Origin of the sequence: Synechococcus sp. YX-04-1, from assembly GCF_030546365.1 — a bacterium.
GTDB lineage: Bacteria > Cyanobacteriota > Cyanobacteriia > PCC-6307 > Cyanobiaceae > Parasynechococcus.
In genome coordinates this window covers 553,150-607,768 of sequence record NZ_JAUONZ010000001.1, presented here as the reverse complement: position 1 = coordinate 607,768, position 54,619 = coordinate 553,150, and the positions used below count along the sequence as shown (strand labels likewise).

The following is a 54,619-nucleotide window of genomic DNA, read 5'->3' as shown; positions in this document are numbered from 1 at the left end:
GGCCACCTCACCGGTCACCACATCGGTGGCCAACACATCACGACGGGCCAGCACGATGGCGCCGATCATGGCCATCAACAGCAGTACCGACGCCACCTCAAACGGCAACAGGTAATCGGTGAACAGGTGTTCACCGATGCGAGCCGTGGCTTCTTCACCCACAGCGGGAGGACCGGGCAACGACCAGGGGGTGGTGACCACAACACGAACCAGCAACGCCAGCAGACCGGCGCAGACGCCAGCGGAGACCGCACGGCGCGTGGTGAGATTGGCGATGGCCTTGAGGTCTTCCCGCTTGTTCACGAGCATGATCGCGAACAGGATCAACACATTGATCGCGCCCACGTACACGAGGATCTGTGCCATGGCCACGAAACTGGCATTCAGCAGCAGGTAGAGCCCTGCAACGGCTGTGAACACCCCGCCCAGCAGGAAGGCGGAATAGACGATGTTGCTGAGCAGCACCACACCCAAAGCGCCGATCACCACAACGGCGGACAGCACCAGAAAACAGATCAGCTCGGTGGTTGTCGCGATGGTCATGCGTCGCCCTCCTTGGCCTCACTGGAGGATTGTCCCTCATTCTTGGCAGCCGGCTTGGCGGGAGGGGTGAGGGTCTCCAACACCTGTGAGGGCAGCTGGCCAGCCCGGGGGCGATCGGCAGCAACACCGTGGGGATCCATCTCGCCCGCCGGCAGATAGGCGAGTTCACGCAGGGGAACGACCGAGGGATCGGTGGTGACGCTGGTGGGAAGGCGTCCGAGGGCAACGTTGTCGTAGTTGAGGCTGTGGCGATCAAAAGCGGCCAGCTCGTACTCCTCCGTCATCGAGAGGCAGTTGGTGGGGCAGTACTCGACACAGTTGCCGCAGAAAATGCAAACGCCGAAGTCGATGGAGTAGTTGCGCAGCTCCTTCTTCTTCGTGGCTTTGTTCATCACCCAGTCGACCACCGGAAGGTTGATCGGGCACACCCTGACGCACACCTCACAGGCGATGCACTTGTCGAATTCGTAGTGAATCCGGCCCCGATAACGCTCGGAGGGAATGAGCTTCTCGTAGGGGTACTGCACCGTGACCGGACGGCGCTGCATGTGGTCAAACGTGACCGAAAAGCCTTGGGCCAGATTCCGGGCTGCATCGACTGCATCCCGGGTGTAATCACCGACCTGTTTGAGGAAGCCGAACATGGTCTGAAGGGGAGAGAGCGAAGCGGAGCCGGGAGCGCAGAAATCCTAGGTAGGAAAACCTAGCCGCCGAATGCAACGGGGAAAGCAAGCTTGAGGGCTGCTGTCACCAGAAGATTCACCAGGGAAAGGGGCAGCAGGAACTTCCAGCCCAGGTCGAGCAGCTGGTCAATGCGGACGCGGGGGGTGGTCCAGCGCAGCAGGATCGCCACGAACACCAGCAGATAAGCCTTGAGCACCGTCATCACGATGCCAACGGTGCCCGTGATCACCTGCACCACTGGTGCATCGATGGGCTGGTTCAACCAGCCGGCCAGCCACTCCACAGGGATCGGGAAGCCCCAGCCACCGAGATACAGAACGCTGACCAGGACAGCCGAGAGCACCAGGTTGATGTAACCCGCCAGGTAGAAGAGGGCGAACTTCATGCCCGCGTACTCGGTCTGGTAGCCAGCGACCAGTTCTTCCTCAGCTTCGGGAAGGTCGAAGGGCAGCCGCTCACACTCGGCCAGGGCACAGATCCAGAAAATCAGGAAGCCCACCGGCTGACGCCAGATGTTCCAGCTCAAAATGCCGGCACCGGTCTGCTGACCCACGATGTCGACCGTGCTCAGCGAGTTGCTCATCATCACGATGGCCAGAACCGCAAGAGCTAGGGGAATTTCGTAGCTGATCGATTGAGCAGCGGCCCGCAGTCCCCCGAGCAGCGAATACTTGTTGTTCGAGGCATAGCCGCTCATCAACAAGCCGATCGGCTGAATGCTGCTGAAGGCGATCCAAAGAAAGATCCCAACGCCCACGTTGCTGATCAGCAGGTTCTGGCCAAAGGGAATGATCAGCCAGGAAATGATCACCGGCACCACCACCAGCACCGGGCCGAGGGTGAACAGCAGGCTGTCGGCGCGCGCCGGAATGATGTCTTCCTTGACCAGCAGCTTGAGGCCGTCGGCCAAGGGCTGAAGTACACCAAGTGCACCGGCATATTCCGGACCGATCCGCTGCTGAACGGCGGCGGAAATCTTGCGTTCCAGCCAGACCGAAACCAGCACACCCACCACTGCAGCCACCAGGACCAGCAGCATCGGCAGCGGCAACCAAAGCAGCCTCGCGACCTCCGGGGAGAAGCCAAACCCTTGCAGGGCCTGGCTAAAGCTCAATTCCAGGTCCAATCCCGGACTCACCATGGTGTCGACGGATGTGGGTGCAACTTAGGCGGCCGGAGCCGAGACGCGCTCCTCAATGGGCATCCAAGAGCGTGGCTGGGATCCGGAGTAGATCTGCGAAGGCCGGAAAATCCGGTTCGCTCCGAGCTGCTCCCGCCAATGGGCCAGCCAGCCGGCGACCCTGGCGATAGCGAAGACCGGCGTGAACAGATCCCTGGGTATGCCGAGCTTGCGATACACCAGGCCCGAATAGAAATCCACGTTGGGATAAATCCCCTTGGGGCCAAGGCGGGACGCTGCTTCTTCTTCGATCGCCCGGGCCACGTCGTAGAGGTCGTCATGACCGAAGCTCGCGAACATCTCCTCCACCAGGGCTTGCAGGATCACGGCACGGGGGTCTTTGACCTTGTATTCACGGTGGCCGAAGCCCATGATTTTGCGCTTGGCCGCGATGGCCTCATCCAGGAAAGCGCCAGCGTTCTCGGGACTTCCCACCTGCTCGAGCATGGCAAGGACGTCTTCATTGGCGCCGCCGTGGAGTGGGCCAGCCAGGGTGCCGACGGCTGAAGCCACCACGGCGTAGGGGTCGGTGAGGGTGCTGGCGGTGACCCGGGCACTGAAGGTGCTGGCGTTGAGGCTGTGCTCGGCATGGAGCATCAGGCATCGATCAAAGATCCGCGCCGCCAGGGGATCCGGCTCACGTTCCGTGAGCATGTAGAGGAAATTGGCGGAATAGGCCAGATCATCCCGGGGTTGAATTGGGTCCTGGCCTTTGCGGATCAGCTGAAAGGCCGCCACCATCGTGGGGATCTTGGCGATCAGCCGCACTACCGCGTCATAGATGTACTGCGGGTCGTCGATCGCCCGGCGCGAATAGAACAGTCCCAGGGATGCTGCACTGGACTGCAGCGCGTCCATCGGGTGGCCGCTGGCCGGGAAGCACTTCATCATGTCCCGCACCCGGAAGCTGACGCGCCGGTGCATCTGCACAGCGTGCTCAAACTCCGCCAGCTGGTCGCGGCTGGGCAGCTCTCCCCAGATCAGCAGGTAGGCCGTTTCCAGGAAGCTGCTGTTGGCCGCCAGATCCTGCATCGGATAGCCGCGATAGGTGAGCAGCCCTTGCTCTCCATCGATGTCGCAGATCGCCGACTGGGTGGCCGGCACGCCATCCAGGCCTGGACGCAGTTCGATCCCGGTCCGCGCATGGCGCAGGTCACCTGTCTGCTGCTGAGCCAAGGGCCGGTCGCCTCTTTCAGCAACTTAAGTCGTCAATCAACAGTGCTGGCCGAAGCAAGGCCTGCAACTGCCACTGGCCCGCGGAACGACGCAGCTGGATCACACCGGCTTTCTTCAGCACCAGGGCACCGGGGGCACACTTCAGAAGAGCACAGGCCAGATCGCCAAGGTCCGGCTCATGGCCCACCAGACCGAGATATCCATCCCACGGCGTCAACAACGTTTCAAGGGCGCCTCCAGGTTGAAGGCATTCGTCCACCGCCAGCTCTGGAGCAAGCCCCGCCTCCAAAGCCAGTTCCGCCGTTTGCAACGCCCGAAGGTACGGACTCGAGAGCAGGCGATCCAACCGCAGTCCCCGTTGCACCAGGGCCTCCATCACCCGCTGGGTTCGCTGACGGCCGGCGGCGGTCAAGGGGCGTTCCGGATGGTCCTGGCCCGCCTGGCGGGGTTCGGCGATGCCATGCCGCAACAGCACCAGGTCAGCCAAGCTCGAGCCGGGCATGCAACGGAATCTCGGTAGCGCCCTGCTCCTGACGATCAACGTCGATGGCAACTGCAAGGCCGCGGACCTGGTCCTGGAGGGGCCGCCCCGCCATCACCTGCAGCAGGGCCCATGGCCGCCATTGCCCCAACAGTGCGCGGGCCGGCTCATCCGCCAGTAAGAGGGCCTGCGCGGGTTGGGAAGACGCTGTGAGCTCCTGCCACTGGTTCAAGCGAGGCTGGAGAGCACGTCCGTTCTGGCGTTGCGCCAGAGCGATCAAGGACTCCCCCCACCAGTTCAGCGCTGACGAGCGAACCTGAGCCACGGCCAATTGAGCGTCCACCCCGGGCTGGCGTCCCCGCTGGCGCACCAGGCGCGTCCACACGCTCAACACCTCGCCATCGCCCTCCAGCTCAGAACGGGTCAGACCCTGCTCCTGCAAACGGGCGTCCACCGCATCCCTGGCAGGGTTTTGCGGGCGGGTGGCCAGCAGCCACCCCTCGGGTTGGTCCTGCCAGAGGAGAGGGCCGTCATCGGCTTCAACAACAGCATCTGCCGCCGGCTGATCCGCCAAGTGCTGCTCAAGCACCGGAGCGAACCATTGGGCCAACGGATGGCTTTCGCTTGGATCCAACAAACGGGCTGGACTCTGCAGCTGCGCCAGCCAGCGGGCATGGCCGCCGGCCGACGCGGTCAGATCCGTGAGCCCAGGCCAGGGGTCGGTGCTTAGGGCTTGCTGGAACCCAAGTCGCCCATCCACCGCCAGGGTTGAACCCTCCGGCCGCAGTGATGCCACAAGTCCGCTCAGATCGTCCCGTTGGGCCACCAGCTCCGGCAGCTGCAACCAATGCTCAAGGGCGTGGGGCGATGCCGTCAGCAGAGCCACTCCCTCGCCGAGCTCAGCAACTTGACGCTGCAGGCGTTGATCCCCCAGCTGATGCTGATCCGGGAGCTGCGAGACATCGAGGGCCTGCTCCAGCACGCCCCGGCCTGAGGCCACGAGGAGCAGATCGTCGTCAATCAACGCCGTGGCCAGGGGTTGGGGGTCATGCCCCACCAACGCTCCCTGGCCGCTAATCACACCGATGCCGCGATAACTGCTGATCTGGAGGTCGGTGCCCGCCAGGCTGCGGGTCTGCCAGAACCGTTGCAGAAAGCGCCGGGCGCCGTCGTTATCCCGACTGGTTAGAGCCAACACCCAGCCGGCATTTGTGTCCCCATCGATGAGGGTGAGGCTGACCTCCTCACCAAGCCAGGGCTCCAACTCAAGGCCGAACTGGAGACCCGCCAAGGCAAAGACGCCTTCGCGCCACTGCCGTGCACCATCTCGGGCATCACGGCGTTGGGATGCAGGGGCAACGGCCTGGGCATAGGCCGGCAACCGTCCGGGATCGGCCAGCCAATGGACGGACAAATCAGCATCCCGGGGCACAAACCGGGCCGCCCGAGGCAAGTGCAACGGCTGCTCTGCCAGCTGCAGGGGGCTCTGGCGATTCATAGTCCAGAGCAGGCCAACGGCCAGCAGAAGCAGCGACAGCAGCACAGCGCCGGCAGCGCTGAGGAAGGGGCGGGCCTTCATGGGCCGGCGGTCTCGGGTCGCCTCATCTTTGTCCATCACCGCAGAATGGCGCCATGGGCCAATCCCAACAACCACAATCAATCCAAGCCTCTGAATTGCAGCAATGGCTGCAAAGCGAGCGACCTTCCCCGCAACTGGTGGATGTGCGCGAGGAGGCTGAGCTTGCGATCGCTGCCTTCCCTGGTGCGGTGCTGCACCGCCCCCTGAGCCAATCGAATGAATGGCTTGGAACACTCCAGGCCGACCTCAAACCCGATCAAGCCGTCGTGGTGGTCTGCCATGCCGGCGTGCGCAGCTACCACTTCGGCCTGTGGCTGCTGGACCAACCCTGGGGCCTTGAGGTGTGGAACCTTGAAGGAGGCATTGATGCCTGGAGCCTTCAGGTGGATCCCAGCGTTCCCCGCTACTGATGAGCAAGCCCCTGTCCCTTCGGCAAGAACAGGTGCTTCAGGCGACGGTGCACCATTACGTCGACACGATGGAGCCGGTGGGCAGCCGCACCCTGGTGCAACGCTTCGGCATCCCCGCCAGCTCCGCCACCGTTCGCTCCGCCATGGGGGCGCTTGAGCGCCGCGGACTGCTGCAGCAACCACACACGTCAGCCGGACGCGTTCCCAGCCCGATGGGATACCGGCACTACGTGGATGCGCTGCTGCCGGAACCCGGCATCGCCGTTCAACACCTGGAACGGGAGCTCACCGGACTCAGTCTTCGCTGGGCCGGTTTGGACGACCTGCTGATGCATGTGGCACGGCGGCTGACGGATTTCACTGGCCTGATGAGCCTGATCACCCAACCGCAGCAGGAGAACCGCCAACTTGAGACGATCCGTCTGGTGCCCAGCGGTGATCGACTGCTGGTGATGCTGGTGGAAGCCAATGGCCGGGCCAACCACCTGAACCTGCGCCTGCCCCACGGGGCTGAAACCGAACTCACAGCGATGGAACGTTGGGCGTCGGCACAGCTCGAGCAGGGAGACCTGAACTGGGAGGCTCTGCCCAGGCAGCTGCAAAGCAGCGGCGCTGTGCTGCGCAACGCCCTTGAACAACCGACGCCCACCAACTCCACGCAGGTGGTGGTGCATGGCCTCTCGAGGCTGGTGAGCGAACCGGAATTTGAAAGCACGTCCAGCCTTCGACCGCTGCTGGAACTGATCGACGACCAGCCTGGGACCTTGATCAGCCGCGGTGAATCCGCACGGGTATGGATCGGCGACGAACATCCGCAGCCAGCGCTGGAAGCCTGTGCCGTGGTTCAGGCCCCCTATCGCTGCAACGAGGGGCTGGGCCATGTGGCCCTGGTGGGTCCTATGCGCATGGCCTATGCCACGGCACGGGCGGCGGTGCAGCGGGTGGCCCGCCACCTCGAATTGTTGCTGGCCTGAAGCCCGAACGTCAGAGCTGATCCCCCAGCTTCTCCGCCACGGTGTTGACGTCCTTATCGCCGCGGCCAGAGCAATTGATCACCACTTCCGTGCCATCGGCCAGGGTGGGGCAAAGCTGCTCAAGCCAGGCGAAGGCATGGGCGGTTTCCAGGGCCGGAATGATGCCCTCAAGCTCACTCACGAGCCGCAGAGCATCGAGGGCCTGTTGATCGGTGACTGCGGCGTACTCAGCACGCCCGATCTCCCGCAGGTAGCTGTGCTCCGGACCCACCCCGGGGTAATCAAGACCTGCACTGATGGAATGAGCCTCCATCACCTGGCCATCGCCGTCCTGCAGGAGCAGGCTCATGGCGCCATGCAGAACACCGGCACGACCCTCGGTGATCGTCGCGGCATGGCGCCCGGTGGCCACACCATCACCAGCGGCCTCAACACCGATCAGACGCACAGACGTGTCCTGAACAAAGGGATGGAACAGGCCCATGGCATTGGAGCCACCGCCAACGCAGGCCATCAGCACGTCGGGCAGCCGACCGAAGGCCTCCTGACACTGCTGCTTGGACTCTTCTCCGATCACGGCATGGAAATCCCGCACCAACATCGGATAGGGGTGCGGACCCGCAACGGATCCCAGGATGTAGTGGGTGGACTCAACATTGGTCACCCAGTCGCGGATGGCTTCACTGGTGGCGTCCTTGAGGGTGGCGGTGCCGGCCGTCACCGGTTGCACCGTGGCGCCCAGCAGGCGCATGCGGAACACATTGAGGGCCTGACGGCGCATATCTTCCGCGCCCATATAGATCACGCACTCCAAACCGAAGCGGGCACAGACCGTGGCCGTGGCAACGCCATGCTGCCCCGCACCGGTTTCGGCAATGATCCTCTTCTTGCCCATGCGCAGCGCCAGCAGGGCCTGCCCCAGGGCATTGTTGATCTTGTGGGCACCGGTGTGGTTGAGGTCTTCCCGCTTCAGCCAGATGCGGGGGCCACCGTCGGCGCGGCGGTAATGGGCGGTGAGACGCTCGGCCTCATACAAGGGTGTCGCCCGGCCGACGTAGTTCTTGAGCAGGCGATTGAGCTCAGCAGTGAAGGCGGGATCATTCCAGGCCTGGGCGGCGGCTTGCTCCAGTTCCGCCAACGCCGGCATCAGGGTCTCGGGCACGTACTGGCCGCCGAAACGTCCAAAGCGACCGTGGGCTCCGGGGCGCACCGCTGGCTGCAGGCTTGAGGGATCCGGAGTGCTGGCGTTGGGGAGGGTGCTGGTCACGGATCCACGGCGGAGCGTCGGGCCAGCGTAATCAGGCGGTCACGCCATGGGGCGCCCCATGGGCGGTCATCGACAATGCAACCCGGTTGCGAGGGGATGGATGCCGAAGGGAGGTTGGCAGGAATTCAGCAGTGCCGAGAGCCTGCAGCGACCGAGCGGGGCTGCGGCGGAGCCCACAGCCAAGGCGCAGCAAATGGTGCGGGTGCAGCCCACCCGCGGTGGAAAAGGTGGCAAAACCGTGACGGTGATCCGTGGCCTAGAGCTGGATGCTGCGGGATTCAAGGCGCTGCTGAAGAAGCTCAAAACACGCATCGGCAGTGGCGGCACCGCCAAGGACGGCGTGATCGAACTGCAAGGAGATCAGGTGGATCTGACGCTCGAGCTGCTCAGCAAGGAGGGATACCGGCCGAAACGGGCTGGGGGTTAAGGGAGAATGGCCGCCACTTCATGTCGTGGCCATGACCGCCAGCCCCACCTACGGAGAACTCACTAACAAGGGTGCCTCCACCAACATCGCCTGGCATGAGGCCTCCGTGGGCCGCGACGAGCGCTCGAAGCAGCGCGGTCACCGCAGCACCATTCTTTGGTTCACCGGACTGTCCGGCTCCGGCAAGAGCACCCTGGCCAATGCCGTCAACGCGGCACTGTTTGAGCGGGGACTCGCCACCTATGTGCTGGATGGGGACAACATCCGCCACGGCCTTTGCAAAGACCTGGGCTTCTCCGATGCCGACCGTGAGGAGAACATCCGCCGCATCGGTGAAGTGGCCAAGCTGTTCCTGGATGCGGGCGTAATCGTGCTGACCGCCTTTGTGTCCCCCTTCCGTGCTGATCGAGACAAGGCCCGCGGCCTGGTGGAGGACGGCGACTTCCTCGAGGTGTTCTGCGCCGCTGATCTCGAGGTCTGCGAATCCCGCGATCCCAAGGGCCTTTACGCCAAAGCACGGGCAGGGCAAATCAAGGAATTCACTGGCATCTCCAGCCCCTATGAAGCGCCGGAAACGCCCGAACTGAAGATCGACACCGGCAAGCAGGATCTGGCCGACTCCGTGGAGCTGGTGATCAAAGCGCTCCAGGAGCGTGGGGTGATTCCGGCGGCCTGAGTTCGCCGTCGCCAGCCCTGGCGGCATCCGCCAGGGTTTTTATGCAACTGGCCACCGGCACCGCCAACAGCAGTCCCAACAGATCCCCCACGCCATAGATCGCGCCCACCCGGGCGCCAATGGGCAAGGCAATCAGCAACCAGGCCGGTTGCAAACCCACGATGCTGCCCATCAGTCGCGGTTGGATCACCTGATCGACGATCTGACCGACGACTATCGCCGCGGCGAGCAGCTCAAGGCCTGTGCGCGGATCCTGCAGCCCCAGCACGGCACTCACGGAAACAATTGTGATCGCACTGGCGTAGGGAATCAGCGTTGTGAAGCCGATCAGCACGGCGAACAACACGCCATAGGGAATCTCCAGCACGGTGAACACCACCAGTTGTCCAGCGCTGAGGATCAGGGCCAACACCACCTGGCCTGCGAAATAGCCGCGGAATGTGCGATCCAGTGTCGAGCCCACCAGTCCACGCCAGCGTGGCGGCAACCACTGGAGCAGGCCCGCGGCGATCGGATCCGCCCCAAGCAGCAGAAACACCGCCAGCACCAGCACGATCACCACATTGATCGTGGTGCCCACCGTTGCCCCCAACAGGCCCAACAGGCGCTGGCTCAGCTGCGTGGCCAGCCGACTGAACTGGGCTACCAGATCACTGCTGAGATCAGCGAAATCGGCGGGCAGGCCATGGTCAAGCGCCCAGAGCTGACCTCGATCGATCCACTGCTCTGCCGCCGTGAGCAGAGACGGCGAAGCACTGATCAATTGGCTCAGCTGTTCAATCAAGAGAGGCACCAAGGCCACAGCCGCCCAGACCAGAAGCCCCAGGGTCACCAGAACCACGCTGACGATGGCCCAGGCCCGGGGAAGCCCCCGTTGCGCGAGCCAGCGGCAGGGCAGGTCCAGCAAAAAGGCAATCAAAGCCGCGGTGAGGAACAGCCCAGGGAACGGCGCGAACTGGATCAGCAAACGCTTCAGCACAAAGGCGTTCAAGCCCAGCACCGGTAACAGAAGACCAAGTCGCAACCAGGCCGGCCAGGGCGTCATCAAAACGATGACGCGAATCGATCAGTGCTGCTCAAGGGAGGCCGGCTTGGAAGCGGAACTGACGTAATGGCACCAAAAACTGAGCCAAGCGGCAATCCCGAGGAACTTGAAACCCTCCTCAAAGATCTGCACCGTCTCGTAGGAATTCGGCCACAGTCCCTGAAGGGCATCGGTCAGAACCGACAGGCCCAACAACACCACCGAAACCAGGAAGGTGTCGCCACCGAAGCGCCGTAGGGGGCCACGGAAGCGGAACAACAGCAGCCCGGTGAAGAAGGCGTAGGTGATGTAGAGGAAGGCCTCGCCGAGGTAGCGATCATGCACAAGGAACATGTCGTCGAGGCAGAGCCAAAGCGAGAAACCACCACCACAGAAGGCGAATTGGCGGTTCAGAACGGAGCCCTGGATCTGCCGGGTGGACGCCGCAAACAAGGCAATGGCAGCCGCCGCCATCCAAAGCAGATAGCCCACGCTGGAGAGGAAACCTTCCCCTAAAGGCGCCTTGCAGGACTGGGCCAAATCCTTCAACACCATCTTGGCGCTGATGCCCTCTGAGGCGCTCCAGACCAGGGCGACCGCATAGACGAAGGCCGCCGGCACCACCGCCCACAGCAGCGTGGAACGCAGGGTGGAACGAACGGGAACACTCATGAATCCATCTGAGAGAGGTAATCCGTGCTGCCCAGATCAACCAGGCGCGCATCCTTGGCCACCACAGCATCGTGAAGGCTGCTGCGATAGTCCTCGAGTTTCTGGGCCAAGCCAGCATCGGCCACCGAAAGGATCTGGGCCGCCAACAAGCCAGCGTTGAGGCCCCCACCGATGGCGACGGTGGCCACCGGAATCCCCCCCGGCATCTGCACGATCGAGTGGAGGGAATCGACCCCGGACAGCGCCTGGCTTTTCACCGGCACGCCGATCACGGGCAGCGTGGTGAGGGCCGCCACCATGCCGGGGAGATGGGCCGCCCCACCGGCACCGGCGACGATCACCCCAAATCCCTGATCCCGGGCCGCTTGAGCGAAGTTCACCATCTCCAAAGGGGTGCGGTGGGCCGAGAGCACCCGAACCTCCACCTCCACTCCCAGCTCGCGCAGGATGGCGGCAGCGGGTTCCATGGTGGGCAAGTCAGAGTCACTTCCCATCACAACGGCAACTCGAGGGAGCACTGGCAGCACAACGCAGAGGGGCAAGACTGCCATCGTCTCCCTCCATGGCTGCCGCGGCCAGTGTTGCGTTGATGCACCGGATCACCAACGTTCGTTTGCCGGTTCCCCTGCCTGGGGACGGAGACCAGCGCTACGGCGTCGACCTCGACGACCAGGGGCTGATCTGCCGCATCGACGCGATGGGCGCTGAGGCTCCACATACGGATGAGGACTGGAACGGCGACTGGCTCAGCCCCCGGGGTGTTGACCTGCAGATCAACGGCGGGCTGGGGCTGGCCTTCCCGGAACTGAGTGCGGCGGATCTACCCCGGCTGGAGGAACTGCTCGAGCTGTTGTGGCGCGATGGGGTCGAAGCGATCGCACCAACCCTGGTGACCTGCGGCATCGCACCGCTGCGCCAGGCCCTGGCCGTGCTGCGACAGGCCCGACAACAGCACCATCGAGGCCGTTGCCGGCTGCTGGGGGCCCATCTGGAGGGTCCCTTTCTGGCGGAGGCCCGCCGCGGCGCCCATCCCCGTGAACACCTGGCACGCCCAAGCCTGAAAGGCCTGGACGAACGGATCGGTGGGTTCGAAACGGAGATTGCCCTGGTCACCCTGGCCCCCGAACTGGAGGGGGCCGCTGCGGTGATCGGGCGTCTGCGGGAGCTGGGCATCGGCGTGGCCCTCGGCCACAGCGCCGCCACTGCAGAACAGGCAAGCGCCGGTTTCGATCAAGGGGTGGGCATGCTCACCCACGCTTTCAATGCCATGCCGGGCTTGCACCACCGAGCACCGGGGCCGCTGGGGGAAGCCTGCCGGCGCGGAGGGATTGCCCTGGGGCTGATCGCTGATGGCGTGCACGTGCACCCCACGATGGCCGTGCTGTTGCAACAGCTGGCGCCGGAGCAAACGGTGCTGGTGAGTGATGCGCTGGCCCCCTACGGCCTGGCCGACGGGGAGCACCGCTGGGACGAGCGGGTATTGGTGGTGGAGAACGGCACCTGCCGCCTCGAGGACGGCACCCTGGCGGGGGTGACCCTGCCGCAACTGGAGGGGGTGAAGCGGCTGGCCCACTGGAGTAACGGCCCCAGTGCTGCGATCTGGAGCGCCACGGTGGCGCCGAGGCGGGTGATCGGCGATGCAACGGGGTGCATGGACGCCTTGATGGGACGGCCACTGACGCAGCTGCTGCGCTGGCACCAGGACAACGGTGAGCTGCACTGGGCCTGCGCTGCTTAGGATCCCGCCGACGCAAACCCTTCCGCCATGGCCCCCGATCAGCTGCTGGAGCAGAAACAGGCCGAGAAGAAGGAGGTGAAGGGCTACTTCGAAACCACGGGCTTCGACCGCTGGAACCGCATCTACAGCGACAGCGACGACGTGAACAAGGTGCAGCGCAACATCCGCATCGGTCACCAGAAAACCGTTGATGAAGTGCTGGCCTGGATCAAGGAAAGCGGTGAACTCAGCGAGGCGAGCTTCTGCGATGCCGGCTGCGGTGTGGGCAGCCTGAGCCTGCCGCTGGCGGCCATGGGGGCTGGATCCATCAACGCCAGCGACATTTCCGAGGCCATGGCCCAGGAAGCGGAGCGCCGGGCCCGCGAGGCCGGTCTCGACATGGCCAAGCTGAACTTCTTCGCCAGCGACCTGGAAAGCCTGAGCGGTTCCTTCCACACGGTGTGCTGCCTGGATGTGTTCATCCACTACCCCCAGCAACCGGCCGAGGAGATGGTGAAACACCTCTGCAGCCTCACCGAAGAGCGACTGATCGTGAGCTTTGCGCCCTACACCCCGCTGCTGGCGCTGCTGAAGGGCATCGGCCAGCTGTTCCCCGGCCCCAGCAAAACCACCCGGGCTTACACGCTCAAGGAAGACGGCATCGTCAAAGCAGCGGAAGCCTGCGGCTTCAAGCTGGTGCGCCGCAGCCTGAACAAGGCCCCCTTCTACTTCTCGCGGCTGATTGAGTTCCGCAAGGCCTGATCTCCCTCACTTGGGGGATCCACCTGGAGTGTTGTCTCCCCCAAGTGAGGGAGACCCGAAAGCCGCCAGGCGTGCAGCCGGTAGCCGCCATCCCCGGGGGTTGCTGTTGCTGCGATCTCGCGATTGCGGAGATACAGCGGATCCCCCAGCAGCGGACTGCCCAGCTGCGCCAGGTGGATGCGGATCTGATGAGGCCGGCCGGTGGTGATCGTCACCTGCAAGCGATCACCCTCAGCCGTGCGCTCCAACAGCTGCAGCTGGGAGTGGGCTGAGAGCCGTTTGCGGATCGGGGCATCGTGGAGCGGTTCCGGCCCCCAGATCCAGCCCAAGAGCGGGTGCGGCCGTTCCACCACATCACTGTCCAGCGTCAAACACTGCCCCAACTCCAACCCCGGCACCCGCTGGCTCCAGGCCTGATACACCTTGCGGCAACCGCCGTCGGGCCGGAATTGCTTCGACCAGAGGGCGCGCGTTTGCGGCGTGCGGGCACACACCTGCAAGCCGGAGGTGAAGCGCCCCAGGCGGTGCACCGGCCGCGCACCGGTGGGTTCAAGCAAGGCCGTGAGCGTGTGGCGCAGGAAACCACCACCAGGCATCACCGGCAAGCCCGAAGGCTTGTTGATCACCAACACATCGCCGTCGTCGTGGATCGTCTCCCATTGATCGGGAATTGCCTCTTCCAACCAGGGCGAACGTCGCCAACAGAGGGTCTCCCCCCCCTGCAGTGCTCGATCACCGGTGAGCAGCGCTCCGTTCCAATCCAGCTCACCAGCGGCGATTCGCTGCTGCCACACCAACCCATCGGAGTGGCGATAGCGATCCGCCAGCCAATCGCTCACCAAGGTGCCGGCATCGGCCAGCGGCACCTTGTCGCGATAGGTCCAGCCGTCGTTCAGCGCAGCCGGCTTCAAGTCACCAGACGGTGCTCCAGGGCGTACCGCACCAGTTCCGTGCGGCTGGAGGTGCCCGTCTTGTTGAACAGGCGGCTCACGTACTTCTCGACATTGCGGATCGAGGTCTCCAGCTGACGGGCAATCTCCTTGTTCATCAGGCCCTCAGCCACCAGCTGCAGCACACTCGCCTCCCGCGGCGTGAAGCTGTGCACCACGGGCTCTGTGGAGGGCAGCGCTTCCGCCTGGGCGAGCAGCGAGCGGATCTCAGTGATCTGCTTGGCCATCTGGCCCATATCGGTATCAGCGAAGCGCGCTGCTTCCTGCAGCAGCCGTTGCTGGCGCTGGGCCACATTGCGCACCCGCGCCACCAGCTCATCGGGGTCGAAAGGCTTGGGGATGTAGTCATCCACCCCGGCCAGATAACCCTGGGTGCGGTCAGCCGTCATGCCCTTAGCGGTGAGGAAGATCACCGGAGTGCCGCCGAGCCGTTCATCGGCGCGCAGCTTCTGCAGCAGGCCATAGCCATCCAGCCGCGGCATCATCACGTCGCTGATCACCACATCCGGCAACATCTGCTGGGCCTTACTGAACCCCTCTTCCCCATCAACCGCGGTGGTCACATCAAAGCCTTCGTCTTCCAGGTAGGCCTGCACCGCCGTGCGCAGACCGGGCTCGTCGTCCACCAGCAACAGGCGCGGGGCGGGCGTCGCGGCCTCTGCGGGTTCAGCGGTGGGAGTAGGCGCGTCGCTCATGACCGGAATCGCTCTTGTCGCAATGTATGGAGCGCACGCTCAACGGGCCAGTGCGGGTAACTGCTCCTGCTGTTCGGGGATCAGGGTCGAAAAGCCCAGATCCAGGGCCTTTTGGCGCAACGTGGCAGGGTCGGTTCCCGCCACCTCCGGCACGCAGGCCGCCCACCACACCAGGTGATCTTCCCGGTTGACATCGGTGATCGGACCGCCGGGATTGAGGGTGCGCACGTAAACCGCCATCGGGGTGCGTTTCACCCGCACAGGCTTGATGGTGGAGCAGTTGACGCTCTCGACATAGACGTTCAGATCCGACGCCGACTCCTCCCACAAGCTGTAGCTGCGGGTATCGGGATTCGACGAGGCTGGCTTGACCCCATAAATCCCGATCGAGAGGGTGCCGACAGGGGCCGGGCGTTCGATCAGCACCTTGAGATCAGCTGGCCGCGATTGCCGCATCTGCTCCAGCACCTGCTCACGATCAAAACCACTCACGGGCTGCGCCCAGATCAACCCCCCCAAGCCCAGCAGAGCCATCGGCGTTCGCAGACCCATGCCTGTGCTGTTCGCAATGCAGCACCATGATCGCAACATCTGCCTGAATCGTCCTGAGCGGCTCCGCTCTCGCCTTTGATTTCCAGGCCACCACCCCCTGTGCGGCTGAGGTGGTGGAGGCGATGGCGCCCTTCTGGAGTGCGGACTGGGGCAATCCCTCCAGCCGGCAGCATCGGCTCGGCCTCAGCGCCTCGGCAGCGGTGAAGCTGGCACGGCGCCAGCTGGCGGAGGCGGTGGGGGTAAACCCACAACGGCTGGTGTTCACAAGCGGCGCCACCGAAGCCAACAACCTGGCCCTGCTGGGCCATGCCCGCGCTTTGGGTAGCGGACATCTGATCAGCGTGGCCACCGAGCACCACGCCGTCCTCGATCCGCTCCAGCAACTGCAGCGGGAGGGGTTCAGCGTCACCCTGCTGACTCCAGGCCCCGATGGACTGATCAGCCCCGATCAGCTGGAGGCAGCGATCACCCCCGAGACGCGGCTGGTGAGCGTGATGGCAGCCAACAACGAAATCGGCGTGCTCCAGCCGCTTGAGCAGCTGGGAGCTGTCTGCCGCAGCCATGGCATCACCCTGCACAGCGACGGGGCCCAAGCCTTCGGGACATTGCCGCTGGCCCCTGATGCCCTGGGCGTTGATCTGCTCAGCCTCAGTGCCCACAAGCTCTACGGGCCCAAGGGCATCGGCGCCCTCGTGCTGCGGGAGGGCATCGCCATCGAACCGCTGCAGTGGGGGGGCGGACAGGAAGCGGGGCTCCGGGCCGGCACCCTGCCCACCGCTTTGATCGTGGGCTTCGCCGCCGCGGCCCGCCTCGCTCTAGAGGAGCGGGAGCTGCGCAACAAGCGCCTTCAACACCTGCGGGATCAGCTCTGGGAAGGCCTGCAGCAGCGCCTCCCCGGCGTACTGCTCAATGGAGCCCTACAGCCACGTCTGCCCCACAACCTCAACATCAGCCTGCCCGGGGTGAACGGCAGCCGCCTACACCGGGCCCTGCGCCCGCAACTGGCCTGCAGCAGTAGCTCCGCCTGCAGCAATGGCGCGCCATCCCATGTACTGCAAGCGATCGGACGCTCGCGAGCTGAAGCCGAAGCCTCCCTGCGGCTGAGCCTGGGGCGCGAGACCACAGCCGCCGAAGTGGATCAAGCCACCGCCGCGATCACCGACGCCGCAGTTGCCGCCGGGTTCCTCAACGCTCGCTAAGCATCGGCCAAACGCTGGGCCAGCCGCCATTTGGCACTGCGGCTGCGGGGGTTGGCCTCTTCCTCCTGCTCAGTCGCCACCACCGGCTTGCGAGTGATCCGTTGCAAGCGCTCATCCCGGAGGAATGAGGTCTTGACGCGGCGGTCTTCCAAGGAATGGAAGCTGATGATCCCCAGCAGGCCCTCGGGCTCCAGCCAGTCGGGAGCCTGCAGCAGCAGGCGATCCAGCACCCCCAGCTCATCATTCACCGCAATCCGCAGGGCCTGGAAGGTGCGGGTGGCAGGGTGAATCCGTCCCCGCCGCGCCTTGGGGGGGTAACAACCGGCCACGGCGTAGGCCAAGGCCGCGGTGCCCTCATAAGAGCCTTTGTCCTTGAGGTCGGCTTTGATGCGCCGGGCGATGCGGCGGGAGAGCCGCTCCTCCCCGTAGGCATAGATCAGATCCGCCAGCGCGTTCTCCTCCAGGCGATCAATCAACTCAGCCGCGGTCTCCCCCTCACCACCGGAATTCATCCGCATGTCCAAGGGACCATCGAGGCGAAAACTGAAGCCCCGCGCTGCCACATCCAGCTGCGGGCTGCTGACCCCCAGATCCGCCAACACCATCACGGCGGGCTCGGGCGGCACGTAGTCGGCAAAATTGGTGGCCACGATCGAGACGCGATCGCCGAAGGGCGCCAAACGCTCGGCCGCCGCGGCCCGGGCCGTGGCGTCCTGGTCTAGGCCGATCAGGCGCAGGCCGGGATGCTGTTCCAACAGCAGGGCGCTGTGGCCGCCTCCACCAAGGGTGGCATCAATCAACAGACCATCCGGACGTGGGATCTGCCGGGCCGCATCCAGCACCGCATCGGCCAGCACGGGCACATGGCTGAAGGGGGGCACAAGCCACAGGCGAAGACTCCTTAAGATCTACTCATCGATCGGACCACCGCTCCCATGACGCAGCTGGAAACGCGCACGGAGCCCATGGTGGTGAACTTCGGGCCCCACCACCCCTCCATGCACGGGGTGTTGCGGCTTGTGGTCACCCTCGATGGTGAGGACGTGGTCGACTGTGAACCGGTGATCGGTTACCTCCATCGCGGCATGGAGAAGATCGCCGAGAACCGCACGAACGTGATGTTCGTGCCCTACGTGAGCCGCATGGACTACGCGGCTGGGATGTTCTACGAGGCGATCGTGGTGAACGCCCCGGAAAAACTGGCGAACATCCCGGTGCCCAAGCGAGCCAGCTACATCCGGGTGCTGATGCTGGAACTCAACCGCATCGCCAACCACCTGCTCTGGCTTGGACCCTTCCTCGCGGACGTCGGAGCCCAGACCCCGTTCTTCTACATCTTCCGCGAGCGGGAGATGATCTACGACCTCTGGGAAGCCGCCACCGGCCAGCGGCTGATCAACAACAACTATTTCCGCATCGGCGGCGTCGCCGCTGATCTGCCCTGGGGCTGGCTGGAGAAGTGCCGCGATTTCTGCGACTGGTTCGGCCCCAAGATCGATGAATACGAAAAGCTGATTACCAACAACCCGATTTTCCGGCGCCGGATTGAAGGTTTGGGAACGATCGAGAAGGCAGACGCCATCAACTGGAGCCTCTCCGGCCCGATGCTGCGCGCCTCCGGTGTGCCCTGGGATCTCCGCAAGGTTGATCACTACGAGTGCTACGACGACTTCGACTGGCAGGTGGCCTGTGAGAAGGAAGGCGACTGCTACGCCCGCTATCGCGTGCGCATCGAAGAAATGCGCCAGTCGCTCAAGATCCTGCGCCAGGCATGCGACATGATCCCCGGCGGCCCCACTGAAAACCTCGAGGCCAAGCGCCTCAACGAAGGCAAGGGCAGCGACGCCGCTGGTTTCGACTTCCAGTACGTGGCCAAGAAGGTGGCACCCACCTTCAAGATCCCCAACGGCGAGCTCTACACCCGGTTGGAGTCGGGCAAGGGCGAGATCGGCGTGTTCATCCAGGGCAACAACGACGTCACCCCCTGGCGTTTCAAGATCCGTGCTGCCGATAGCAACAACCTGCAGATCCTTCCCCACATCCTCAAGGGACACAAGGTGGCCGACATCATGGCCATCCTCGGTTCCATCGACGTGATCATGGGTTCGGTGGATCGCTGATCACTGAACCGTTTTCTGCAGCGTTTGCAACGCACGGGCTACCTATTGCCCGCGACCCTGACGGGTGCGTTATGGCTCAAGGGCTTGCATCCAGGGATACCCGGCCTGAGCTGCCCGCTTCGCGCCCTTACAGGTGTGCCCTGCCCCACCTGCTTTCTGACCCGAGCGGCGGAGGCAGCGCTGATCGGTGATCTGAGCGGATCGCTGCAGTGGCATCTGTTTGGCCCCATCGTCGCCCTGGGGCTGGTGCTTTGGAGTGTGCTGGCCCTCCAGCAACGGCGCCTCATCCCAAAGGGCCTGCCCTTCTGGCCCCTACCGGTGGTGGCTGGAGGGTTGATCAGCTATTGGCTGCTGCGCCTGAGCAACAACAGCTGGCCCAGCGGCTGAGGCCTCAGCGCAAGAGGCCGCGCTGATAGGCGACGTTCTGCAGGAAAAAGCTGGCCATGGGGATCACCACAAAGCCACCCAGGCCACAGGTCAACAGGGCCAGCAGCCCCACAACGAGTCCCGTCAACACCTCAAGCCCCACGAAGCTCAAGCCGTTCTCCGAGCGATAGACCACCTGGAACGAGTGGGCAAATGCTTCACCGATGGTCATGTCGGTAACGAAGATGCGATTCACGAACACCGGCGTCACCAACGCCACCGCAATGCCGGGAAGGATGCAGAGCAAAAAGCCAATGGTGGTGACCAGCGAAAAGAACAGTCCCGCCAGGACGTAACGCCACCAACGACCGGTGAGCAGCTGAGCGGCAGCTGAAATCGTCACCACCTCACCGCGCTCGTAGTAGAGGGCAGGAACGGCCACCAACAGCACCGACAACAGGCTGGCGAGGATGGAGAAAGGCAACTGAACCAATTGGGCGAGCACCGCTCCGAGCCCCAACGCCGCATCGCTGCTGCCGATGATCGCCGACACCACAACGATGATCAGGCCGTACACCAGAACAGCCAACAGCGACAGCACAATCGAGCCCACCCAGCTCACCAGCACCACCGGGATGTGCTGCAGGAAGGCCTGCCAAGCCTTCTGGACGGACGGGGGCTCGAAGGCGATCGGCGCGGCCATGGTTCGGGCGGAATTTCTGTCAGGGTGACAGTCGGCACCGGCTTGAACAACACATCGCCATGACCTCTGCCCCCTGGCTGGAGCTGAGCCGAACCGTGCGCTTTAGCGACACGGATGCCGCCGGCGTGATGCACTTTCAGCAGCTGCTGGGCTGGTGCCACCAGGCCTGGGAGGAAAGCCTGGAGCGGTTTGGTTTGCCGGCGGGTTCAGTCTTCCCTGGCGGCCGCGGAGAGCAACCGAGCGTGGCCTTGCCGATCGTGCACTGCCATGCCGATTTCCGCGCCCCGGTGCAGGTGGGCGACAAGCTGCTGATCCGCCTGGAACCGGAACGGCTTGATCCCAGCAGCTTTGCGGTGAAAAGCCAGGTGCTGCTGGAGGAGCAGCTGGTCGCCAGTGGCTGCCTTCGCCACGTGGCCATCGACGCCCAAACCCGGCGCCGATGTGCCCTGCCCGATGGCCTGGACCGTTGGCTGGAAGCGTCAAGCCTCGGCCGCATCCAGCCGCTCTAACCACTCCCGCCAACGCTGGCGCTGCCATTTGCCCAGCGCCGAGGGGGCCAAGTCGGGGCACAACAGCCAACGCCGCGGCGTCTCCGCCGGCGACCAGGACAGTGTGAGGGCTTCAAGCCGCGGCAACACCGCAGCGTCCGTGCTGCAGACGAGGGCCACCAACCGCTGCCCCCACTCCGGATCGTGCACACCGAGAAGCAGCACGGTGCTCACCGGAAGCGATGCCGCCTGAATCGCCGCCATCAAGCGCTCCTCCAGCTGCTCGGGGAACACGGTTTCCCCACCGGAGTGAATGGCGCCATCGATCCGGCCTGCAATCTGAAGGCCTGGGGTCAAGCTGGCCCGATCGCCGGAGCACCACCAGCCATCGGCATCCGTAAGCGGTTCCCAGCGATCCGGCTGATCCGCCCACCAACGGCCCAGGGCCAACCGATCAGTGCGCACCTGAAGCGCCCCATCAGGAGCCAGGCGCAGCTCTACATCGATCAGCGGGTCCCCACACCCCAGCTCGCCGGCCAGGAAGCGATCCGGTGGCAACGCCGCCACCATCGCCGCCGTCTCCGTTGACCCGTAACAGGGCGCCAGCGGCAGCTGCAAGGCACGCGCCTGATTCGCCAACGAAGCCGAAAGAGCAGCGCCACCGATCCAGATCAACTGCAGCTGCTGCAAGAACGCCACCCCGTCGGGATGAGCCAAGAGCCGCACCAATTGCGTGGGCACCAACGAAAGCACTACAGGGTTCTTGCCCCAGGCAGGCAGGCCCTGGCAAAAGGCGAGCAATTCAGTGGGGGTTTTCATCAACCCCGGCGCCAGTGGCTGATGCCCCGCGCCCCAGCAGCGGGCGCGCCACCAGGGCATCAGACCACTCACATGGGCCAGCGGCAGTGGATTGAGCAGCAGGGTGGACGCAGGGTCAAGACCGATCCCTGTCAACCAATGGGCGGTGGCTGCGGCCGAACGGTCCAGATGCAGCGACGGCTGGGCGCAGCAACGGCTGCCGCCACTACTGCCACCACTGCGCACCACCACCCCCGGCCCCGGTGGCAACTGATCGATAGGGGCCGCTTCCGCCTCGGGCGACAGGGGCACCCACTGCCCCGCCGCCAGCCCCTGCTCCAGCCGCTCGAGCTCGCTCATGCTGCTGCCGCCCAGACCTGCTCTGGATCCGTGGAGAACAAGGGCCCCGATGGCGTCCAGCCGGGGGCCAAGCCCGGTGCTGCCGGCGTTGGACCCTTGTCCTGAAGCCCGGCCAGATGCTCCAACCAACGCCGACCGATGCCGGTTTCAAATGCCGTGCTCAGCATCCGTTGGGGCAAGCCCGCCTGCAGCTCCCGCAACAGCAGGCGGGGATCGCCCTCCAGCGCAGGCCGACGCACCTGCCAGCCGCTCCAGCTGCTCCGCAGCTCCGGGTGCTGGTCGAGCGATTCATCGAGGGCCACCGGCCCCAGCGCCGCCAACTGCTCCAGGCCGGCTTGATCCTTCACCGCCAGCGGCTGCTCCAACCAGTCCAGGCGCGGGTCACCGCGCAACCGCTCCATCCAAGCCTCAGCGGTGCTGCGGTCCCAGCCGCCATTGGCATCCAGACGCAACCGGGCCGTGGGCGGCAACCGCTGGAGCAACTGCTCGAGCAGCTGACGTTCGAGGGGATCGGACTCCGTCGCCACCTTCCACTTGAAGGTGCAGCCCTCCAGGCCACCCGCCGATGCCGCAGCAGCCTCGAGGGCTGAAAGCATGGCCTCGCCAGCCGGCAACAACAGCGCAGGGGCAGGCGCCTTCAGCCATCCCTGAGACGAAGCAGCACCCACCACACCTTGCAGCTCCGCCAGCGCTGCACCAAGCCCAAAACCCACGGCCCCTGGAGCCTCCCGCAACACAGCCTCCAGCTGAGCCTGAGGAAGCTCGTCCGGCAGCGAGGCGAGAGCCTGCTCACAGGCCGTGAACTGCTGCTGCTGCAGCGGAGCCACTTCGCCCCAGCCCACAGCCCCACGGCCGTCATCCAGCCGCAGCAACCAGCCACAGCGCTCCCACAACTCGCCGGCTGCCGTGCGCAACGGCTGCAGCAGGGCAAAGCGGAAGCGGCGACGCTGCAACCGGAGCGTCATCCGACGGTCCAGACGCGAGCCAGGGCCAGACCTGCACTGAGCCCCAGACCATTCCAGCCCTGGAAGCGCAAGGCCAGAAACTTGCTGCCGCTGATCAGCTCCGGCCGGTCGTGATGGCGCTGGAGCAGACGCATCAGCTGCACACCGGCAGGACAACCAAGAGCGCTCAACAACACCGTCGGCGGCCAGTCCCCATGCAGCACGGGCACCCACTCCAGGGCCAGCGTCAAGGCCACAAACCAAGGCACCAAGGCCGCTGCCCGGGCCGTGCCAAGACGCACCACCGGCGAACGTTTGCCATGGGCAGCGTCCTCCTCCACCTGATGGAAGTGGGAGCAGAACAAGACAAGCGTGGTGGCCAGGGCGGGTCCTGCCCCCAACATCCAAGCGGTGCCCCAAGAAATCGACGCCGCCCCCCTGGGCTGCAGCACCACAAGGGCTGCGGCGGTGGCGAAGGGCCCAAAGGCCAACCAACACAGGGGCTCACCCAGGCCGCGGTAGCCCAGGCGGAACGGAGGGCCCTGGTACACGTAACCCAGGCCGCAGCACACCAACACCAGGCCCAACACGGCCCAGCTGCTGTTCCAGGCCAACCCGGCCATCACCAGCAACCCCAGCACCAGCGCAGCGGTCGCCCCCTGGGCGACACGGTCCCGACGGCCGGTGAGATTCACCACGGAATGGGGCTTACCGGTGGCATCCACACCCGTGGCTGCATCAAAAACATCGTTGCTGAGGTTTTCCCAGAGCAGCAGCAGGATCGCCGCCAGCACAAAGCCCCCCAACTGCAGCCATCGCAGAGAGCCCGCCACCCCGAACTGCCATCCAGCCGCCAGCAGCACGGGCATCACGGCGACGGAATACATCGGCCACTTGATCGCTGCCTTCCACAAACGGCGCCGATCGGCGTAACGGGATGCGACAGCCTGCGGCTCAGACATGGACAGGACCCGTTCCCGCAGGGCGAAGACCCATACATTTGAGCAGTAACCCTGGCCGGAAACGCCGCGGATGTCGGCTGATTGTTGTTTCAGCACCCTCCTCTCCGCTGCCCAGCGGGGATGGTTGGCCTGTGACGGCGATGAAGCACTGCTCAGCCTGGCCGTGCCGATCGAAGGGATCGACCCGCTTCTGGCCTTGCCGCAGCTGGCGGAACAGGAAAGCCTGCAGGTGCTGTGGGACAGCGCCCCTGGCCTCTGCCTGGCCGCTGCAGGGCCCTGCCAGGAACTGGAGCTGGCGGGCAGCCGTCGCTTTGAGCAGGCCCAGCGCTTCGCCGATCTCTGCCTCAGCCGCCTGCACGACACCACACCGGACAGCCCGGCCCATGCGCGGCCTCGGGTGCTGCTGCGCTTCCGCTTCTTCGATCAGGTGAGTGAGCGCCGCCGCAGTGAAGCGGTGGTGCCATCGGTGCAGGCGGTGCTGCCTCGCTGGCAGCTCAGCCGTCAGGGACGCCGCGGCTGGCTGCGGCTGAATGGGGTCGTGAGCAGTGCAGCGGACTGCCGCGAGCTGGCGGAACAGCTTTGGCTCAAGCACGAACAGCTGCTCAAGACACCAGCCACGCCAACCCCGCTCAAGCCCCAGGCGCTGGTGGCGGCAACGGAACCGGAAACCTGGCGGCAGCGCTACGCCGCAGCCCTTACCCGCGGCATTGATCTGGTCAACAGCGGCGACCTGCACAAACTGGTGCTGGCGGTGCGGCACCGCATCGTTCTGGCCGACACCTTCGACCCCTTACCGCTGTTGAAACGACTGCGGCGGCAACAGGCGGGAAGCTGCCGTTTCCTCTGGCAGCGCCATGCGGGGGATGCCTTCTTCGGTGCGTCACCGGAACGGCTGCTCAGCCTGCGCGCCGGTTGGCTGCGCAGTGATGCCCTGGCCGGCACGGCGGGGCAGGGGGATTCCGGCGCTCAACTGCTGCGCTCCGATAAGGACCGCCGCGAACACGAATTGGTGGTGGAAACGATCACCGACCAACTGCGCCGCAACGGGTTGACCCCGCGCCGCCGCCGCCAACCCCAACTGGCCCGCCACGGCAACCTCACCCACTTGCACACCCCAATCACGGCGGAAACCCAGGGTCAGCCCGTCCTGGCGCTGGCTGAACAGCTGCACCCCACCCCCGCCGTTGCCGGGTTGCCACGCCGCGACGCCATGGCCTGGTTGCGCACCCTCGAACCCTTCGAACGGGGCAGTTATGCGGCGCCGATCGGTTGGATCGACAGTGCCGGTGATGCGGAACTGCGGGTGGCGATCCGCTGCGGGCACGCCCGGGGCTGCGAGCTGGACCTCACCGCCGGAGCAGGCCTGGTGCGGGGGTCTGTTGCCGAGCGCGAGCTGCAGGAAGTGGGGCTGAAGCTCGCGGTGCTGGCGGACCAGCTGGAACTTCAGACCAGCGCGCGCAACCGCTCGATCGTCTGATCTGCCAGGGGCTGGTTCATCAGCCGCTCCACTTCACGCACTCCCGTAGGGCTGGTGACGTTGATTTCGCTGAGCATGCCGCCGATCACATCGATGCCGACGAAGAACAATCCCTCCGCCCGCAGTGCTGGGGCCAGGGCGGCGCAGATCTGACGTTCCCGCTCGGTGAGTTCCGTAGCCTCCGCCTGGCCACCGACGGCCAGATTGCTGCGGAATTCCCCCGCTGAAGGGCGTCGATTGATCGCTCCCAGGGGATCGCCATCCACCAGCAGGATGCGCTTGTCGCCTTCGCTCACCGACGGCAGAAAGGCCTGGGCCATCACCGGCAGGCGTTCCTGCTCCGTCACCAACTCCAGCAGGGCCTTCAAGCCTGGCGACTGGCCGTTAACCCGAATCACCCCCAGGCCGGCACGGCCCCCCAGGGGTTTCAGCACAATCTCCTGCTGCTCCTGGGCAAACAACAGCAGCTCAGACACCCGCCCCGCCACCAGCGTGGGGGCCATCCAACGGCTGAAGCGCAACGCCCCCAGTTTTTCGTTCCAGCTGCGCAGAGCACTGGGGCGATTGAGCACCCGCACCCCAGCCCGCTCCGCCACCTCCAGCAGATGGGTGGCGTAGAGATACGCCTCATCCACCGGCGGATCCTTGCGCATCCAGATCACATCAAACCCAGCCAGGGCCTGACGTTCGGCCACCCCAACCGTGATCCAGGGCTCCGGGGTCACCGGCAGGGCAATCGCTAAGGGTTCATCCCCCCGAGCAATCAGATCGGAGGGCGTGCAGGCCCACACCTCATCGCCGGCCCGACAGGCGGCCTGCATCAGCGCGGCGGAGGAATCCTTGGCTGGATTGATCTGCCCCAGCGGATCCAGAACGAACAGCTGGCGCATCGATCAGGCCTTCAGCAGCGCATCAAGCTCACCGGCGCGCTCTAAGGCATGGAGGTCGTCACAGCCACCGATGTGGCGGTCGTCGATGTACACCTGCGGAACGCTGCGGCGACCATCACCCCTTGCCGCCATGGCATCCCGGCCAGGCTCATCGCCATCCACGCTGTGTTCGGTGTAGCTCACCCCCTTGCGATCCAAGAGCCCCTTGGCGCGGACGCAGAAGGGGCAGGTTTGCCAGGTGTAGATCTCAACCTTGGCCATTGCGTTGGTGATGCCAGTGGTCGGATCCTATGCAGCGACTGCGCTGATAGCGTCAGAGGCTGATCAGGACCGAGTCCTTGCTGGATCTCACCGACTTCAAACGCGACCTCTCCGAACTCACTGACCGCCTGGGCAATGCCCAGGACTGTCTTTGACGTTCCTGCACTGAACGCAAGGCAACAGGATCTCGAACAACTCGCGGCCCAGCCCGATTTCTGGGATGACCAGCAGAGCGCCCAGAAGCAGATGCGGCGTCTGGATGAGGTGAAGGCTCAGCTGTCTCAGCTGGCCGGATGGCGCGGTGCAGTCGATGACGCCCAGGCCACCCTTGAGCTCTACGAGCTGGAGCCCGATGAGGACCTGCTGCAGGAAGCCCAGAACGGCCTGAACCAGCTGCGCCAAGGGCTGGACCGCTGGGAGCTGGAGCGCCTGCTCAGCGGCGAATACGACAAAGAGGGGGCCGTTCTCAGCATCAATGCAGGGGCCGGCGGCACAGACGCCCAGGACTGGGCCCAGATGCTGCTGCGCATGTACACCCGCTGGGCGGAAGACCACGGCATGAAGGTGACCGTGGACGAACTCTCCGAAGGGGAAGAAGCAGGGATCAAGAGCTGCACGATCGAGATCGAAGGGCGCTACGCCTACGGCTACCTGCGCAACGAGAAAGGCACCCATCGCCTGGTGCGCATCTCACCGTTCAACGCCAACGACAAGCGCCAAACCAGCTTTGCCGGTGTGGAGGTGATGCCCAAGCTTGAGGAGGACGTCAAGCTCGACATTCCTGAAAAGGACCTGGAGATCACCACCAGCCGCTCGGGCGGCGCGGGAGGCCAGAACGTGAACAAGGTGGAAACGGCTGTGCGCATCCTGCACATCCCCACCGGGCTGTTTGTGCGCTGCACCCAGGAACGCTCCCAGCTCCAGAACAAGGAAAAGGCGATGGCATTGCTGATGGCCAAATTGCTGGTGATCGCCCAAGAGCAACGGGCGGCCGAAATCGCCGACATCCGCGGCGACATCGTTGAAGCGGCCTGGGGCAACCAGATCCGCAACTACGTTTTTCAGCCCTACCAAATGGTGAAAGACCTGCGCACCAATGAAGAAACCAACGATGTGCAAGCCGTGATGGATGGGGCCCTCGACCCGTTCATCGACGCCTCTTTGCGCCAGGGTGTCGACAGCCCCGGCGCGGACGCCGATTCCTGACCCCATGGCCACCGAGAGCACCCCACCGCCGAGCTTCGTTAAACAGGCCATGCGCAACATGGTGCGCAAGGGCAGCAAGAGCCTGTTTCACTTCGGCCTCACCGCCATGGGATTCCTCGGCTTCATCACCCTCGTGGCTTGGCTGGGGCGTCCGACCCTGCCCGGGTAGGCATGGAGCTCGACCTTGCGCTGGACCAGGAGGGAGTGGCGCTGGAACCCTCCGACAGTTCCGACCTGCTCGATGAGACAGCTTGGCTCCAGCAGCTGGAACGTTGGCTGAACAGCTTTTGCAGGGATAAGAGCCTCGACTGCCCAAGCCTGGTGCGTGGGGCGGAAGAGCTGAGCCTGGGGCTGCGCTTCACTGATGACGCCAACATCGCGGATTTGAACAGCGCCTGGCGCCAGAAAACAGGCCCCACGGATGTGTTGTCGTTTGCCGCCCTCGACGACGCCGGCGACTGGATGGAAGGGCCCAGCATCGAACTGGGAGACATCGTCGTTTCCCTGGAAACGGCCCGTCGTCAGGCCCAGGAGCAGGGGCACAGCCTGCAGCGGGAATTGCGCTGGCTGGTGAGCCATGGCCTGCTGCACCTGCTGGGCTGGGACCATCCCGATGAAGACAGCCTTGCCGCGATGCTGGCCCTGCAGGAAAGGCTTCTTGGGGATGAGTGGCCTGGACAACCCGGGTAGTCTTCGAGAAGCGGGCGTCTGCCCTGCGGAGTCTGAATTCCGTTCCGATGACCACCGAATCGCCCCGGAGACCATCCGCAGACGCAGCTTCGGAAGAGGTGGCGATGGTGCCTAACGGAATGCGACGACGAGGCAGCTGGCGCATCGCCGGTGATCTGCCGTCGAGTTTTCGCTACGCCGCCCAAGGCCTTGGTTACGCCTTCCTCACCCAGCGCAACTTCCGCATCCATGTGGTGACGGGCGTGGTGGTGTTTGGCCTGGCCACCTGGCTGCAACTGGATCTGATCCGCCTGGCCGTGCTGGTGCTTACGGTGGCGGCCGTTCTGGTGTTGGAGCTGCTGAACACAGCGATGGAAGCGGTGGTGGATCTGGCCATTGGCCGGCGCTATCACCCCTTGGCCCGCATCGCCAAAGACTGTGCTGCTGCCGCCGTGCTGACGGCCGCCATCAGCTCTTTGTTGATCGCTCTCTTTCTCCTACTTCCGCCGCTCTTGCTCCGCCTGGGGCTCTGACTTCCGATTCGCAGATGCTGCTGGTCATCGACAACTACGACAGCTTCACCTTCAACCTGGTGCAGTACTTCGGTGAACTCGCTGCCCAGCATCCGGTGGCAGCGGATCTGCAGGTGCATCGCAACGACGCCATCAACCTCGAGCAGATCCGCGCCCTGAAGCCAGACGCGATCCTGCTCTCTCCAGGGCCAGGCGACCCTGATCAATCAGGTGTCTGCCTCGACATCCTCAAGGACCTCTCAGCCAGCGTGCCCACCCTGGGGGTGTGCCTGGGCCATCAGGCCATCGCCCAGGTGTACGGCGGCCGAGTGGTGCGCGCCCAGCAGCAGATGCACGGCAAGACCTCACCGGTGCTGCATAAGGGCGACGGCGTGTTCGCAGGACTGCCTCAACCGCTGACGGCCACCCGCTATCACTCCCTGATCGCCGAGCGCGAAACCCTGCCGGACTGCCTCGAGGTGACCGCCTGGCTCGAGGACGGCACGATCATGGGCCTGCGGCATCGAGAGCATCACCACCTGCAGGGGGTGCAGTTCCACCCCGAAAGCGTGCTCACCGATCAAGGCCACCAACTGCTGGCCAATTTCCTGCGGGAAGCCGAGGGATAACGCTGTTAGCGTCCAAAGCACGTTCAACCCCGCCCATGTCCGTCCTGCGTTCCGCTGTGACCGCCGCTGCAGGCCTGGCACTCAGCCTCTCAAGTCCGGTCTTTGCGGGCGGTGGGGTGTCTATCAGCAGCTATGGGCAACGGGCCCTACTGATTCAGGGGGGCGGCCAATCGGTGCTGCTCAACCCCTACAAGGCCGTGGGTTGTGCAACAGGCATGCCCGAGCCCCGGCTAACGGCCGGCGTTGTTCTGGCCAACTCTGAACTTGCCGATGAAGGAGCCCGCGATGTGGCCGGCGGCCGCTTTCTGGCCCAACCCGGGTCTTATCGCATCGGCGGGTTGAGCCTAGAGGGCTTCGCCAATCCCCACGACCGGATGGGCGGACGCCGCTTTGGCAATGCAACCCTGTGGCGCTGGCAGCAGGGGGGCCTCAGCTTTGCCCATCTCGGTGCTACCGCTGGAGAGCTCACAGCTGCCGACCGGGTGCTGCTCGGCAACCCCGATGTGCTGATCATCGGCGTTGGCGGCGGCAGCAAGATCTACAACGCCGAAGAAGCCGCGGCGGTGGTGAAACAGTTGAACCCCAAGCGCGTCATCCCGGTGCAGTACGTCAACGGCGAGGCGCCTGAAGGCTGTGACCAAGAGGGCGTGCAGCCCTTTCTGGACGCCATGGGTGGCACCGCCGTACGCCAAGTGGGCCGCTCTCAAACCCTGCCGGGCCGCCTCGACGACACCACCGTGATCACGGTGATGCAGTGATCAGCGCATCCAGCTGACTTCTCTCCCAACCCGCCAGCACAGCCAACAGCAATAAAACCCTGGCTTTCTGGGGATTGAGGCTCCCTGCCGGCAGCAGCCCGAGTCGTTCGTCGTCGGAATCGCTGTGCACGGGTCCGGTCCCACAGCGGTTGGCCCGCAGCATCAACGGCCGCTTCCCTCGCCAAGCCTCAAGCGCCGAACGCTCAGCTGCCGACAACTGGCCGGCGCCCGTCCCGGTGAACACCAAGCCCGCAACACCGGCATTGAGACAGGCGCTGAGCACGAGCGGCTCAGGGTCCACACACCCGTAAACGATCGGCACCTGGGGCCATTGCTCCGGTAAATCGAGCCCAGCGAAGGGCACCTGCCGAGGTCCACTCGCTGTTGGCAGATGAACGCCAACGTCGTCCACCCAACCCAAGGGCCCGCTACCGGGACTGGCAAAGGCCCTCACCCCCTGGGTGGCCAGCTTGGTGACCCGCTGGGCGCCATGGATCTGTCCATCCATCACCACCAGAACGCCATGGCCGCGTGCGTCGCTGCTCAAGGCAACCTGCACCGCCTGCAAAAGGTTGAGCGGCCCATCGGCACTGAGGGCCGTGGCTGGCCGCATCGCCCCCACCAGCACCACGGGCCGGGGATCGTCGATCAACAGCTGCAGCAACCAGGCGGTCTCCTCCAACGTATTGGTGCCATGGGTGATCACCACCCCGGCCAGCTCGAGGTCCGCCGTAAAGGCATCACGAATGCGATCCACCAGCGCGCGCCAGTGCGCAAACAGCAGATCGGCGCTGTCGACATTGGCCACCTGCTCAACGCTGATCGTGGCCAGACCCTGAAGCTGCGGCACCGCCGCCAGCAGGGCATCAGCCCCCAGCACGCCCGCGGTGTAGTCGTTCAGCGTTGCACTGTCGTCCGCACAGCCGGCAATGGTGCCGCCGGTGGCCAGCAGCAGCAGGCGCTTCATCGCTCCAGGGGGAGGAACGTCTCCATGAAGCGCTGCATCTGGCTGGTGGTGCCGATGCTCACCCGGAAACACCCATCAATCAGGGGCTTGCCGGCCATCGAACGCACCAGGATTCCGGCTTCCCGCAAGGCCGCATCAACGGCATCAACAGGGCGCTGGGGCCAGATCAGCAGATAGTTGCCGCCATCGCAGTGGTGCTTCACACCAGCGTCCCGCAACGCCTGCAGTGTCCAGTCGCGAGCCCGCAGCACCTCGGCCACGTAGGCGTCCACATACGACTGATCCGCCAAAGCGGCGAACGCCGCAGCCACGGCCACGCTGTTCACGTCGTAGGGCCCCGTGACACGGCTCACCCGATCGACCACATCGGCATGGCCGATGGCGAAGCCGATGCGCAGACCCGCCAAACCAGCTGTTTTGGCCAGGGAACGGAACACCAGCAAGTTCGGTGTGGCCGTGAAATCAGCGCTCGGCAACACGCTGTCTCCAGTGAAGGCCTCATACAACTCATCCACCACCACCAGCGTGCCCGGGGCTGAGGCCGCCAGGGCGATCACCTGATCCGCGGGTAAGCGCGTGCCGGTGGGGTTGTTGGGGTTGCAGATCAACAGCAACCGCGGTGCTCGGGCCGCCAATGCCTCCTGAATGGCGGCCAGGGGGAAGTTGAACGTCTCGCCTTGGTAGGGGATCGCCTCGATCGTCATGCCCTGCATCCCAGCGCAGGGGCTGTAGTAGCCAAAGGTGGGCGCTGTGGTCAGCAACGTCTCACCCGCATCGCCATAGGCCTGAAACACCGCATGGATGGCGGCATCCACACCGTTGAATAGACCCACCTGATCAGGCTTCAAGCCCGGCCGGCAGCCTGTTTCCACCAGGTTCTGGAGCAACGCGTCCCGCAGGCCGTCGTACTCCGGATAAACGGCAATTTCTTCGGTGCTGAAGTTGCGCAGCGCTTGGGCCACCAGGGGGCTGGGGCCAATCGTGTTTTCGTTGAAATCCAGCCGCAGCATCTGGCGGCGGCCCTCCAGCGGCGCGCTGTAGGCCTTGAGCTGCTCAACAGCGGCGCGGGCCACTGGAGCACCACCAGGTGTGAACGGTTGGATGTTGTCGCTCACATGCGGTCCAGGGTGGCAATGCCCAGCAGTCCGAGCCCCAGTCTGAGGGTGTCAGCCGTTAAACGACAAAGAGCGAGGCGGGATGCCAGCGCTTCAGGATCGGCCTTGAGCACCGGCACCTGGTCGTAGAAGCGGTTGAACACCTGGCTGAGCTCGAACAGGTAGCTGCACAAGCGGTTGGGCAGCAGCTCCTCCTCCACCTCAGCGATCACGGCGTCGAACTTGAGCAGCTCCCGCACCAGGGCCCACTCCTGAGGCTCGCTGAACTGCAGTTGGGCATTGGTGGCCGCAAGGTCGCCCCCCTTGCGGGCGATGCCGGCGATGCGCACCAAGGCATAGAGCAGATAGGGCGCCGTGTTGCCCTGCAGCGCCAGCATCCGGTCGAAGGAGAACTGGTAATTGGTGATCCGGTTCTGGCTGAGGTCGGCGTATTTCACCGCCGCCAAACCCACGGTGCCTGCCACATGCTGGATGAACGCCTCCGACTCACTGCGCTCCTCCTCCTTCAGGCGTGAGCGCAGATCGGTCTCAGCACGCTCGACGGCTTCATCGAGCAGATCCCGCAGACGCACGGTGTCTCCCGCGCGGGTCTTGAGCTTCTTGCCGTCCTCCCCCTGCACCAGGCCAAAGGGCACGTGCTCAAGGCGCGCATCTTCCGGGATCCAGCCGGCCCGTTCCGCCACCTGGAACACCCCGGCGAAATGATTTGCCTGGCCGGCATCGGTGACGTAAACAACACGGCGAGCGCCATCCCCCTCCGGCGCCGCACCAAAGCGGTAGCGGATCGCCGCCAGGTCAGTGGTGGCGTAGTTGAAGCCACCGTCGCTCTTCTGCACGATCACCGGCAGGGGGTTGCCGTCCTTGCCCTGCACCCCCTCGAGGAACACGCACTCGGCACCGTCATCAGTGACCAGTATTTCGGCGGCCTTCAAGCCATCGATCACCGCAGGCAGGAAGGGGTTGTAAAACGACTCGCCGCGTTCGCTCAGGCGGATGTCGAGGCGGTCGTAGATCTTCTGGAACTCGCGCCGCGACTGGTCGCAGAGCAGGCCCCAGGCCTTGAGCGACACCGGATCGCCCCCCTGCAGCTTCACCACCTCATCGCGGGAGGTGGACTGGAACGCTTCATCGTCATCGAAGCGCTTCTTGGCCTCGCGGTAGAAGGCCACCAGGTCTCCCAGATCCACCGCATCGGCGGTCTCTAGAGCTTCCGGCGCCACCTGCTTGAGATGCGTAATCAACATGCCGAACTGGGTGCCCCAGTCGCCCACGTGATTGAGGCGCAGCACAGGATGGCCGCGGAACTCGAGCACCCGCGCCAGCGAGTCGCCAATGATCGTGGAGCGCAGATGCCCCACATGCATCTCCTTGGCGATGTTGGGGCTGGAAAAATCCACCACCACCGGCGCCGCGTTAGTAACCGCCGGCACGCCCAGACGCTCGTCCCCCAGCCGTGCCGACACCTCCGCCACCAGCCGCTCCGGGCGGATGGTGAGGTTGATGAAGCCAGGCCCAGCGATCTGGGGATCCATGCAGAGGTCTGTGAAGGCGGGATCGGCCTGCAGCTGCTCCACGATCGCCGTGGCAATTTGCCTGGGCGCCTGCTTCAAGGGCTTGGCCAGGGGCAGCGCACCGTTGGCCTGGAAGTCACCGAATTCCGGCTTGCTGGCAGGGGCCAGCTGGGGGTCCAGCCCCGCATCGGTCTCCGGGAAGGCCCGTTGCATCGCCGCCCGCAACTGGGCATCCAGGGACTGGGACAGGCTGAGCATGGGCAGTGCGTGGCCGGGGGAATCCGGCTCTGATCATCCCTCTTCAGGTGAAACGCATGCTCAGGTCCAACCAGCGGCTGCGGGTGACCGGCGCACTGGTGGAGATCAAATCGATGCCGGTGGCGGCGTAGGCCTGCAACTGCTCGGGCTGAATGCCGGAGGCCTCCAGCACCACCCCGCGGGTACTGCAATCCCGCAGGCTCGGCACCAGGGCCGTGAGCTGCTCGGGAGTGAACTCATCAAGGAGCACTCCATTGGCGCCCGCCTGCACCGCCTCCAGCGCCTGAGCTTCAGTCTCGGCTTCCACAATCACGGCCGCTGGCCAGGGAGCCTGATCGCGCACGGCCGCGATAGCCGCCGTGATGCCCCCCGCCCAGGCGATGTGGTTCTCCTTGAGCATGGCCGCGTCATCCAGCCCCATGCGGTGGTTGATGCCGCCGCCGCAGCGGACTGCGTATTTCTCCAGCAGACGAAGCCCAGGCGTGGTCTTGCGAGTGTCGGCCAGACGCACACCGGTGCCCTGGAGCTGGGCCACCAATTCAGCGGTGGCGGTGGCAATGCCTGAGAGGCGCATGGCCAAGTTCAAGGCGGTGCGTTCTCCCGCCACCAAGGCTGTGGCCGGACCTTCCAGCTCCAGCAGGCAGTCCCCGGCCTCGACGGCGTCGCCGTCCTGCCGCAGCAGACGAACACTCACCACAGGATCCAGCCGCTGGAACAAGCGCTGCACCAAAAGGCCACCGCAGAACTGGCCCGGCTGTTTGGCGACCCAATGGGCCTGACCCTGCTGGCCCTGCAAGGCAGCCGCCGTCAGATCACCGCGGCCGATGTCTTCCGCCAGCCAGGCCTCCAAGGCCGCGGTGAGTGCCGGGGATTGCCAGTCCAAACCATTTCTGAAGCCTGCTCTCTCTATTTTCCGATGCAGAAGCGCGAAAACACCCGATCCAGCACCGCTTCGGTGAGCTCTTCTCCGGTGATCTCCCCCAAAGCGCAGATCGCCTCCCGCAGATCGATCGTCCAAAAGTCCCACGGGAGCTGCTGGGCCGCCACCTCCTGGCTGCGGGCCAGGGCTTCGGCAGCTCGGGCAGCCAGATCGCGTTGGCGTTGGTTCAACGCCACCAACATGCCGTCGGTCCCTGCGGCCCCACAACGCTCCAGCAGGGCCTGCACCAGGTCAGCCTCCCCCGTACCGTCCAACGCCGACAACTGCACATCCACCGGCTGTGGAAAGGCCCCCGCTGGGAGATCCGCCTTGTTGGCAACCAGGATCCTGGGGATCTGCTCGGGAATGCGCGCCAGCAAGGCCGCGTCTTCGGCGGTCCAACCCGCATGGCCGTCGAGCACCAACAGCACCACATCCGCCGTGACCAGAGCCTCTTCGCTGCGGGCAATTCCCAGCTGCTCCACCGCATCGTCGGTGCTGCGGATGCCGGCGGTGTCGAGCAGGGTGATCGGCACCCCCTCCAGCACGATCTCGCTCTCCAGCAGATCTCTGGTGGTGCCCGGCAGATCAGTCACGATCGCTCGCTCGCGGCGGCTGAGCCGATTGAGCAGGGAACTTTTTCCCACGTTGGGGCGACCCACCAACGCCACCCGCAGACCCTGGCGCAGGGCATCGCCCCGCTCGCCATCCCGCACCAGCTGCTCAAGCTCCAGGCGAACGGCTTTCAGCTGCTGCAGTAAGGCCTCGCCATCGAGGGGGGGCAGATCCTCCTCGAAATCCACCCGGGCCTCCAGCTCGGTGAGCTGATCCAGCAGCCGTTCCCGCAGCGCCGTGATCTGGGCCTGAATGCCGCCATCGAGGCCCGCCATCGCCAACTCGGCCGCCCGGCGGCTGCGGGCTGCCACCAGCTCACTCACCGCCTCCGCGCGGGTGAGATCGAGCCGACCGTTGAGCACAGCCCGCTGGCTGAACTCGCCGGGCTGGGCCCGGCGCACCCCCGGCTGCCGCAGCACCTGTTCGAGCACCCGCTGCACGGCGATCACGCCGCCATGGCAGTGGATCTCCACCACGTCCTCACCGGTGAAGCTGCGGGGCCCGCGCATCAGCAGCAGCAGCACCTCATCGAGACGCCGGCCCTCGCCATCGATCACATGGCCGTACACCAGCCGGTGCGATCCCCACTCCTGACGGCCCGGGCAGTGCACCACGCTGCGCCCCGTCGCTTCCGCAGCCGGCCCGGAGAGACGGATCACGGCGATCCCGCCCTGACCTGGGGCCACGGCGGTGGCCACTGCCGCAATCGTGTCGGTGCTGGGCACAGCAGTCGCCGCTGGTGATCCATACCTAGGATCCAGCCGATTTCCGCAGGGTTCATGCGCCGGTTGCTGCGCCTCAGTCGCCTCCGGATGCGCCGTGGGGTCCTCTGGTTGTGGAGACAGGAAGGAACCCCAGGCCAACGAGCTCGCGGCTTGGCCGCTGGCGTGTTCTGCGGCTGCTACCCCTTTTTCGGGCTGCAGATTTTCCTGAGCGTGGGTGTTGCCAGCGTGGTGCGGGGTAACCACCTGCTCGCCGCCGCAGGAACCCTGGTGAGCAACCCCCTCACCTATTTGCCCCTCTATTGGTTCAACTACCTGGTGGGTTGCCGGCTGCTCGGGCCCGGCCAGGGCGGGATCAACCTGGCAGAGCTCAATCGCAGCAGCCTGTGGGCCCAGGGATGGGAGTTCAGCCAGCGCATCCTGCTGGGCTCCACCATTGTGGGGATGGTGCTGGCGATCGCCAGCGGCTGGATGGCCTACCGCCTGTTTCTGCGGCGTGAAGCCCGTGCAGCCCTCAGCCGAGGCAGTTAGCTCGTGCCAACCCGGGCAATCCCGATCACATCCGCCATCGAGCGGATCTGGTCCATGGTGCGGCTGAGCTGATCTGCACCCTCCAGCTCAACCCGCAGATCAATGCGGGCGGGTTTGCCAGAGGCAGTGGTCACCCGAGCATCACTGACGTTGATGGCCCCATCGGAGAGACGCAGCAGGATGTCTTTGAGGATGCCGACGCGATCGATCACCTCGATCCGCAGCTGCACCGGGAAGCGCTGTTTCTCCTGTTGGGCGTGGGTGGTGTTCCAGCGCACGGGAAGCCGCCGTTCCCGCGGGATCGTCTCCACGTTGGAGCAGTCCTGCCGGTGAATGGTGATGCCGTGGTTGCCGAGGGCCACCGTGCCCACGATCAACTCGCCCGGCAGTGGACTGCAGCAGCCACCAAGGCGGTAATCCAAGCCCTCCAGACCAAGAATCGCCCCTTCGCCTCCGGACCGATCCGGAGACGCATCCCGCGATGGCACCAGCGCCGCGGCCACATCTTCATTGCTGGGTGGGGCCTGCTGCTGTTCCGCCAGCAGACGCATCTCCTCCCGCAAACGGTTGAGCGCCTGCTGCAGCGTGATATCTCCAAACCCAAGTGACGCCAGCAGGTCTTCGGTGGTGGGCACATTGCAGCGCTGCGCCACCCGCTGCATCGCCTCACTGTTCAGCAGGGCATCGAAGCCATCACGGCCCAGCTCCCGCTCCAGCAGATCCTTGCCCCGTTCAATCGTTTCGTCCCGATGGCTGCGCTTGTACCACTGGCGGATGCGGTTGCGCGCCGTCGGCGTAGCGACGAAGTTCAGCCAATCCAGGCTGGGGTGGGCCGTCTTACTGGTGAGCACCTGAACGAAATCACCGTTCTGCAGCGGTGTCGCCAACGGGCAGAGCCGATCGTTGATGCGAGCGCCATGGCAGTGATTGCCCACCTCGGAGTGAATGCGATAAGCGAAATCAACGGCGGTTGCCCCCTTGCGCAAACCGAGCACATCGCCCTTCGGGGTAAAGACGAACACCTCCTCGTCAAACAGGTCTTCCTTGATCGAGGAGAGGTAGTCGTTGTGATCATCGTTGCCGCCTTCCTGTTGCCAATCCACCAGCTGACGCAGCCAGTTGAACCGCTCCGCATCGCTGCTGCTGCTGGCCGGCGAGCCGCCTTCCTTGTATTTCCAGTGGGCCGCAATCCCGAATTCGGCCACATGGTGCATTTCAAGTGTGCGGATCTGCACTTCGATTGGGCGATGCCGACCGATCACTGCGGTGTGCAGGGATTGATAGCCGTTGGGTTTCGGCAACCCGATGTAGTCCTTAAACCTGCCGGGAATCGGGCGAAAGGTGTCGTGAACCACCGCGAGGGCGCGGTAGCAGCTCTCAACATTGGGAGTGAGGATCCGCAACGCCGCCACGTCGTAGATCTCGTGGAACTCCTTCTGCTGGCGCTGCATCTTGCTCCAGATGCCAAACAGATGTTTGGGGCGACCACTCACCTCGCAGTGGTCTAGGCCGGCCCGCTCCAGCCGCTCGTTCAGCAACCCCACGGTGACGCCTAGGCGTTGCTCACGCTCGCTGCGCTTGGTGGCCACCTCCTCCTGAATCTCGCGGAAGGCCTCTGGTTCCAGCAATTTGAAGGCCAGATCCTCCAGCTCCCACTTGAAGCGGCCGATGCCGAGGCGGTTGGCGAGGGGGGCATAGATCTCGCGGGTTTCGCGGGCGATCCGCTGGCGCTTCTCTTCCTTCAACGCACCCAGGGTGCGCATGTTGTGCAAGCGATCGGCCAGCTTCACCAACACCACACGGATGTCACTGGCCATCGCCAGGAACATTCGCCGCAGATTTTCCGCCTGAGCTTCCGTGCGGTCGTTGAAGTGGATGCCGCCGAGCTTGGTGACTCCTTCCACCAGCTCACGTACCTCGGAACCGAAGTGGAGCTCGATCTGATCGGGGGTGACGTCGGTGTCCTCGACCACGTCATGGAGGAACCCAGCAGCGATCACCGGGGCACTGGCACCGATGTCCCGCAACAGATCAGCCACCGCCACCGGATGGACGATGTACGGGTCTCCACTGGCGCGGAACTGGCCTTCGTGGAGCTGAAAGCCGAAATCAAAGGCCGACACCAGCAGCGCCTCGGCATCGGTGGGGCAGCTCTGGCCAATGCCAGGCGGCACATTGGCGATGCACTCCCGCAACCACTCAGGCAGAGCGATGCCGTAATCCTCCGGATGACGGACGGGATGGCGCCGTACTTCGGGCAACGCGCAGCGCACCTTGGCCGAACCCGTGCTGGTTCGGGGCTCTTTGGGTGTGGAGGCAGCGTTGAGCATCCGACCCATCGGGTCAATCCATGGTATTCAGTGCAGGACCTCCTGTCGCTCCCGCCGCACTGTTCATGGGCCGGCCTGTTCTGGAACTCGAACAGCTGAGGCTGCGCTACCCCGGCAGTGAACACTGGACGCTGGATGGGCTGGATTTGAGCCTCGAGCCGGGAGAGACCCTGGCCTTGGTGGGATCTTCAGGCTGCGGCAAAAGCACAGTGGCGCGGGCCGTGATGCAGCTGCTGCCGCAGGGAACGGTCTGTGAAGGACGGCTGGCCTTGACCGGCCAGGATCCACGCCAGCTCAGGCGACCGCAGTTGCGGCAGCTGCGGGGCGAAGCCGTAGGCCTGGTGTTCCAGGACCCGATGACTCGGATGAATCCGCTGATGAGCGTGGGCGGCCATCTGATCGACACCCTCAGGGGCCACCGGCCTCACACCAGCGCCGCAGCCCACCAGGAACGGGCCCACGAACTGCTGGAGCGGGTTGGCATTGGATCCAACCGCTTCCGGGCCTACCCCCATGAGCTCAGCGGCGGGATGAGGCAGCGCCTGGCCATTGCCCTGGCGATTGCCCTGAAACCGCCTCTGCTAATCGCCGATGAACCCACCACCAGCCTGGATGTGGCGGTGGCAGGGCAAGTGATGGCCGAACTCAGCGGTCTCTGCCGAGAACTGGGCAGTGCGCTGTTGCTGATCAGCCACGACCTGGCCATGGCCGCCCGCTGGTGCGAGCGCATGGCGATGCTTGACGGCGGACGCAAGGTGGAGGACGGCCCCAGCCACCAGCTGCTCACCCGGCCGCAGTCGCCAGTGGGGCAACGGCTGGTGGCCTCCGCCCAAGCCCGGGAAGGGGGACGCTCACCGGCACGCCCCGACAACAACAGCGTGCTGCGGGTGGAGGAGATGCGCTGCTGGCATGCCGTGGGGGGCGCACCTTGGTCGCCCGTCTGGCTGAAGGCGGTGGATGGGGTGAGTTTTGAGCTCAGGGCCGGGGAAAGCCTGGGAGTGGTGGGAGCCTCAGGCTGCGGCAAGAGCACCCTCTGCCGTGCCCTGATGGGGCTCAATTCGATTCGTGGCGGTCGGGTCGACCTGCTGGGCCAGGACCTGTTGAGCCTGCGGGGAGAAACGCTGCGCTCAGCCCGCCGGGCTCTCCAGATGGTGTTTCAGGACCCTCTGGCCTGCCTCAATCCGGCCCTGCAGGTGGCGGATGCGATCGCCGATCCGTTGCTGATCCATGGCCTCTGCTCCAAAGCGGCAGCTCGGGAGGAAGCACGCCGCCTGCTGGAACGGGTTGGCCTCAGCCCGGCCGAGCAGTTTCAGGATCGCCTGCCGAAGCAGCTCTCCGGCGGCCAGCAGCAGCGGGTAGCCATCGCCCGCGCCCTTGCCCTGAAACCCAAGGTGCTGATCTGCGACGAGAGCGTGAGCATGCTCGATGCGGAGGTGCAGGCGGATGTGCTCGCTCTGCTGCGGGAGCTGCAGCAGGAGCTGGGCCTGGCGATCGTATTCATCACCCACGACCTCTCAGTGGCCAGTGGCTTCTGTCACCGGGTGATGGTGCTGGACCAAGGGAAGGTGGTTGAGGAGGGTCCAGGGGATCGGATCTTCAGCACACCTCAGGCGCCAATCAGCCGGACCCTCGTGGAGGCCTGTCCAAGGCTGCCGCGTTAGGCCCTCAGCCCGACGCAGCGCGCCGTCGCAACACGCCCAGCAACTTCTCCATCACCGGAGGCAAAGGCGCTTCAAACACCATTCGCTCTCGGGTGATCGGATGGTCGAGCCCCAACTGCACGGCATGCAGCGCTTGGCCAGGCAGCTCGATCGGCAATTTGCGGCAGCGGCTGTAGGTGGGGTCCCCCACCACGGGGTGGTTCATGTGGGCGCAGTGGACGCGGATCTGATGAGTCCGTCCGGTGTCGAGCTTGAAGCGCAAAAGGGAGTAGTCGCCGAGACGCTCCACCAGGGTCCAGTGGGTGCAGGCATAACGGCCGTTCTCAGAGCTCACCACCGCGTACTTCTTGCGATCCGCCGGATGACGGCCAATGGCGCCAACGATCGTGCCGGAGTCGCCGTCAGGCACGCCATGAACGACAGCGAAGTATTCGCGGGAGGCGATCCGTTTCTGGATCTGCACCTGTAGCCGCACCAGGGCCTCCTGACTCTTGGCGATCACGATGCAGCCGGTGGTGTCTTTATCGAGACGGTGCACGATCCCCGGCCGCAGCTTGCCGCTGATGCCAGGCAGATCCGGGCAGTGATGCAACAAACCGTTCACCAGGGTGCCGTCCTTGTTGCCGGGCGCTGGATGCACCGTCAGGCCTGCCGGCTTGTTGAGCACGATCAGATGGTCGTCCTCAAACAGCACATCCAGATCCATCGGCTCCGGCTTGAGATACGGCAGCGGCTCCGGTGGCGGCATCCACAGCTGCACCTCATCGCCCTGGCGCAGAGGCGTTTTGGCCTTGCCGGTCTTGCCGTTGACGCGCACGTAGCCCGCGTCAATGAACTTCTGAATCCGGGCCCGACTCTGCTCCGTGCGCTGGCTCACCAACCAACGGTCCAGCCGCATCGGCAGCGGTTTGGGATAGGCCAGCGTCAGCAGCTCCCCCTCACCCTCCCCAAAGCGATCGGTGAAGGTCTCTTCCGGCAACGGAGGCCTTTTCCAATGCGGACTCACGCCGGCAGCTCCAGGGCGATGCTGCCGAGGGTGGACTTGCGGAAATCATCCAGCAGCCGCTGTGCCATGCGCGCTGTTTCACCAGAGGTATGGCGGGCCGCTGCGGCCTCCAGCCAGAGGGCGGGGTCCGCCGTTTCACCGCTCAGGGGAATGCCGTAGCGCTCTTGCAGAAGCGGAATCGTCACCCCGGCCGCAGCCTGCGCTGCCGCATCAAGCAGCAATTGCAGGAAGGCCTGAGCCACGAGCTCACCGTCGTAGGCGGCCTGACCGATGTCGTCGCAGAGGGCAAGCCGCAGGGCCGCCTGCTGGTCATCAAGCCGAGGGGGCAAGACCCCGGGCGCATCGAGGAGGTCCAGGTCTTGCCCCAGACGCACCCAGCGCAGGGTGCGTGTCACCCCGGCCCGCCGGGCACTAGCCACCACCTTCTGCCGCACCAAGCGGTTGATCAGGGCCGACTTGCCGACGTTGGGGAACCCCAGGGTGAGTGCACGCACCGGCCTGGGCCTCATGCCCCGGTTGCGGCGGCGTTCGTTGAGCTGATCCCCGGCGCGGATGGCTGCCTGCTGCACCTGCTTCACGCCGGTCCCGGCCTTGGCATCACACCAAACCGTCTTCTGCCCCTGGGCCTTGAACCAAGCCTCCCAGGCCTCTTTTGCGGCCGCGGTGACCATGTCGCGACGGTTGATCACCAACAGATGCTGCTTGCCCTTCAACCAGCGGTTGAGATGGGGGTGGCCCGTGGCCAGAGGAATGCGGGCATCACGCACCTCAATCACCAGATCCACCTTGTCGAGATGGCGCTTGAGCTGCTGCTCCGCCTTAGCGATGTGGCCGGGATACCACTGGATCGTTGGGGTGCTCACGAACGCAAACGCACAGAACAGACGGACAGCCGGAACAAATTCACTTTGACCTCTCCGGCGCTATCGCCATTCACACGGGTTAATCTCACCCCGTTTTCTTACCGCACGACACAACCCTATGGCGAAGCGTTCCCTGGCCAGCCTCAACGCCGGCGACCTGAGCGGCAAACGCGTTCTCGTGCGGGTTGACTTCAATGTGCCCCTGAACGACGCCGGTGCCATCACCGACGACACCCGCATCCGTGCCGCCCTGCCCACGATCAACGACCTGATCGGCAAGGGCGCCAAGGTGATCCTGTCCGCTCACTTCGGCCGTCCCAAGGGCCAGGTGAATGACGCCATGCGCCTCACCCCCGTGGCCGCTCGCCTGAGCGAACTGCTGGGCAAGCCCGTGGCCAAGACCGACAGCTGCATCGGCCCCGACGCCGAAGCCAAGGTGGGCGCCATGGCCAACGGCGATGTGGTGCTGCTGGAGAACGTGCGCTTCTTCGCTGAGGAAGAGAAAAACGAAGCCGGTTTCGCTGAAAAGCTCGCAAGCCTGGCTGACGTGTACGTGAACGACGCCTTTGGCGCCGCCCACCGCGCCCACGCCTCCACCGAAGGCGTGACCAAGTTCCTCAAGCCCTCCGTGGCTGGCTTCCTGATGGAGAAGGAGCTGCAGTACCTGCAGGGTGCTGTGGATGAGCCCAAGCGTCCCCTTGCTGCCATCGTCGGCGGCTCCAAGGTGAGCTCCAAGATCGGCGTGCTCGACACCCTGATCGACAAGTGCGACAAGGTGCTGATCGGCGGCGGCATGATCTTCACCTTCTACAAGGCCCGCGGCCTCTCGGTGGGCAAGAGCCTTGTGGAAGAGGACAAGCTGGAACTGGCCAAGGAGCTGGAAGCCAAGGCCAAGGCCAAGGGCGTGCAGCTGCTGCTGCCCACCGACGTTGTGCTGGCTGACAACTTCGCCCCCGATGCCAACAGCCAGACCGCTGACATCAACGCCATCCCCGACGGCTGGATGGGCCTCGACATCGGCCCCGACTCGATCAAGGTGTTCCAGGACGCCCTGGCCGACTGTCAGACCGTGATCTGGAACGGCCCCATGGGCGTGTTCGAGTTCGACAAATTCGCGGCTGGCACCAACGCCATCGCCACCACTCTGGCGGACCTGAGCGGTAAGGGCTGCTGCACGATCATCGGCGGCGGTGACTCCGTGGCAGCCGTCGAAAAGGCTGGCCTGGCCGAGAAGATGTCTCACATCTCCACCGGCGGTGGCGCCAGCCTCGAGCTGCTGGAAGGCAAGGTGCTGCCTGGTGTAGCAGCCCTCGACGCCGCCTGATCAGACGTTCAGGCCTGGAGCTTCCGGCCTTTGGCATCGCGCTTGTTGCCGGTGCGCGCCGGAAGCCCCAGCTGATTCCGCACTTTGTTCACGTATGCCCGGTAGTCCTGCTTAAGGGACTTCCGGGCTTTTTTCATCTGCCGACGGCACGTCTTCAGCGCATCAGCGGATGCTGCGGCATCGATGCAGCGCTGCTGGCTCTGCAGAAGCTCCAGCCGACGCTGGTAGTTGTCCTTGGCCCAGGTCTTGCGGGCCTGAAACAACACTTGGCTCTGCTCCGGGGACAGATCACTCCCCGCTGCTGCCGATGAAGCCGTCGAGATCACCGGTGCCGCCAAGACGGCCGCCAAGGCGAGGGAAGCGGTGGAGATGCGCATGGATCAGGCCTTCACAGTGCACTCACTGTGGCGCCATGCGTCGATCAGGATCTGAATGCTTTGCCATGAGTCATGACCAGATGTGACCTGAGCCTGGGCTTCGTGGGGCTGGGGGCGCTGGGTTTGCCCATGGCGATCAACCTGCAGCGCGCCGGCTTTCCACTGCGAGTGCACACCCGCAGCCGCACAGCCGAAACAAACCCGGAACTCGAGGGTGCAGCGCGATGTTCCAGCCCAGCCGATGCCAGCACCGGCGTTGATGTTCTTCTGCTGTGCGTCAGTGACGATGCAGCCGTTGAGAACGTGCTGTTCGGCCCCGATGGCGCCGCATCACAGCTGAGTGCCGGCAACGTGGTGTTGGATTGCTCCACCATTGCTCCCGCCACAGCCCAACACTGTGCGGAGCGCCTGGCGCGCCAAAACGTCCACTACATGGATGCTCCCGTCACCGGTGGCACGGAAGGCGCTAAACGCGGCAGCCTCACGGTGCTGGCGGGAGGAGCCAGCGAGCCTCTAGAGCGAGTGCGGCCCATCCTCGAGGTGATTGGAGGATCCATTCACCACTTCGGAAGCGTGGGTCGGGGGCAGCAGGTGAAGGCGGTGAACCAGGTGTTGGTGGCCGGCAGCTATGCCGCCGTGGCTGAAGCAGTGGCCCTGGGTCAGCGCCTGGAACTACCGATGCACCAGGTGATCAACGCCCTTAAAAACGGTGCCGCCGGCTCCTGGGCCCTGGAGCACCGCAGCACCGCCATGGTTGAGGGCACCTATCCCCTGGGATTTCGGCTCAGCCTGCATCGCAAGGATCTCGGCATTGCCCTGGATGCAGCCAAATCCGTCCAGCTGGATCTCCCCGTCACCACGCTGGTGGAACAGCTGGAACTGGATCTGATCAATAACGGCCATGGCGATGAGGACGTGTCCGCCCTGCACCGCTGGCATCAGAAAACAGGAAACAATTAATTGCTGCTGACCACACGCACCCGCTTGGTGGCCGTCACCACTCCATCGGGGTGGACAAGCATCACGGCCCAGGTCTGCGAACCGGGTTGCTGCGGTGCCTGAACGCTCTTGAACAAGCCACCACCACCCTGGGGCGCCAGTGGCAGGTTGGGACGCATCTGGGCCGACAGCTGCTCATCGGTGAGGTCGATCAAGCCCCCCGCCACCAAGGCCTGGCCCAGCGGCTCTTCAACGATCAAGTCGACGTCGTAACGGCTGCCAGTGAGCACCACATCGGGGATAGCGATGTCGACCGCCAAGGGACGTTCGCCGCTGCGCAGCAACGACTGCTGAGCCAGCAGTTCCTGGTCCACCAACTCGCCGTCTTCAAGACGAATCGCGATCTGTTCGCTTGCCTCAAGGGAATAGGTCAGCCCCTCGGATTCGGCGGCACCCTGCACCCTCAGCCTGAGGGTCGGGCGGCCATCCGGCGTGGGCGCTACGGGCTGCACCTGCCAGGTGACCTCGGGGAAATCCTGGCGGAATCGCTCCAGGCGCTGGGCCAACACAGGCTGCAGCTCAGCGCTGGCCAACGTGTCGAATGCCGAAGAGCTGCCGCTGTTCAATGCCGTTTGCAAGCGATCGCTGAAGCGCTCGACTGCACTGCCCTCGCGACCAGGCTGCTCAAGGGCATGGGCCGGCGAGAGCACCAATGCCATGGCCGAGACGAGCGTGACTCCCAGGAAACGACGCACGGGCCGGACCGCAACAACCCAATTAAGTTAGGCCTGGTGTGCGGTGACGGCCGACGCGATGACCCGGCTTCTGATCGCCGCCAGCGGCACCGGCGGCCATCTCTTCCCCGCTCTGGCTGTTGCCGAAGCCGTTGAAGACCAGTGGCCCGTGCGCTGGCTGGGGGTGCCCGATCGGCTCGAAACACGGCTGGTGCCGGAACGCTTTGGTTTGGTGTGCGTGAACGCCGGCGGGCTTCAGGGCCGTGGGCTCACCAAGCTGTTGCAGCTGCTGCGGCTGTTGCTGGCCAGCGTCAGCGTGCGGCGGGTAATCCGCCGGAATGCCATCGATGTGGTGTTCACCACCGGCGGCTACATCGCCGCCCCCGCGATCCTGGCGGCGCGCTGGTGCGGCATTCCCGTGGTGCTGCATGAATCCAATGCGATCCCGGGGCGCGTCACCCGATTGCTGGGTCGCTTCTGCAGCGCCGTAGCCATTGGCCTCCCCGCTGCCGCCAAGCGCATCCCCGGCAGCCAGCCTGTGCTGACGGGCACGCCGGTGCGTTCCAGCTTTCTGGCCCCACAACCCCTACCAAGCTGGGTCCCCTCCGGTGCGGGGCCGCTGGTGGTGGTGATGGGCGGCAGTCAAGGTGCCGTTGGCCTGAACCGCATGGTGCGTGCCGCGGTGCCTGCCCTGTTGGAACAGGGCTGCCGGGTGGTGCACCTCACCGGCGACAACGATCCCGACATCGGGCAACTGCAACACCCAAACTTGGCGGAACGCCGCTTCAGTGATGAGATTCCCGGGCTGCTGCAACATGCCGACCTGGCCATCAGCCGCGCAGGGGCGGGGAGCCTGAGTGAACTGGCGGTCTGCGGGACCCCAGCCGTACTGGTGCCGTTCCCTCAGGCCGCAGACCAACATCAGGAGGCCAATGCCGCCTGCGCCGCATCCTTTGGTGCGGCGGTGATCGTGCATCAACACGACCCGGACCAACCCGTGTTGCTGAACACCGTTGAACGGCTCCTAGCAGCACGGCTGGGACAGACCACGGCTGCCACCGATTCCCTCGCCCAGATGCATGAAGGCATGCAAGCCCTGGCAGAACGGGATGCCGAGCAGCAACTGGCTGCCTTGCTTCAGACGCTGGTGGCCTGAGTCAAGCCAGAGGGCTGCGCTGCAACTCCTCACGCAACGCCCGCACGATGCGGCGGTTGTTGCGCCGTGATTGCAACCCGATCCGCAGCCAGCTCTCGCCGAGCCCCTCAAAACTGCGGCAATCCCGCAGAAGAATGCGATGCCTCTGCTCCAAGGCTTCCCGCAATGGCACCAAAGAGCTGTTCGCGCGAATCAGCAGGTAATTCACCGCTGATGGCATGGGGGTGATGCCTGGCAACGCGGCCAATTGCCTCTGAACCCAGGCACCTTCTATGGCCGTCCAACGCTGCACGCGCTCACACCAAGAGCGGTAACGGCGCGGAGATGCCAACAGTCGTTCGCCAACCGCCAAGGCGATGCCATTCACAGGCCAGGGATCTCGCCACAGCGCCCAACGTTGCAGACGCTGGGGCTGGGCAACGGCGTAGCCCAAACGCAGTCCGGCAATGCCATAGAGCTTGGTAAGGCTGCGGATCACCACCAGATTCGAATGCTCTGCAACCAGAGGAAGCAACGACTGCTGTTCGCCATTGGGCACCAAGGGGAGAAACGCTTCATCGCAGATCACCAGTGCATAGCGCTCCAATAGCGGCTCCAACGCATCACGGCTCCAGAGCTGACCAGTAGGGTTGTGGGGATTACAGATCCACAACACAGCCCCAGGCCCTGGCTCGGGGAACAGTTGCGGAAAGGAATCAGCCCAATCGAGCGGTAGCCGCTGCTGGGTACAGGTGCCTGACCAGCAGCGCAGGGCACGCCCGTAATCAGCAAAACCCGGTACTGGCAGCACACTCAAACCTTGTTCTGAGGCATCACGGGCAGCCCAAGTGAACAGTTCGGCAGCGCCGTTGCCCGGCAAAACAGAATGTGGATCGATGCAATGCAGGGCTGCCACGCGCTTACGAAGCAACGCCTGAGTGCGGTCGGGGTAGTCACGCCAAGCGCTTCGTCCAAGATGCTGCCAACGGGGCGACCAAGGCACCAGAGAGGCACTGGCATCCAGAAAGGCCTGAGGCCTCAACCCAGCGCGCTGCGCTACTTGCTGGACTTCACCACCGTGGACGGGCAGCACTCCATATATGCAACCTCTGCAAGTGTGCACACTGGCCCGTGTTGACAACCGTTTTCAGAGCCAAGATCATGAAGATAGAGTTTTGAATCCTCGATGAGCCTTCTTCAGGCCTACCTGCAAAACCCCCGCACCCGCCGCGCACTGAGCCGCAAGCCTGGAGAGAAGGGTTTCTCCTTGATCGAGCTGGTGGTGGTGATCGCCGTGCTCGCCGTGTTGACCGCAATTGCGCTCCCCAACTTCCTGGGAGTCAGTGATGACGCATCTGCACGGGCTGCTCAGCAAGCTGCAATCACAGCATTCAAAGAATGTTCAATTGCTTCAGCGAGAGGGCAGAAAAATCAATCGTCCACTTTTACAGAGGCACCAGTTACTAACTGGCTGGTTGCGACATTGCCCCTTGACTCCACTACTTATCCGAATGACGCAACAGGCTTGGCAGCTGCAACAGCTGCCATAGAAGCGACTGGAGTAACTCAGGCAACTATTTCAGCTAACAACACAAAAGTAGTCAACGGCACCGCGAATACATTCACGACTGCCCAGCCTGCATCAGCATGCTTTGAAGCCAATGGAGCAGCGCGTGAAATTTACGCTATTCCTACGACTACGGATCAGTTCCCAACTTATAAAATCACAGGATCAGGCACGAAATGGTGCCTAACTGGAGCCGTAACAGTTGGAGAAAAAACCTACAACATTGGCTGCGATTCCACAGCTAACAATACAGCAATCGAAAACTGGAAATAAGGACAAGGCACAATGGGTGTCAAACCTGGTACGCACAAAAATATATCTTCAAAGGCTAAGGGTTTCACCCTTCTTGAACTGATTGTTGTTATGGCTGGGCTTGGCATCTTGTCGAGCCTGGCCATTCCTAATTTTCTAAAATACCTCGACTACGCAAAAGTAGACGAGGCTAAATCATTGCTGAATAGCACGGCCGCTGATTGCCTCCAAGGCCTAAGAAGAAATTCGAGCAGGTTATTAGAGCCAGTCGATGGCAATATAATTTCATTCAGCAGGCTGAAAAACACAGGCTACATTTTTAAAGATAACAATACCCGAATAACAGGCACCACAGAAGAAGAGCAAAAATATCTCCCCAACTGTGAAAATGTTTTGATTACAGCGGCGCAATTGCCTGATCGAGACGAACGACTACCTGACCTGGGATTCAGCATAAACGACTCCGGCACATTAACCAAAATTGCGGTTAACTCAGGGTCAGAAACAGAGTTCGCCGCAGAGAGCTGGGCAGGAGCCAACACCACTGACGAAGCAACATTAATTGAATGGCTAAAACTCAATGAGGACATTACCAAGGCCAAAGCAAAATGCCAGGAAAATCTCGACAACTTCACCACTGGAAGAACAAATATGTGGGATCCAGAGAAAACAAAAAGCTGCACAGACAAACCACCTATATCTGAAACTCCAGAAACTTGTACTCCAAGCGGGTGCACGAAAAAAGTTTGGTATATCGATGGCGAATTCTGTGGATACGAAGAAGCCGATTTTCGCGAATGCCAAAGGGCAAAAACCACTGCAGCGTGTCAAGCGGAGAAAGACAACAAAGCCTCCGAACAGCCCCCATGGACAACAGAAACAATCTCAGGGGACCAGCTCCCCAATTGCGAAAAACCCGTCTGGTTCTACGAAGGTGTGGATGTGGGTTCTGCAGCTGCGTGGACACCGCTCATGTGTGATAGGGAGAAACGGAAGCTACTCACCACCATCCACAGCGACCCAGTCGATTATTGCGAAACATCACCCATCTATATCATCGGCGGGGAAGAAATATTGCCAGATGCAAGCAGAGAAGATGCCAAGCAGGAATTCGACGACCGTCTTGCGAAGAATAAAGAATCGCAATGCAGCAATCTCCTCAGAGAAGACGCAAAGAAAAAAACCACCCCTGGCCCACACACATCTCCCACACCAGAGGGGATGGAGCCAATTATTCCTGACGACTGCGGCGTGAAGTACTGGTACTGCAAAGAGTCCGGCAAGATTTACAAAGGCGCAGACGGCGAAACCGATTTCAACGCAGACAAAAGCTGCGAGAAGAAATCTTGCGAAGTGCCAGATATCAACTGCAGCAAGAAGAAATTTGAAAGTGAGCCCATCTGCGTCGAATACTTCAAGTGCCTAAATGGATAACAAAATGCAAGCAAGCATACTAGAAATAAGAAAACTTATCGATGACATCTTCGCACTTCAATGGTGCAGGGAAAATATTGTAGTGCCATTGGCTTGCGAGAACAAGAATCAGAACGACAAACAAAAACTAACTATCGCCATTGGCAATATTAGCTACCTAGGAACCATTGGCGACTTCATAAAAAGAAGAGCTGCAAACAAAGGCATGGATTGCGTCTTTGTTGAGAAGGCACCAGAGGAAATACAGCGAATCCTCGACGACGCATCTCAACAACGTTTAGTCAGCAACGATGAACTAGAAGGATTCGAATTCACCGATGAATCAATCCTCGATGCTCTTCAGAACGCGGATGAGGGAGAATCAAGTGGAGGTTTCAACTTCGACTTTGACGACGGTGACGAACAAATCATCGAAGAAGAAGCTCTTGATCTATCAATGGAAATGATGGGGACAAAAATTCAACAAGCGGCAGCCAAAATCCTCATTAGTGCCTGCAGAACAGGTGTCTCGGACATTCACGTGGAACCCAGGCAAGAGAATTACAAAGTTCGCGTTCGACGTGATGGAGTGATGCAGAACTATGTGACGATGCCACGCTCTGCTGGAATCAAGCTCACCGCCTGCTACAAAAACATGGCAAAAATGGATATTGCCGAACGTCGTGCATCTCAAGACGGCAAAATCCGACGGCGCTTCGAAGGTCAGAATATGGAATTTCGCTGTGCAACAGCACCCGGAAAACATGGCGAAAAAATGGTGATGCGATTCCTAAACAGCAATGCAGACATGTTGAGTCTCGATACACTAATTAGCAACGAAAAAGTCCGACAAGACTTCCGCTCCATCCTCAACGAAGCGAACGGGATCATCATTGTCTCTGGACCAACCGGCTCAGGCAAATCCACGACCTTGGCATCAGCACTACGCGAAAAGGATAGTGGTGAACTCAACATCGTGACTGCTGAAGATCCAATCGAATACGACCTTGGAGGGAACATCCAACAGTTTCCTGTGATTCGTGCCAAAGGCCAGACCTTCGCCCAACTTCTACGGACCTTTCTCCGGCAGGACCCCGATGTCATCCTTATTGGTGAGACCCGTGACCCAGAGACAGCCGAATCGTCCATGGATGCTGCTGAAACCGGTCACCTTGTCTTCACGACCCTTCATGCAAACAGCGCGGCCAGTTCGTTAACCCGTCTGATGGATATGGAAGTGCCAAGCTACAAACTCAATGCATCATTGCGCGGTGTTTTGGCACAACGACTCCTTCGACGTGTCTGCCCTGAATGCAGCGTTGAACGACCAATTAATGACGCAGAAAGCTATTTCACTGGTTTACAACCGGGAACACCAATTCGATTTGCCACGAACCTGAGTGCTGAAGAAAAACAACAACGAAAGCAAGAAGGCACGCTCTGTGCGAAGTGTGGAGGTGGTGGCTACAAGGGTCGTGTCGGCACCTATGAGCTCATGACCATCAATAGCAGCATTCGTGAATCGATCAAACAAAAAAAATCAACCCATGAAATTGAGCAAGAAGCCGTGCAGTCCGGCATGCTCACACTCAAACGTTATGGGGTTGAACTCATTCGGGAACAGCTGACAACCATTTCCGAATTGAAAAAAATCTGTAATACTGAAAACTAGATACTTGCTTAGGTGACCACCATGAGCCTGGCTCGCCAGATAGTAGATTTTGCCATCAAGGCAGGCTCTTCGGACATTCACCTAGAGGAAGGCTCACCCATTGCCATTCGAGTCAACTCTGACATTCGCATTTTAGAAAATGTCTTAAAAAAAGAAGACATGACCAAACTGCTCCTTGAAATTGTTGGGGAAGAGAAGCTAGAGCAATTTCATAACACTGGTGATCTGGACACATCAATCGGCCTTGATGGACTTTCACGCATTCGAATCAACGCCTATGTCGCCAACGAACGGCGATGCCTCACCCTTCGAATCCTTCCTGACAACCTGCCACGTTGGCAAGACCTGGGTCTACCTCAACCCTTCATTGATCTCACCCAGAAGCATCGGGGCCTCGTGTTGTGCACGGGTCCAACCGGTTCAGGCAAATCAACCACTCTCGCGGCTTTTATTAATTGCATTCTAGAAACCCAAAAACGTCATATTCTTACCATTGAAGACCCAATCGAATTCGAATTCGAACATTCCAATACTTCTATAATTCATCAACGCGAAGTCAAACGCGACACCCAATCCTTTTCCTCAGCACTAAGAGCTGCCCTGCGGGAAGATCCCGATGTGATTTACATCGGAGAAATGCGCGACTTAGAAACCATCCAACTCGCCATCACGGCCGCAGAGACAGGTCATCTTGTCTTAGGAACACTGCATACATCATCAGCAGCCAAAACAGTAGAGAGAATTGTGGACGTTTTTCCCGGCGATCAGCAGGAACAGGCACGCCTACAAGTTTCAACATCACTCCTGGGAATTATGTCTCAGACCCTGTGTAAAAACTCTAGTGGGAAACGTTCTCTTGCCTATGAGCTTTTGGTGAACACACCAGCCATCGCCAACTTGATCCGAGAACGCAAAGTCAGCCAAATTTATTCTCAATTACAAACTGGCAGTAAAGAGGGCATGAACACCCTTGAACAATGCCTACTCGAATTGGTCAACAGCGGTACCATCAGCCGCCAAGAAGCGATGGGCAAGGCTTCCAATCCTAAAGCGCTGCTTTCTGAGGCAGATTGAACATGGCGACCTATGGAGCACAGCCTCAATCCACACAAAAGCCTAACCGAGGAATTAATACTCCTTCTGGAAACAAACAGGCTGACGGTGGCCTCTTCTCCGATCTCTTCAGCAGTCTGCCATCTCCCAAAAACCTAAAAGTCCCACAGAAAGATTTACTCGTCTTTTTCCGACAATTGGCCGTTATTTTGCAAAGTGGCGTTCCGTTAGCACAGGGCTTGCTACTCATTGCAGACAACATGACCAACCAGCGCTTAGCTGGCTGCGTCCAACACATTGCTGCGAGATTGAGTGCGGGTGAAGAACTCTCCTTAAGCCTTAAGCTCTATCCGAAAGTCTTTGAACCCTTGGCCGTCGGCCTCATTGAAGCCGGTGAAGCAGGCGGCATCCTCGAACAGGTATTGGATCGAGTGGCTCTCTTGCTGGAAGAACGGGCCAAAATCCGCGGACAAATCATTGGAGCGCTGATTTATCCCGTCATCGTGCTAGTTCTAGCAACAACGGTAAGCCTCGGCTTATTGATATTTATCGTGCCGCGATTCAAAACAATGTTTGATGGGATGGGTGCTGAATTACCAGCCCTCACATCTTTTCTCCTTGATGTCTCAAAAGCAATCACAACCCTTGAGTTTGCCATTGGAGCCCCCGTCACGTTGATCCTCATCGTAATTGTGTTCAATCGCTACTACAGCACTGCAAAAGGGCGATATGCCATCGACAAACTGATCCTTAAAGTTCCACTTTTTGGAGATTTGATTCTGCGTTCAGAAATGGCAAGCATGTCTGACACGTTAGCGACACTTGTGAATGCTGGCATTCCGATAGTCGAAGGTCTAGAGCGTTGTATTGCAGCCAGCTCAAATGAGTTGACACGACGCACATTAATCCAGGGAATTAGCATGGTTCAACAGGGGCAAGAGTTAAACTATTCACTTGGACGTAGTGGCATGTTCCCTAAACTAGTGATCTCAATGATCAAGATTGGAGAAGAGACTGGCCAACTCAGCTTTATGCTAGAAAAGTTAGCTATGTTTTATAAACGAGAGGTCGAATCAACGGTTACATCTCTAACTAAAGCAATGGAGCCTGCCGTGGTGTTTGTGGTGGCCGGAATCGTAGGGACTATTGTAATCGCACTTTACCTACCCATGTTTAGCTTGATCACCAACATGCGAGGTTAATCTACTAGAAATCGCCAACTTGCTAATCCTTAAATCTCAACTCTCCTAACAACGAGTCACTATCAATTACAGGCTTTGATTGAGGTTTCGACTGATTCTTCTCAGGCGATGCTTTTGGCAGAGGAATATTCAAGCCAGGAATCGCATTGATATTGGGCAATTCCTCCTCCCCTTCACTAACTACCTCGCCTTCAATAACACTTTCCTCCTCTACCTTCTCTACTTCTTCCTTCACTCCCAACTCCAATCCTAAACTCGGCCACTCCTCCTCCCCTTCACTAACTACCTCGCCTTCAATAACACTTTCCTCCTCTACCTTCTCTACTTCTTCCTTCACTCCCA

59 protein-coding genes (1 of these 59 cut by a window edge) are annotated in these 54,619 nt (G+C 62.8%); 27 read left to right on the top strand and 32 right to left on the bottom strand.

From position 1 onward, the window contains the following. The 6 genes in view from Q3Y53_RS03085 to Q3Y53_RS03060 are tightly spaced (at most 59 nt apart) and all read right to left on the bottom strand, a layout consistent with a single transcriptional unit that may run on beyond the window. Positions 1–543, bottom strand: partial view of an NADH-quinone oxidoreductase subunit J gene (locus tag Q3Y53_RS03085; protein WP_226424488.1) — the 5' portion only. It extends 57 nt beyond the left edge of the window; 543 of the gene's 600 nt are visible here — the first part of the coding sequence; it begins with the start codon at positions 541–543; the stop codon falls past the left edge of the window. After that, positions 540–1,187, bottom strand: a complete 648-nt coding sequence (gene ndhI / locus Q3Y53_RS03080; protein WP_303532668.1) for an NAD(P)H-quinone oxidoreductase subunit I — start codon at positions 1,185–1,187, stop codon at positions 540–542. The genes Q3Y53_RS03085 and ndhI overlap by 4 nt, the downstream gene beginning before the upstream one ends. A gap of 59 nt (positions 1,188–1,246) precedes the next feature. Continuing rightward, a complete protein-coding gene (nuoH, locus tag Q3Y53_RS03075; protein WP_173402239.1) occupies positions 1,247–2,365 on the bottom strand; it encodes an NADH-quinone oxidoreductase subunit NuoH in 1,119 nt (372 codons plus the stop codon). Between the two features lie 27 nt (positions 2,366–2,392). Next, positions 2,393–3,583: a citrate synthase gene (locus tag Q3Y53_RS03070; protein ID WP_226424490.1), complete on the bottom strand. Its 1,191-nt coding sequence runs from the start codon at positions 3,581–3,583 to the stop codon at positions 2,393–2,395. 16 nt (positions 3,584–3,599) lie between these two features. Continuing rightward, positions 3,600–4,085 (bottom strand): phosphohistidine phosphatase SixA, encoded by a 486-nt coding sequence (sixA, locus tag Q3Y53_RS03065; protein WP_303532664.1) that lies wholly within the window; start codon positions 4,083–4,085, stop codon positions 3,600–3,602. Then, positions 4,063–5,643 (bottom strand): DUF3352 domain-containing protein, encoded by a 1,581-nt coding sequence (locus Q3Y53_RS03060; protein ID WP_303532661.1) that lies wholly within the window; start codon positions 5,641–5,643, stop codon positions 4,063–4,065. The genes sixA and Q3Y53_RS03060 overlap by 23 nt, the downstream gene beginning before the upstream one ends. Positions 5,644–5,696: 53 nt before the next feature. Between Q3Y53_RS03060 and Q3Y53_RS03055 the strand changes: the two genes are divergently transcribed. Together Q3Y53_RS03055 and hrcA are read left to right on the top strand one after the other, a co-directional pair. Then, the gene (locus tag Q3Y53_RS03055; protein ID WP_226424493.1) at positions 5,697–6,053 is read left to right on the top strand and encodes a rhodanese-like domain-containing protein; all 357 of its coding nucleotides are present in this window, start codon (positions 5,697–5,699) and stop codon (positions 6,051–6,053) included. Beyond that, a complete protein-coding gene (gene hrcA / locus Q3Y53_RS03050; protein ID WP_226424494.1) occupies positions 6,053–7,027 on the top strand; it encodes a heat-inducible transcriptional repressor HrcA in 975 nt (324 codons plus the stop codon). The genes Q3Y53_RS03055 and hrcA overlap by 1 nt, the downstream gene beginning before the upstream one ends. A 10-nt stretch (positions 7,028–7,037) precedes the next feature. Here hrcA and trpB read toward each other — a convergent pair whose 3' ends face one another. Beyond that, the gene (trpB, locus tag Q3Y53_RS03045; RefSeq protein WP_226424495.1) at positions 7,038–8,294 is read right to left on the bottom strand and encodes a tryptophan synthase subunit beta; all 1,257 of its coding nucleotides are present in this window, start codon (positions 8,292–8,294) and stop codon (positions 7,038–7,040) included. A 100-nt stretch (positions 8,295–8,394) separates the two neighbouring features. Here trpB and Q3Y53_RS03040 point away from each other — a divergent pair, with 100 nt between their 5' ends. Further along, positions 8,395–8,721: a translation initiation factor gene (locus Q3Y53_RS03040; RefSeq protein WP_226424496.1), complete on the top strand. Its 327-nt coding sequence runs from the start codon at positions 8,395–8,397 to the stop codon at positions 8,719–8,721. Positions 8,722–8,752: 31 nt separating this feature from the next. Next, positions 8,753–9,397, top strand: a complete 645-nt coding sequence (cysC, locus tag Q3Y53_RS03035) for an adenylyl-sulfate kinase (RefSeq protein WP_226424497.1) — start codon at positions 8,753–8,755, stop codon at positions 9,395–9,397. Here the strand turns inward: cysC and Q3Y53_RS03030 are convergent. Genes Q3Y53_RS03030 through purE form a run of 3 tightly spaced genes read right to left on the bottom strand, consistent with a single transcriptional unit; the run spans position 9,357 to position 11,644 of the window. Then, on the bottom strand, positions 9,357–10,442 hold the full coding sequence (locus Q3Y53_RS03030; protein WP_226424498.1) for an AI-2E family transporter: 1,086 nt from the start codon (positions 10,440–10,442) through the stop codon (positions 9,357–9,359). The two genes, cysC and Q3Y53_RS03030, sit on opposite strands and share 41 nt — an antisense overlap. A 21-nt stretch (positions 10,443–10,463) precedes the next feature. Beyond that, positions 10,464–11,093 carry an oxidoreductase gene (locus tag Q3Y53_RS03025; RefSeq protein ID WP_226424499.1) on the bottom strand — a complete coding sequence of 210 codons (630 nt, stop codon included), beginning with the start codon at positions 11,091–11,093 and terminating at the stop codon, positions 10,464–10,466. Next, positions 11,090–11,644, bottom strand: coding sequence for a 5-(carboxyamino)imidazole ribonucleotide mutase (purE, locus tag Q3Y53_RS03020; protein WP_226424500.1), 555 nt, complete (start codon positions 11,642–11,644; stop codon positions 11,090–11,092). Before purE ends, Q3Y53_RS03025 begins: the two co-directional genes overlap by 4 nt. An 11-nt stretch (positions 11,645–11,655) precedes the next feature. On the opposite strand from purE, the gene Q3Y53_RS03015 reads away from it, so the two are divergent. Together Q3Y53_RS03015 and bchM are read left to right on the top strand one after the other, a co-directional pair. Next, positions 11,656–12,831 (top strand): N-acetylglucosamine-6-phosphate deacetylase, encoded by a 1,176-nt coding sequence (locus Q3Y53_RS03015; RefSeq protein WP_303532649.1) that lies wholly within the window; start codon positions 11,656–11,658, stop codon positions 12,829–12,831. 27 nt (positions 12,832–12,858) lie between these two features. Next, positions 12,859–13,572: a magnesium protoporphyrin IX methyltransferase gene (gene bchM, locus Q3Y53_RS03010; RefSeq protein ID WP_303532646.1), complete on the top strand. Its 714-nt coding sequence runs from the start codon at positions 12,859–12,861 to the stop codon at positions 13,570–13,572. Here the strand turns inward: bchM and Q3Y53_RS03005 are convergent. From Q3Y53_RS03005 to Q3Y53_RS02995, 3 genes are read right to left on the bottom strand one after another with little or no spacing between them, the layout of a single operon-like run. Beyond that, complete coding sequence (locus tag Q3Y53_RS03005) at positions 13,536–14,483, bottom strand: RNA pseudouridine synthase (protein WP_303532644.1); 948 nt, start codon at positions 14,481–14,483, stop codon at positions 13,536–13,538. The genes bchM and Q3Y53_RS03005 overlap by 37 nt on opposite strands. Next, positions 14,480–15,217, bottom strand: coding sequence for a response regulator transcription factor (locus Q3Y53_RS03000; RefSeq protein ID WP_303532642.1), 738 nt, complete (start codon positions 15,215–15,217; stop codon positions 14,480–14,482). Before Q3Y53_RS03000 ends, Q3Y53_RS03005 begins: the two co-directional genes overlap by 4 nt. A 39-nt stretch (positions 15,218–15,256) precedes the next feature. Continuing rightward, positions 15,257–15,769 carry a hypothetical protein gene (locus Q3Y53_RS02995; protein WP_226424505.1) on the bottom strand — a complete coding sequence of 171 codons (513 nt, stop codon included), beginning with the start codon at positions 15,767–15,769 and terminating at the stop codon, positions 15,257–15,259. A gap of 53 nt (positions 15,770–15,822) precedes the next feature. On the opposite strand from Q3Y53_RS02995, the gene Q3Y53_RS02990 reads away from it, so the two are divergent. Then, positions 15,823–16,968, top strand: a complete 1,146-nt coding sequence (locus tag Q3Y53_RS02990; RefSeq protein ID WP_226425007.1) for a cysteine desulfurase family protein — start codon at positions 15,823–15,825, stop codon at positions 16,966–16,968. On the opposite strand, the gene rsmH is transcribed toward Q3Y53_RS02990, so the two are convergent. Further along, complete coding sequence (gene rsmH / locus Q3Y53_RS02985) at positions 16,965–17,831, bottom strand: 16S rRNA (cytosine(1402)-N(4))-methyltransferase RsmH (RefSeq protein WP_303532780.1); 867 nt, start codon at positions 17,829–17,831, stop codon at positions 16,965–16,967. The genes Q3Y53_RS02990 and rsmH overlap by 4 nt on opposite strands. A 72-nt stretch (positions 17,832–17,903) precedes the next feature. Between rsmH and Q3Y53_RS02980 the strand changes: the two genes are divergently transcribed. Together Q3Y53_RS02980 and Q3Y53_RS02975 are read left to right on the top strand one after the other, a co-directional pair. Continuing rightward, positions 17,904–19,088 (top strand): NAD(P)H-quinone oxidoreductase subunit H, encoded by a 1,185-nt coding sequence (locus tag Q3Y53_RS02980; protein WP_226424506.1) that lies wholly within the window; start codon positions 17,904–17,906, stop codon positions 19,086–19,088. A 45-nt stretch (positions 19,089–19,133) separates the two neighbouring features. Then, a complete protein-coding gene (locus tag Q3Y53_RS02975; RefSeq protein ID WP_303532638.1) occupies positions 19,134–19,475 on the top strand; it encodes a DUF2752 domain-containing protein in 342 nt (113 codons plus the stop codon). A 4-nt stretch (positions 19,476–19,479) separates the two neighbouring features. Here Q3Y53_RS02975 and Q3Y53_RS02970 read toward each other — a convergent pair whose 3' ends face one another. Then, positions 19,480–20,157 carry a hypothetical protein gene (locus tag Q3Y53_RS02970; protein WP_303532635.1) on the bottom strand — a complete coding sequence of 226 codons (678 nt, stop codon included), beginning with the start codon at positions 20,155–20,157 and terminating at the stop codon, positions 19,480–19,482. Positions 20,158–20,216: 59 nt separating this feature from the next. On the opposite strand from Q3Y53_RS02970, the gene Q3Y53_RS02965 reads away from it, so the two are divergent. After that, positions 20,217–20,666: a thioesterase family protein gene (locus tag Q3Y53_RS02965; protein ID WP_226424509.1), complete on the top strand. Its 450-nt coding sequence runs from the start codon at positions 20,217–20,219 to the stop codon at positions 20,664–20,666. On the opposite strand, the gene Q3Y53_RS02960 is transcribed toward Q3Y53_RS02965, so the two are convergent. From Q3Y53_RS02960 to menA, 3 genes are read right to left on the bottom strand one after another with little or no spacing between them, the layout of a single operon-like run. Further along, positions 20,637–21,803, bottom strand: coding sequence for an AMP-binding protein (locus Q3Y53_RS02960; RefSeq protein WP_303532629.1), 1,167 nt, complete (start codon positions 21,801–21,803; stop codon positions 20,637–20,639). The genes Q3Y53_RS02965 and Q3Y53_RS02960 overlap by 30 nt on opposite strands. Then, entirely contained in the window at positions 21,800–22,768 is a 969-nt protein-coding gene (gene menC / locus Q3Y53_RS02955) for an o-succinylbenzoate synthase (RefSeq protein WP_303532626.1), read from the bottom strand. The genes Q3Y53_RS02960 and menC overlap by 4 nt, the downstream gene beginning before the upstream one ends. After that, positions 22,765–23,709 (bottom strand): 2-carboxy-1,4-naphthoquinone phytyltransferase, encoded by a 945-nt coding sequence (gene menA / locus Q3Y53_RS02950; RefSeq protein WP_303532777.1) that lies wholly within the window; start codon positions 23,707–23,709, stop codon positions 22,765–22,767. The genes menC and menA overlap by 4 nt, the downstream gene beginning before the upstream one ends. Before the next feature lie 70 nt (positions 23,710–23,779). Here menA and Q3Y53_RS02945 point away from each other — a divergent pair, with 70 nt between their 5' ends. Continuing rightward, positions 23,780–25,186: an isochorismate synthase MenF gene (locus Q3Y53_RS02945; RefSeq protein WP_226424512.1), complete on the top strand. Its 1,407-nt coding sequence runs from the start codon at positions 23,780–23,782 to the stop codon at positions 25,184–25,186. Here Q3Y53_RS02945 and gshB read toward each other — a convergent pair. Beyond that, a complete protein-coding gene (gshB, locus tag Q3Y53_RS02940; protein WP_226424513.1) occupies positions 25,153–26,076 on the bottom strand; it encodes a glutathione synthase in 924 nt (307 codons plus the stop codon). The genes Q3Y53_RS02945 and gshB overlap by 34 nt on opposite strands. A gap of 3 nt (positions 26,077–26,079) precedes the next feature. Then, complete coding sequence (gene grxC, locus Q3Y53_RS02935) at positions 26,080–26,337, bottom strand: glutaredoxin 3 (protein WP_226415527.1); 258 nt, start codon at positions 26,335–26,337, stop codon at positions 26,080–26,082. Between the two features lie 80 nt (positions 26,338–26,417). Between grxC and prfB the strand changes: the two genes are divergently transcribed. From prfB to Q3Y53_RS02905, 6 genes are all read left to right on the top strand, one after another. Further along, positions 26,418–27,543, top strand: a protein-coding gene (gene prfB / locus Q3Y53_RS02930) for a peptide chain release factor 2 (RefSeq protein ID WP_368506431.1) whose coding sequence is annotated in 2 segments (ribosomal slippage) — positions 26,418–26,489 and positions 26,491–27,543 — 1,125 coding nt in all. Because the reading frame shifts where the segments join, the coding sequence is not laid out codon by codon here. 4 nt (positions 27,544–27,547) lie between these two features. After that, the gene (locus Q3Y53_RS02925) at positions 27,548–27,712 is read left to right on the top strand and encodes a DUF3285 domain-containing protein (protein WP_011129165.1); all 165 of its coding nucleotides are present in this window, start codon (positions 27,548–27,550) and stop codon (positions 27,710–27,712) included. A gap of 2 nt (positions 27,713–27,714) precedes the next feature. After that, entirely contained in the window at positions 27,715–28,233 is a 519-nt protein-coding gene (gene ybeY, locus Q3Y53_RS02920) for an rRNA maturation RNase YbeY (protein WP_303532603.1), read from the top strand. Positions 28,234–28,337: 104 nt separating this feature from the next. Next, the gene (locus tag Q3Y53_RS02915) at positions 28,338–28,745 is read left to right on the top strand and encodes a diacylglycerol kinase family protein (RefSeq protein ID WP_226425010.1); all 408 of its coding nucleotides are present in this window, start codon (positions 28,338–28,340) and stop codon (positions 28,743–28,745) included. Positions 28,746–28,759: 14 nt separating this feature from the next. Next, a complete protein-coding gene (locus Q3Y53_RS02910; RefSeq protein WP_303532601.1) occupies positions 28,760–29,353 on the top strand; it encodes an aminodeoxychorismate/anthranilate synthase component II in 594 nt (197 codons plus the stop codon). 35 nt (positions 29,354–29,388) lie between these two features. Next, positions 29,389–30,111, top strand: a complete 723-nt coding sequence (locus Q3Y53_RS02905; RefSeq protein WP_303532599.1) for an MBL fold metallo-hydrolase — start codon at positions 29,389–29,391, stop codon at positions 30,109–30,111. Here Q3Y53_RS02905 and Q3Y53_RS02900 read toward each other — a convergent pair. The 5 genes from Q3Y53_RS02900 to mnmE are packed head-to-tail and all read right to left on the bottom strand — an operon-like array spanning position 30,095 to position 36,221. Beyond that, positions 30,095–31,078, bottom strand: coding sequence for an asparaginase (locus Q3Y53_RS02900; RefSeq protein ID WP_303532597.1), 984 nt, complete (start codon positions 31,076–31,078; stop codon positions 30,095–30,097). The genes Q3Y53_RS02905 and Q3Y53_RS02900 overlap by 17 nt on opposite strands. Further along, complete coding sequence (locus Q3Y53_RS02895) at positions 31,075–32,193, bottom strand: histidinol-phosphate transaminase (RefSeq protein WP_303532594.1); 1,119 nt, start codon at positions 32,191–32,193, stop codon at positions 31,075–31,077. The genes Q3Y53_RS02900 and Q3Y53_RS02895 overlap by 4 nt, the downstream gene beginning before the upstream one ends. Further along, positions 32,190–33,962 (bottom strand): arginine--tRNA ligase, encoded by a 1,773-nt coding sequence (argS, locus tag Q3Y53_RS02890; protein ID WP_303532592.1) that lies wholly within the window; start codon positions 33,960–33,962, stop codon positions 32,190–32,192. The genes Q3Y53_RS02895 and argS overlap by 4 nt, the downstream gene beginning before the upstream one ends. Positions 33,963–34,005: 43 nt before the next feature. Then, on the bottom strand, positions 34,006–34,845 hold the full coding sequence (nadC, locus tag Q3Y53_RS02885; RefSeq protein WP_303532590.1) for a carboxylating nicotinate-nucleotide diphosphorylase: 840 nt from the start codon (positions 34,843–34,845) through the stop codon (positions 34,006–34,008). A 23-nt stretch (positions 34,846–34,868) separates the two neighbouring features. Continuing rightward, the gene (gene mnmE / locus Q3Y53_RS02880) at positions 34,869–36,221 is read right to left on the bottom strand and encodes a tRNA uridine-5-carboxymethylaminomethyl(34) synthesis GTPase MnmE (RefSeq protein ID WP_303532588.1); all 1,353 of its coding nucleotides are present in this window, start codon (positions 36,219–36,221) and stop codon (positions 34,869–34,871) included. A 54-nt stretch (positions 36,222–36,275) separates the two neighbouring features. On the opposite strand from mnmE, the gene Q3Y53_RS02875 reads away from it, so the two are divergent. Continuing rightward, positions 36,276–36,749, top strand: coding sequence for a DUF2062 domain-containing protein (locus Q3Y53_RS02875; protein ID WP_303532586.1), 474 nt, complete (start codon positions 36,276–36,278; stop codon positions 36,747–36,749). Here Q3Y53_RS02875 and Q3Y53_RS02870 read toward each other — a convergent pair. Beyond that, positions 36,746–39,079 (bottom strand): bifunctional (p)ppGpp synthetase/guanosine-3',5'-bis(diphosphate) 3'-pyrophosphohydrolase, encoded by a 2,334-nt coding sequence (locus Q3Y53_RS02870; protein ID WP_303532773.1) that lies wholly within the window; start codon positions 39,077–39,079, stop codon positions 36,746–36,748. The two genes, Q3Y53_RS02875 and Q3Y53_RS02870, sit on opposite strands and share 4 nt — an antisense overlap. A gap of 20 nt (positions 39,080–39,099) precedes the next feature. On the opposite strand from Q3Y53_RS02870, the gene Q3Y53_RS02865 reads away from it, so the two are divergent. Then, positions 39,100–40,740, top strand: a complete 1,641-nt coding sequence (locus Q3Y53_RS02865) for an ABC transporter ATP-binding protein (RefSeq protein ID WP_303532583.1) — start codon at positions 39,100–39,102, stop codon at positions 40,738–40,740. 4 nt (positions 40,741–40,744) lie between these two features. On the opposite strand, the gene Q3Y53_RS02860 is transcribed toward Q3Y53_RS02865, so the two are convergent. Next, complete coding sequence (locus Q3Y53_RS02860) at positions 40,745–41,746, bottom strand: RluA family pseudouridine synthase (RefSeq protein WP_226424526.1); 1,002 nt, start codon at positions 41,744–41,746, stop codon at positions 40,745–40,747. Continuing rightward, the gene (ylqF, locus tag Q3Y53_RS02855) at positions 41,743–42,609 is read right to left on the bottom strand and encodes a ribosome biogenesis GTPase YlqF (RefSeq protein WP_226424527.1); all 867 of its coding nucleotides are present in this window, start codon (positions 42,607–42,609) and stop codon (positions 41,743–41,745) included. Before ylqF ends, Q3Y53_RS02860 begins: the two co-directional genes overlap by 4 nt. Positions 42,610–42,727: 118 nt before the next feature. Here ylqF and pgk point away from each other — a divergent pair, with 118 nt between their 5' ends. Next, positions 42,728–43,933, top strand: a complete 1,206-nt coding sequence (gene pgk, locus Q3Y53_RS02850; protein ID WP_303532577.1) for a phosphoglycerate kinase — start codon at positions 42,728–42,730, stop codon at positions 43,931–43,933. 8 nt (positions 43,934–43,941) lie between these two features. Here pgk and Q3Y53_RS02845 read toward each other — a convergent pair whose 3' ends face one another. Further along, a complete protein-coding gene (locus tag Q3Y53_RS02845; protein ID WP_303532575.1) occupies positions 43,942–44,310 on the bottom strand; it encodes a hypothetical protein in 369 nt (122 codons plus the stop codon). A 72-nt stretch (positions 44,311–44,382) separates the two neighbouring features. Here Q3Y53_RS02845 and Q3Y53_RS02840 point away from each other — a divergent pair, with 72 nt between their 5' ends. Further along, positions 44,383–45,270, top strand: a complete 888-nt coding sequence (locus Q3Y53_RS02840) for an NAD(P)-dependent oxidoreductase (protein ID WP_303532574.1) — start codon at positions 44,383–44,385, stop codon at positions 45,268–45,270. On the opposite strand, the gene Q3Y53_RS02835 is transcribed toward Q3Y53_RS02840, so the two are convergent. Further along, on the bottom strand, positions 45,267–46,004 hold the full coding sequence (locus Q3Y53_RS02835; RefSeq protein ID WP_303532572.1) for a hypothetical protein: 738 nt from the start codon (positions 46,002–46,004) through the stop codon (positions 45,267–45,269). The two genes, Q3Y53_RS02840 and Q3Y53_RS02835, sit on opposite strands and share 4 nt — an antisense overlap. Before the next feature lie 58 nt (positions 46,005–46,062). Here Q3Y53_RS02835 and murG point away from each other — a divergent pair, with 58 nt between their 5' ends. After that, the gene (gene murG, locus Q3Y53_RS02830) at positions 46,063–47,139 is read left to right on the top strand and encodes an undecaprenyldiphospho-muramoylpentapeptide beta-N-acetylglucosaminyltransferase (RefSeq protein ID WP_303532570.1); all 1,077 of its coding nucleotides are present in this window, start codon (positions 46,063–46,065) and stop codon (positions 47,137–47,139) included. A gap of 1 nt (position 47,140) precedes the next feature. Here the strand turns inward: murG and Q3Y53_RS02825 are convergent, their stop codons facing one another. Continuing rightward, complete coding sequence (locus Q3Y53_RS02825) at positions 47,141–48,211, bottom strand: threonine-phosphate decarboxylase (RefSeq protein WP_303532568.1); 1,071 nt, start codon at positions 48,209–48,211, stop codon at positions 47,141–47,143. A 93-nt stretch (positions 48,212–48,304) separates the two neighbouring features. Between Q3Y53_RS02825 and Q3Y53_RS02820 the strand changes: the two genes are divergently transcribed. The 5 genes from Q3Y53_RS02820 to Q3Y53_RS02800 are packed head-to-tail and all read left to right on the top strand — an operon-like array spanning position 48,305 to position 54,277. Beyond that, positions 48,305–48,958 carry a prepilin-type N-terminal cleavage/methylation domain-containing protein gene (locus tag Q3Y53_RS02820; RefSeq protein ID WP_303532565.1) on the top strand — a complete coding sequence of 218 codons (654 nt, stop codon included), beginning with the start codon at positions 48,305–48,307 and terminating at the stop codon, positions 48,956–48,958. A gap of 12 nt (positions 48,959–48,970) precedes the next feature. Beyond that, positions 48,971–50,371: a type IV pilin protein gene (locus Q3Y53_RS02815; RefSeq protein WP_303532563.1), complete on the top strand. Its 1,401-nt coding sequence runs from the start codon at positions 48,971–48,973 to the stop codon at positions 50,369–50,371. After that, the gene (locus Q3Y53_RS02810) at positions 50,364–52,022 is read left to right on the top strand and encodes a GspE/PulE family protein (RefSeq protein WP_303532561.1); all 1,659 of its coding nucleotides are present in this window, start codon (positions 50,364–50,366) and stop codon (positions 52,020–52,022) included. Before Q3Y53_RS02815 ends, Q3Y53_RS02810 begins: the two co-directional genes overlap by 8 nt. Positions 52,023–52,043: 21 nt before the next feature. Next, positions 52,044–53,096, top strand: coding sequence for a type IV pilus twitching motility protein PilT (locus tag Q3Y53_RS02805; protein ID WP_303532771.1), 1,053 nt, complete (start codon positions 52,044–52,046; stop codon positions 53,094–53,096). Between the two features lie 2 nt (positions 53,097–53,098). Next, positions 53,099–54,277 carry a type II secretion system F family protein gene (locus Q3Y53_RS02800; RefSeq protein ID WP_303532559.1) on the top strand — a complete coding sequence of 393 codons (1,179 nt, stop codon included), beginning with the start codon at positions 53,099–53,101 and terminating at the stop codon, positions 54,275–54,277. A 22-nt stretch (positions 54,278–54,299) separates the two neighbouring features. Here Q3Y53_RS02800 and Q3Y53_RS02795 read toward each other — a convergent pair. Further along, the coding region (locus Q3Y53_RS02795; RefSeq protein ID WP_303532557.1) for a hypothetical protein at positions 54,300–54,619 on the bottom strand (320 nt) is incomplete at its 5' end.

Excerpts from the sequence above, each read along its gene's own strand:
- ndhI (WP_303532668.1), bottom strand. The coding sequence starts at position 1,187 with ATGTTCGGCTTCCTCAAACAGGTCGGTGATTACACCCGGGATGCAGTC.
- sixA (WP_303532664.1), bottom strand. The coding sequence starts at position 4,085 with ATGCCCGGCTCGAGCTTGGCTGACCTGGTGCTGTTGCGGCATGGCATC.
- Q3Y53_RS03060 (WP_303532661.1), bottom strand. The coding sequence starts at position 5,643 with ATGAAGGCCCGCCCCTTCCTCAGCGCTGCCGGCGCTGTGCTGCTGTCG.
- Q3Y53_RS03055 (WP_226424493.1), top strand. The coding sequence starts at position 5,697 with ATGGGCCAATCCCAACAACCACAATCAATCCAAGCCTCTGAATTGCAG.
- hrcA (WP_226424494.1), top strand. The coding sequence starts at position 6,053 with ATGAGCAAGCCCCTGTCCCTTCGGCAAGAACAGGTGCTTCAGGCGACG.
- Q3Y53_RS03040 (WP_226424496.1), top strand. The coding sequence starts at position 8,395 with ATGCCGAAGGGAGGTTGGCAGGAATTCAGCAGTGCCGAGAGCCTGCAG.
- cysC (WP_226424497.1), top strand. The coding sequence starts at position 8,753 with ATGACCGCCAGCCCCACCTACGGAGAACTCACTAACAAGGGTGCCTCC.
- Q3Y53_RS03030 (WP_226424498.1), bottom strand. The coding sequence starts at position 10,442 with ATGACGCCCTGGCCGGCCTGGTTGCGACTTGGTCTTCTGTTACCGGTG.
- Q3Y53_RS03025 (WP_226424499.1), bottom strand. The coding sequence starts at position 11,093 with ATGAGTGTTCCCGTTCGTTCCACCCTGCGTTCCACGCTGCTGTGGGCG.
- purE (WP_226424500.1), bottom strand. The coding sequence starts at position 11,644 with ATGGCAGTCTTGCCCCTCTGCGTTGTGCTGCCAGTGCTCCCTCGAGTT.
- Q3Y53_RS03015 (WP_303532649.1), top strand. The coding sequence starts at position 11,656 with ATGGCTGCCGCGGCCAGTGTTGCGTTGATGCACCGGATCACCAACGTT.
- bchM (WP_303532646.1), top strand. The coding sequence starts at position 12,859 with ATGGCCCCCGATCAGCTGCTGGAGCAGAAACAGGCCGAGAAGAAGGAG.
- Q3Y53_RS03000 (WP_303532642.1), bottom strand. The coding sequence starts at position 15,217 with ATGAGCGACGCGCCTACTCCCACCGCTGAACCCGCAGAGGCCGCGACG.
- Q3Y53_RS02995 (WP_226424505.1), bottom strand. The coding sequence starts at position 15,769 with ATGGGTCTGCGAACGCCGATGGCTCTGCTGGGCTTGGGGGGGTTGATC.
- Q3Y53_RS02980 (WP_226424506.1), top strand. The coding sequence starts at position 17,904 with ATGACGCAGCTGGAAACGCGCACGGAGCCCATGGTGGTGAACTTCGGG.
- Q3Y53_RS02970 (WP_303532635.1), bottom strand. The coding sequence starts at position 20,157 with ATGGCCGCGCCGATCGCCTTCGAGCCCCCGTCCGTCCAGAAGGCTTGG.
- Q3Y53_RS02965 (WP_226424509.1), top strand. The coding sequence starts at position 20,217 with ATGACCTCTGCCCCCTGGCTGGAGCTGAGCCGAACCGTGCGCTTTAGC.
- Q3Y53_RS02960 (WP_303532629.1), bottom strand. The coding sequence starts at position 21,803 with ATGAGCGAGCTCGAGCGGCTGGAGCAGGGGCTGGCGGCGGGGCAGTGG.
- menC (WP_303532626.1), bottom strand. The coding sequence starts at position 22,768 with ATGACGCTCCGGTTGCAGCGTCGCCGCTTCCGCTTTGCCCTGCTGCAG.
- menA (WP_303532777.1), bottom strand. The coding sequence starts at position 23,709 with ATGTCTGAGCCGCAGGCTGTCGCATCCCGTTACGCCGATCGGCGCCGT.
- Q3Y53_RS02945 (WP_226424512.1), top strand. The coding sequence starts at position 23,780 with ATGTCGGCTGATTGTTGTTTCAGCACCCTCCTCTCCGCTGCCCAGCGG.
- gshB (WP_226424513.1), bottom strand. The coding sequence starts at position 26,076 with ATGCGCCAGCTGTTCGTTCTGGATCCGCTGGGGCAGATCAATCCAGCC.
- grxC (WP_226415527.1), bottom strand. The coding sequence starts at position 26,337 with ATGGCCAAGGTTGAGATCTACACCTGGCAAACCTGCCCCTTCTGCGTC.
- Q3Y53_RS02925 (WP_011129165.1), top strand. The coding sequence starts at position 27,548 with ATGGCCACCGAGAGCACCCCACCGCCGAGCTTCGTTAAACAGGCCATG.
- ybeY (WP_303532603.1), top strand. The coding sequence starts at position 27,715 with ATGGAGCTCGACCTTGCGCTGGACCAGGAGGGAGTGGCGCTGGAACCC.
- Q3Y53_RS02915 (WP_226425010.1), top strand. The coding sequence starts at position 28,338 with ATGGTGCCTAACGGAATGCGACGACGAGGCAGCTGGCGCATCGCCGGT.
- Q3Y53_RS02910 (WP_303532601.1), top strand. The coding sequence starts at position 28,760 with ATGCTGCTGGTCATCGACAACTACGACAGCTTCACCTTCAACCTGGTG.
- Q3Y53_RS02905 (WP_303532599.1), top strand. The coding sequence starts at position 29,389 with ATGTCCGTCCTGCGTTCCGCTGTGACCGCCGCTGCAGGCCTGGCACTC.
- Q3Y53_RS02900 (WP_303532597.1), bottom strand. The coding sequence starts at position 31,078 with ATGAAGCGCCTGCTGCTGCTGGCCACCGGCGGCACCATTGCCGGCTGT.
- argS (WP_303532592.1), bottom strand. The coding sequence starts at position 33,962 with ATGCTCAGCCTGTCCCAGTCCCTGGATGCCCAGTTGCGGGCGGCGATG.
- Q3Y53_RS02875 (WP_303532586.1), top strand. The coding sequence starts at position 36,276 with ATGCGCCGGTTGCTGCGCCTCAGTCGCCTCCGGATGCGCCGTGGGGTC.
- Q3Y53_RS02870 (WP_303532773.1), bottom strand. The coding sequence starts at position 39,079 with ATGCTCAACGCTGCCTCCACACCCAAAGAGCCCCGAACCAGCACGGGT.
- Q3Y53_RS02865 (WP_303532583.1), top strand. The coding sequence starts at position 39,100 with ATGGTATTCAGTGCAGGACCTCCTGTCGCTCCCGCCGCACTGTTCATG.
- pgk (WP_303532577.1), top strand. The coding sequence starts at position 42,728 with ATGGCGAAGCGTTCCCTGGCCAGCCTCAACGCCGGCGACCTGAGCGGC.
- Q3Y53_RS02845 (WP_303532575.1), bottom strand. The coding sequence starts at position 44,310 with ATGCGCATCTCCACCGCTTCCCTCGCCTTGGCGGCCGTCTTGGCGGCA.
- Q3Y53_RS02840 (WP_303532574.1), top strand. The coding sequence starts at position 44,383 with ATGACCAGATGTGACCTGAGCCTGGGCTTCGTGGGGCTGGGGGCGCTG.
- murG (WP_303532570.1), top strand. The coding sequence starts at position 46,063 with ATGACCCGGCTTCTGATCGCCGCCAGCGGCACCGGCGGCCATCTCTTC.
- Q3Y53_RS02820 (WP_303532565.1), top strand. The coding sequence starts at position 48,305 with ATGAGCCTTCTTCAGGCCTACCTGCAAAACCCCCGCACCCGCCGCGCA.
- Q3Y53_RS02815 (WP_303532563.1), top strand. The coding sequence starts at position 48,971 with ATGGGTGTCAAACCTGGTACGCACAAAAATATATCTTCAAAGGCTAAG.
- Q3Y53_RS02810 (WP_303532561.1), top strand. The coding sequence starts at position 50,364 with ATGGATAACAAAATGCAAGCAAGCATACTAGAAATAAGAAAACTTATC.
- Q3Y53_RS02805 (WP_303532771.1), top strand. The coding sequence starts at position 52,044 with ATGAGCCTGGCTCGCCAGATAGTAGATTTTGCCATCAAGGCAGGCTCT.
- Q3Y53_RS02800 (WP_303532559.1), top strand. The coding sequence starts at position 53,099 with ATGGCGACCTATGGAGCACAGCCTCAATCCACACAAAAGCCTAACCGA.